Below are 57,001 nucleotides of genomic sequence, written 5' to 3' on the forward strand. Positions count from 1 at the left end.
TCGCCATCTGCGCCGCCGTCGACTGGGGCCTGGGCGCCCTGCGTCTGCCGTTCGCCGAGTCCTGGTTCATCCTGAGCCTGACGATGTTCACCACCGGCATGGTCTTCACCATGTTCAACACCCTGTTCGGCCGCTGGGCGATGATCCCGACCTGGGGCCTGATGGTCATCCTCGGCAACCCGTCCTCCGGCGGCGCCGTCTCCTGGCCCCTCCTCCCGTCCCCCCTCGGCGTCATCGGCCGCTGGCTCCCGCCCGGCGCGTCGGTCAACGCCCAGCACACAGCGGTGTACTTCGGCCGTCACCAGCACATCTTCCCCTTCGCGGTGCTGGCGGCGTGGGCGGCGGTGTCGACCGCGGTCTTCTGGGTGTGGCGCCACCGGCATCCGGGCGGGCGGGAGCTGAGCGACCGGCTCGTGGACGAACCGAGGACCTGACGGGCCCTCAGGGACAGCTGACAACGAACCGCACGGCACTAGCAGTTTCACGCCTCCTAGCATTAACTAGCAGCAACATGCCTTTATCATTTCCCAGTCATTTCCCATCCCCCACCCACCATGAGCAGCCGTGAGGCGTGCTGAGCAGTGTTGGTCGTGGGGTTGTCGGCATGGTGCGGACCCCCAAGGCGTGTAGTGGACTTGGTGTGCCTGGGGAGTTGTCGGAATTGCGTGAGCCAATTCGGCTCACTGGGCTGGCGGTTCGGAGCCGCTGGAGTCATACCCACTGGTAGTTGTCATCGGTAACCGGTGGCAGCGCGGCATTGGTTACCCTGGCGTCAGGGCTGGACAGACTCGCGAGGGCCGAGCCGATGGGCGGGAAGATCGGCAGATCGGCGGTCTTGCGGTAGTCCGCCCACTCAATCACCCCCACCTCGTGGGTGCCGTCCTCCAGCTCGTCGTGCTCTTCGGTGGCCAGAGCCGCCCGGACGTCCTGGCGGATGTGAAGCCGGTAGAGCAGGTGCAGCTTGCGCGGGGGCGGTGTATCACCAGGACGGGGCACCCGCTGGTCGACGACCCACAGCAGCTCCGGCTCGCTCGCCTGCGCGATGTCGAGGGCGAGTTCTTCGAGGAGTTCGCGGCGGAGGGCGGTGTTCAGGTCCTCGCCGGGCTCGACGTTGCCGCCGGGCGGGGTGTAGTGGACGGAGCCGGGGCGGTCGCGGCGGATCAGAGCCACGTCGGTGCCGCAGAACACGAGGGTGCCCGTGCGGATCTTGATGCGGGAGAAAGGTGCGGGGGTCATCATGGCCGCAGTATCGCGGCGGGGCGCCCGGCGCCGGGCGGAATCCGAGCAGGTTCCCGCCCATGAGCGCCGCCCGCCCCGCTCCCCGAGCAACGCCCGTGCGGACTACGCAGCATGCTGCGCCGCCTGCTTGGCGGCCAGTAGGCATGCATGCCCCGCGCGCTAGCACTCCGGACGGGTGATGCGCAGGCTGCTGCAGGGCGAACGCTTGTGGCGCGGCCGTAGGGTGAGCGTTCATGGGGCGGCAGCACATGAATCTTGAGGCTTACGTCGAGCGTTCGCAGACCGGCCCTTGCTTCATTTGCGCCTTTCTCCGCGGGCACCCGGACTACCCTCACGAGACCGTGTTCGAGGATGACGACCACGTCGCGTTCCTGGACCGGTGGCCCACGCTGCCCGGGAAGGTTCTCGTCGCCCCAAGGCGGCACGTTGAGCATGTCGTTCGCGACTTGGACGAGACGGCTTACACCCGGCTCATGCTGTTCGTCCGCGAGGCCGCTCTCGCCGCCGAGGCTGTCCTGGGCCCTGAGCGGACGTACTTGTACTCGCTCGGGAGCCAGCAGGGAAACGCCCATCTGCACTGGCACATCGCCGGGTTGCCTCCCGGTATTCCTTACCAGGAGCAGCAGTTCCACGCCCTGATGAGCGAGAACGGCGTCCTGTCCCCGTCCCCGGAAGAGGCATCCGACACGGCGGAGCGCATTCGCGCCGCGATGGTCGCTCTCCGCCGTAGCGCGTCCCGGGAGTCAGCGCATCAGTCTGTGTATCGCGGCGCGTAGCCGGGCCTCACGGGCGACAGTTCTGCACTTTAGGATATGTCGGCCAAGGGCACGCCGAGGTGGCGCAGGCGGGCGATGAAGTCGTCTACGCCGTTGAACAGGTGCGCTTTCATGCCGACGGACCGCGCGGCCAGGACAAAGGTCGGTTCGTCGTCGAAGTAGGCCAGGGCGGTTGGAGGGATACTCATGAGGTCGGCGGCGGCCCGGTAGGCGAGGGGGGAGGGTTTGTCGACGCCCAGGTCCGCGGAGGGGAAGACGAAGTCGAACTCGATGCCGTGGAGCTTGAGGTCCGTGTGGAGGGCGTCGGTGCAGTTGGACAGGACGCCGACGGGAAGGTGTTCACGGATTGCCTGCAGAAGGGCGGTCATCGTCTGGTCCGGTTCTCCACGGTCGGCTCGCCAAGGTCCGAGGTGGTTACGGATGGTCGGTCCGTAGTCGTTCGCCAGGCGGTCGATGACGTCGGAAGCCCACTGCTGGTCGGTAAGGACGCCGACCCTGGCCAGGCGGTAGGACGGGTGATCGTACGCGTAGCGGGCGATGGTGCTGGTGGGGAGTCCGGCGCGCTGCTCGCTGGTGTGGGCGCCGGTGTTGTGCCAGTGCCGGAAGAGGCCGTTCATGTCGAGGAGCAGGCCGTTGATACTGGGCATGGGTCTCCTTCGGTGTACGGGTATGGGCCGGGTAGGGCTTGGTCTTGGTCAGTGCGCGGCGGCCTGGTGGTAGGCGGCGACGTAGCGGTCTGCGGTGCGGCTCCAGCTGTAGGCGTTCTCGATGCGGGAGCGGCCGTTGGTGCCGCGCCGTTTGCGCTCTGCGGTGTTGGCCAGGGCGGTGATGAGGGTGTCGGCGAGGTCGTCGGGGTCGTCCGGTTTGACGAGCCAGCCGGTGGCACGGGGTCCGCCGGGGACGATGGTGTGGAGCGGGCCGCCGGTGGCGGTGGCGATGGGCGGGGTGCCGCAGGCCATGGCCTCGAGGTAGATCATGCCGAAGGGCTCGCCCACGGCCGGCGCGACCATGAGATCGGCGCAGGCGAGGCCGGTGGGCAGTTCGTCGTGCCCGCGCCAGCCGGCGAAGAAGACGTCGTCCTCGATCCCCAGGTCCTGCGCGAGTTCGTAGGGGTGCTGTCCTTCGTATTCGCCGGGGTAGCCGCCCCACATGAGCAGGACTGGCGCGGGGTCGAGGCGGACGCGAGCGGTGGCGAAGGCGCGCAGGAGGACGGGGACGCGTTTGAAGTCGAGGAACCGGCCCACCCAGAGCAGCAGCGGCCGGAGGTTCCCGGCGGGGTCGCGGAGGCGGCGGAGGTCGGTGTCGGTGTAGCGGAGGGAGCCCGGCGTGCCACCGGGGGCCCAGCCGTGCGGGTTGGTGACGAGCCAGTGCCGCAGGTGCTCCAGGCAGCGCTGCTTGTCGAGCTGTTGCGGGTGGAAGGTGCGGGTGTCGACGCCGTTGGGGATGACGGGAAGTTCGTGGTCGAGGTCAAGTAGGCGCTGGGCCAGGTCCCGGTCGTGCTCGGAGACGGCCAAGAGGTGGCCGGCGTGGGGTACAGCCTGGCGCAGGCGGGTGAGCCAGTACGGGGAGTGGATCCACTTCTGCCATGCGGTGATGGTGAGCAGTTCGGTGTCGGCGGCGTCCAGGGCGGCGGCTTTCGCGATGCGTTGTGCTTCGGCGCGGCGGTGTGGATTGTCCGTATGGAGGAGGCGGGCCAGGTCGTGCAGGGAGATGCCGATGCGTTGGGCCAGGTTGACGCGCCGGGCCATGCCGTCGATGAGTTTGAGTTCGGTGCCGTGGAGGGTGGTGACCACGGGGGTGTTCGGGTAGGTGGCGCGGACGCTGGTCTGGAGGTGGCTGAGGTGGTGCAGGTGCACCAGGCCAGTGCCCGTGCTGCGGTGGGTGGCCAGGTGGTGGGTCCAGGCACGGGTGAGGCGGTCGGCGTCGAGGGGCGGGACGGCGCCGAAGAGCGGGTCGGGGCACTCGCCGCGGTCCTCGTATGAGGGGTGGAACGGCAACGGGGTGCGCTGGGGGTTGCCTCCGCGGTGGAACGCGGCGAAGGAGTCGTTGTAGTCGTACGGGCGGAGGTCCAGCCCCTGGTAGAACGACGGCCCGTGGGAGGGGTCGCCGGGGGCGCCGAGGGAGCCGGCGTGGAGGCGGTTCGTCCAGCCGCGGATGTTGAGTTCGCGCAGGAGGTAGCGGATGACCTGGGCGCTGCCGCCGCGCGGGTAGAACAGCACGACGGTGTCCATGGAGGGCATGGGTGCTCCGTTCGGGCCGCTCGCCAGGCCGGTGAGCGGCCCGAACGGAGCGGCGGGTCAGGTGGTCGTGTTGCTGGCGGGTCGGGTGCTGATGTCGGTGGCGAGCTGGTGCAGGGTCGGCCCGTATTCGGGGTGGGCGAGGGCGTGGGCGAACTGGGCGACGAGGTAGGCGGCGGGGTTTCCGGTGTCGTACCAGCGGCCCTGGATGACCTGTCCGTATACGGCCCGGCGGGCGGCGTAGGCGTTGATGGCGTCGGTCAGGTAGACCTCGCCAGTGCGGTGCTCGTACCAGCGGCGGGTTTGTTCGCGCAGTTCCTCGACGATGGCGGGGGTGATGACGTAGCCGCCGATCGCGGCGAAGGCCGACGGCGCGTCCTCGGGCTTGGGCTTTTCGACCAGGCCGGTGATGCGCAGCAGGCCGTCGTCCAAGTCCTCTTTGACCACGGGCACGCCGTAGCGGGGGGAGTCGGCAGGGTCCATGGGCATCAGGGCGAGCACGGGGCAGTGAGTAGTCTCGTACGCGCGGATCAGCTGTTGTGCCCGGGGGATGTCGGAGACGAAGACGTCGTCGGGCCAGAGCACGAGGCAGGGCTCGTCGCCGAAGTTGCGGGTGGCGTTCAGGACGGGGGTGCCGTTGCCGTAGGGGCCGTGCTGGTCGAGGTAGGTGATGTGACCTTGGCGGGCGAGCTCGGCGACTTCTTCGACGGCGTCGGCGTAGTCGGCTTTGCCGTCGGCGCGCAGTTGCTCGGCGAGGGCGGGGTTGGGACGGAAGTGATCTTGGATGAGGTTCTTGCCGCCGGAGACGACGATGGTGATGTCGGTGATGCCGGAGGCCACCAGCTCGCGCACGGTGTGCTCGATGACGGGTTTGTCGCCGACCGGCAGCATCTCCTTCGGGATCGCTTTGGTCAGCGGCAGCAGGCGGGAGCCCAGTCCAGCGGCGGGAATCACTGCCCTGCGGATCGTCGTGCCCATCGGTTCTCTCCCGGTCTCGTCACCGTGCCGCGCCGTCCGGTGCGGCACGGGCCGACGCTAGCGAAGCGCCGGCGCGTGCCTTGCCGGAACGGCGGGAAGTTCATCGGCACAAGAAGGACCCGGTGTACTTGGTCACCGCGAAGTACCCGTCGGTCTCGATCGCGTGCTGCACCTGAGTGCTGACGCGGTTACGCAGCTCGGTGAAGAAATCGTCGCCCAGGCGTTCGTCGGGCTCGGAGGAGGCGCAGCAGTGGTTGTGGCCGATCCGGTAGAAGCGCATGAACGGTTCGGGGTCGGTGAAGCGCAGCTGGTCCTGCCAGGTGACCGTCTCGACGTGCTTGAAGTGCTTGCGCAGTTGTGGGGCGCCGTTGGCGAGGGAGAGCCGGCCTTTGGGGGTGGCCTTGAACAGGCCCTCGGGTGCGCCCATGGCCTTGAGGGCCGTGAAGTGCATGTCGTACATCTCGAGCATGCTGTCGGTGCGGTCGGTGGTGAGCTGGAAGAGTCCTCCCGGGCGCAGGACCCGGCGGACTTCGGTGAAGCACCGGTCGAGGTCCGGCACGTAGTGGATCATGTAGTTGGCCATGACGCGGTCGAACGCGTCGGTGTCGAGCATGGAGAGGTCGTCGGCGCTGCCTTCGATCCATCGGCACGGCGTGGCGGTGCCCTTGAGGCGTTCCTCGGCGGCGGACAGGACGGCGGGGGCGATGTCGAGGCCGGTGATGCTGCCGTCGGCGAGGTGGGGTCGCAGGTGCTCGAGGATGAAGCCGTTGCCGCAGCCGAGGTCGAGCAGGTGCTCGCTGCCACTGAGGGCGAGGTTATCGAGCATGTGGTCGAGCATCGACTTCGGGTTGGTGCGGAAGGCGTTGTGGACCCACTGTTTGACGTCGAGCATGCGGGTGTCGTTGAAGAACCGGTCCCGGGCGGTGGCGGCCGAGAACTGGAAGTGCTGCTCGGGGATGACCTCGCGGGCCAGGGCGTCCAGGGCAGGGGTGCGGAAGTCCATCGTCTTCTCCGTTGATCGCGGCGTTCAGGGTCGGGATGGGCCAGCGGGCCACTTGGTGCCCACGTACTTGTGCGGCAGCAGGATGGCGAGCGGGGTGAGCCCGGCGTGGGGGCCGTCGGCGATGACGGCACGCAGGTCGGGGGCGTGGTCGAGAAGCAGCTCGCGGCACAGGCCGCACGGCGGGACGATGCGGGCGCCGCAGGTCTCGGTCGGTTTGGGGTAGCGGACGGCCGCCACCGCGATCAGCGGGGCGCTGGTGGCGAGGCGGGCGGCGGACAGGGCGCCGGCCTCGGCGCAGACTGCGGCCCGGCCGACCATGGCGTCGACGTGCAGTCCGAGGTGGATGCCCTGGTCGGCGTCCAGGATCGCGGCGGCGATCTGGTGCCGGGCCTGGATGTAGCGCTCGCGGATCGTGGTGAAGGCCGCTGATACGAGCAGGCGTGCGGCCGGGTCGGTGCACAGAGAGGCGAGGTCGCCACCGGTGTGGCCGCTCATGCCCTCTCCCGCAGGGCGTCGCGGTGGATCCGGGAGGGCTGGGGTCCCTGGGATCCCTGGTATTTGCCGGTGTAGAGCACGACCTTGCCGCGGGTGCGCCAGAACGTGACCTGGGCCAGGCGGTCGCCGGCGTGGACGCGTACGGGCTGGACCGCGTGGAGTTGGAAGGTGGTCTGCCCCTTCGAGCCGATGTCGATGAGGTCGGCGGTGACATGGACGAACATCCCCAGGCGGGCGGCGCCCGAGCGTGAGCGGATGATGGGCACGTAGTGGTCGCTGCCCAGGACCTCGACGCTGGCCCCGAGGTAGATGCGGTCCGGACTCAGCACCAGCCCCTCGTCCGGGATCACCATCGTCTCGAACGCGTTCTCCTGGCGGGTGTCCAGGACGGTGCCGGTGTAGTGGATGAGGGTGGGGCCCAGGGCGAGGTTGTAGGAATTCGGCTGGACCTGCTCCTCGTCGAACGGGTCGAGGACCAGGCGTCCGAGAGCATGCTCATGGGCGATCTGCGGACCGGTCAGGATCACGGCAGCCTCCGTGCCCGGTGAGGCAGGGGGAACGGCGAGCGGGCGGTCGGCGCCGTCAGCAGGCCGGCGGGCGGAACGGCGGCCTCGTCGATGTGCCCGAAGTACCCGGCGTAGGGCCGCCGGGCGCCGGTGACGGTCCAGAAGCTGACCTGGCCGGTGACCATCTCTGCGTAGACGCGCAAGGGCTGAACCACCTTGATCTCCAGCGTCCAGCGGTGGCACGCACCCAGGTTGCCCAGGTCCGCGCTGTACTGGAGGAACATCCCCAGGCGGCCGAGCGAGGAGCGGCCGATCAGCGACGGCACGAACCGTGTGCTGCCGATGGCCTCCACCGTGGTGCCGAGGTAGACCCGGCCGGGCTGCAGCACCACGCCATCGTCCGGGATGGCGAACTCCTCCAGCTCGTGCTCAGCACGCGTATCGATCACAGTGGCCCGGTGAGTGCGCAGGGTGCGGCTGAGCCGGTAGTTGTAGGAGACGGGGTTGAGCTGGCGAGTGTCGAACGGCTCGATGGTCAGGGCCCCCAGGAGACGCTGCCGGAAGATCTCCGGTCCGGTGAGTATCACCGCAGGACCTCCCGGATGATCCGGGCCGCCTGCGCCCGGAGGTCGTCGAGGCTGCCGGAGTTGTCCACGCGCAGCCACGGCACGGCGTCGACGGCGGCCTCGGTGGAGTGCTGGTCGTCTCCCGCGGACAGGTCTCCCCTCCCGCCCTTGCGTTCCAGCCGGACGGGGTCGGGTGCCGTGACCTCGACCAGGCGGAACCCCAGAGCCGTGACCGCGTCGACGTCCGCAGCCCGCATGTCGTCGCACAGCACAACGGCCCGCGGGGTGTCCCGCTCCACCTGCCGCACCCGCAGCCCGAAAGCCTCGGTGAGGGCTCCGGGATTGATCCGCCTGACGTGGAGGCCCAGGGCGTTCAGCAACTGGCCGTCCTGCACGCGCCCGTCCGGTAGCGGGCGGCCGGCCACGGCGTAGATAACGGCCTGCAACTCGTACAGCGGCGCGCCGACCTTGAGTATCCGGGCGTCCGCGCCCGCTTCGGCCAGTTCCACCGTGAGCAAGCCGCTGAGCGTGGTCTTCCCGGCGCCGGGCCGGCCGAAAAGCGCCAGCTTGGGCATCACAGTCCTCCTTCGCACAAGGTTGAGTCCGGGGGCCGAGCGAGCCGTCATCGAAAGGCCACGGGCACCGCGCACGTCTCGTCGGGACAAGCGGGTACCGCCCGGCCCTGTGGGGCAACGCGACATGCACGATGAGCCCGAAACCTGCCAGACGGTCTCCCGCTGCCTCGCCCTGCTGCCACGGTCTCCGCAGGGCCAGTCGGCGGGCTGCGCAGCATCACCATCCCGGCACCATGCGCCTGGAGGAAGGCGTGGGCAGGGTGCGCTCTGATGCGGCCGGGAGCATCACCGAGCATCGTCGGCAGCCATTCCCCCGGACCCAACTGCCCCGCTACCGTCGATATGTTCGGCCCTGGCTCGGCGAGCGGAAGGGGTGCGGGATGCACCTGCTGGCACGAGCACGAATCGCGCGCGGCTGGAAGCCGCCCCACCTTGCGCGACTCATCTGCAACCTCGGCGAGGAACGCCACGTTCACGTCGGCACCGGCCGGGACGGCGTGTACCGATGGGAGCGCGGCCGCGAGCCGGACCTGCCCACCCAGTACCTGATCGCCGAGCTGTTCAACATCCCCGCCACCGCGGTCGATCTGTACCCCTGGCCCCGCTGGCTGGCCCTGGACCCATTGCAGCAACCCACCGTCCACAGCTGGGACGCACCCGGCGCTATCCAGGCACTCGGAGAAGTGTCCGGAAGGGAGAACATCGAAATGCTGCGACGGCACTTCACCCAGCTCACCGGGGTCGCCCTGACGGCCTCCTTGTGGGCGTGGCTGACCGCCGACCCCGCGGCGGCCGGCCAGATCACCCAGGGGCGCCGCCTGGGCGAGGCCGCTGTCGCCCACATCGAACAACGCGTCCGACAACTGCGCCACGCCGACGACCTCGACGGTGGCGGCCAGCTTCTGACGGAAACCGCCTCGAGCCAGCAGATGCTCGTGCGCCTGCTCAAAGACCGCTCGTACAGCGATGCCCACGGCGCCCGCCTTCACGCCGCCGCGGCCGACCTGACCCGCATGCACGCCTGGGCGATCTTCGACCTCCAGGACACCTGCGCCGATGCCCTGTTCAACTCCGCCCTGCACTCAGCCCACGCGAGCGGAGATCCCGCCCTCGGCAGCCACATCCTGGCGTTCTGGTCCATCGCTGCCAACAACTCCGGCCGCGCCGCCGACGCCGAGGCGATGACCGCAGCCGCGCTGTCCGCCTCCCGCGGCCGCAGCACCCGCCGCGTCGAGGCGATGCTCCTCTCCCGCCGGGCCCGCGCCCGCGCCCACCAGCACAACTCCGACGCCCTCACCGACCTCGACCGCGCGGCCGACCTCCTGGCCACCGCCGACCGGCACACCGGCGAGGACCCCGAGTGGGTCGGCTGGTTCGACGAGGCTGAACTGCTGGGCGCCCAGGCGTCCACCCACCTCGACCTCGGCCAACCCACCCATGCGGAAAGACTGTTCAGTCAGACCGCCGCGCTCTTCCCCGCCGACCGCATCCGCACCCAGAGCCTGTTCCTCGCCCGGCAAGCCGACGCCCAATGGCGCCAAGACCATCCCGAACGCGCCTGCGCCACCGCTCACCGCGCCCTCGATCTCACCGAGGAGATCAGCTCCCACCGCGCCGCCGGCCCGCTACGCTGCCTCGCCACCAGCATGCGCAGCCACATCGCCATCCCAGCCGTCCGGGACCTCCGCGAACGCATCCACACCACGCTCGCCGCATAGCGCCGCTGGTACCGAACGCCCGTCTTGGCCGTTGGCGCCGAACAGCAGCAGTACCCGTACCTGCCCCGCTCGTTCTCGCTCATCTCGTACTCCGCGATCTTGTCCGTGGTCGTGCTGAGAGCCGTTATGGCGGTTCTTCCTGGGGGTTGAGGGGGTGGATACGGGCACGCGGCCCCTGCGCCTGCTGACGGGACTCCGGGGCTTGATCAGTTGAGTCTGACTACCAAGGCCGCCGCCAAGGCGGCGAGGACCGCCACAGTGACGACGACCTCGGTGGGACTCGGCCGGTAGCGTCGGGACTCCACGATGCACTCTCCGTCGGGGTGGTCACCTCCGTGTCGGTCCCGGCGGTGAAGCTCGCCGTGAGCGAGGGCTCCGGATCGGGAGCGGTATGGGCGGGAGGTGGTCGCGCAATGAGGGCACCGGTAGCGGTAGGGCACGGACGGTCTCCGGTAGTTCAGGCGGTAGTCGGGGTAGTTAGCCGGGCGGCAGGGTGGTACAAGTCACCACGGTGGCGGAGGTGTTCCCACCGGTCACGGCCTACCGCCCGGTGGAGGGCCGTGGCACCGGGAAGTGGAGAAGCCCGGAGGTCGCCAAGGACAGCCCGGTCAGCACGATGACGCACACCCGAAGACCGTGAACGTATCCCCCGGTCTCCGTCAACGCGCCGAACAGCGCGCCGATCCCCGCCACGCCGAGGGCCTCCGACGCCTGGACCGCGGTGAGGATGCCGCCGGAAGCGGCACCGGCGTCCTCCGGGGCGACACCTGCCAGCGCCCGCCCGATCAGCGACGTGGCGACGATGCCACCGCCGAACCCGTAGACCAACAGGCCCGGCACGAGCGGCAGCGCCTGACCGCCCGGGTCGGCCACCGTCTCCAGAACCGCCCACACCGCCAAGAGCCCGGCGGCCATCAGAATTCCGCCCATGGGCACGACCTGCCTCCCGAAGCGGGCTTCGAGTCTCCCGCACAGCATCGACGCGATCGATGTCAGAACGGCCATGGGGACGAATTCCAGCGAGGCCGCCAACGGGGACAGTCCGGCAGCGCGTTGCAGGTAGAAGGCCAGCAGGAAGACGAACGCGCCGTTGACACCGTAGAAGAACAGCGCAGTGGGCGGCCCCAGGGAAAATCCGCGCTGCCTGAACAGGCGCGGCGGCAGCAGGGGCACTCCTCCGGAGCGCGTCACCCGCAGCTCCCAGACGATGAAGAGAATCAGGAGCAGGACGGCGGCGGACAGTTCGACGGCGAGCGGCGCTGTCCAACCCCGGTCACCCCCGACGACGACGGGGCGCAGCAGGCCGAACAGCCCCGGGGCCAGCAGGAGGACGCCGCCGAGGTCCAGCCGGGTGGGCGTCCGTTTCCCGGGTTCCCTGACGACGGCTCCCGTACCGGCGAGCACGACGCCGCACAGCGGCAGGTTCACCAGGAAGACGGCACGCCAGCCCAGACCCGCCACGTCCCACCTGATGAGCAGGCCGCCGAGGATCTGACCGGCGACCACCCCGGAGCCGATGACCGCGCCGTAGATGCCGATGGCGCGGGCCCGTTCCCCCGGACGCCGGAAGACGACCTGGACCAGGGCCAGAATCTGCGGGAGCATGACCGCCGCCGCCAGCCCCTGGAGCACCCGGGCCCCGACGAGGACGCCCGGGCTCTGCGCGGCCGCGCAGGCCGCGGAGGTCAGTCCGAAGGCGAGGGTGCCGACGGCGAAGACACGTCGTCGCCCGAAGCGATCGCCGAGCCGGCCGCCGGTCACGAGGCCGGCCCCATAGGCAAGGGTATAGCCGGCGGGCACCAGTTGGATGTCCGCGAACGACGCGTTCATCTCGTCCTGGATGGACGGACTGGCGACATTGACGATGAAGATGTCGATGAATCCCATGAAAGCGCCGAGCAACAGGCCCCATAGGGCCGCCCATTCGGACCTGCTCGCGGCAGCCGGTTCGGATTTCTCCTCGGCACGGTCCACTTCTGAACCGGCCGTCTCCTGCTCACTTTTCACCCGCGACAAATTCAACCACCTCACACGAGCGGATCGATGTGCCGTAGTCCCTGCGCACTTTCGTCAGTCTCACCGCTCGGGCCGGACGGGCCAAGTTGCCCCTTATGCTGTTGCTGTGACCACCATGAAAGAAGCACGCCACGAGCAACGCCGGGAAGAACTACGTGATTTCCTCCGCAGCCGCAGGGCACGGCTGCCCCCCGGGGAGGTCGGTCTGCCAACAGGCGAGCGGCGTCGCACCCCGGGGCTACGGCGCGAAGAAGTGGCCGCTCTCGCGGGCATCGGCCTCACCTGGTACACCTGGCTGGAGCAGGGGCGCCGGATCTCGGTGACGACGGCCGTTCTGGACGCCGTCGGCAGGGCGCTGCGGCTCGACGCCGCAGAACGCGCCCACCTCTACCGGCTGGCCGGACACGTCCCCGGCGAGCCGCCCGCGCAGCGGGACGTGACGCCGGAGAGTGTCGTGCGCGTCGTGGACGAATGGTTGCCGAACCCCGCCTACGTCCTGGACCGGCACTGGCGGTTCCTGTACGGCAACCGGGCGGTGCACACGGTCTTCGGAGATGTGCGCGCGACTGAGAGCTGCCTGGACGGATTCCTGCCGGCGGACGGCCCGTTCCACCACATGCGGGACTGGGAGGCGATGGCTCCGTCCCTGGTCGCGGAGTTCCGTGCGGACGCCGCCCGTTATCCCGGGGACATGGAGTTCGCCCGTATCGTTGCCCGCCTCTCGCGACGGAGCGAGGCATTCGCCGGGCTCTGGGCGCGGCAGGAGGTCAAGGACACGGCTCTGGGGACGAAACGCGTCGAGCATCCGTCGGCCGGATACCTGCGGTTCGACCGGACGACGTTCCGCGTCGTCGACCATCCGGACCTGCGGATCACCCTGCTGCTCCCCCGGCCAGGCACGGACACCCGCGACCGGCTCGGCGGAAGCTGAACTGGAGCCGGAACCCGCTGACGCGCGAACCCGGATATGGTCCAGACCTATTGACGCCCTATGCGCCCGCTCCTACCTTCCCTGGCATGACCATCGGCCGAATACCACCCCCACTGAGACATGCCCTGGCCCCCCTCCTCGCCCTGGCGCTGACCCTCGCCCTAGCCGTGACCGCCCGCTCCGCGCCCCGGTACGACGACACGTGTCCCACCAAGCCCAGGCCCGCCGGCAAGGTGCTCCAGGGCTACTGGGAGAACTGGGACGGCGCGGCCAACGGGGTGCATCCGCCGTTCGGTTGGACGCCGATCACGGACGGGCGCATCGCCGCGCACGGGTACAACGTCGTCAACGCGGCCTTCCCGGTGATCCGTTCGGACGGCACTGCGCTGTGGGAGGACGGGATGGACGCGACCGTCAAGGTCGCGACGCCGGCCGAGATGTGCCGGGCGAAGGCGGCGGGGGCGACGATCCTGATGTCGATCGGGGGCGCGGCGGCCGGGATCGATCTCAGTTCCGCAGCCGTCGCGGACCGGTTCGTCGAGACGGTGGTGCCGATCCTGACGAAGTACAACTTCGACGGGATCGACATCGACCTGGAGACCGGGCTGACCGGCAGCGGGAGCATCGGCACGCTGTCCGTCTCGCAGGCCAATCTCGTCCGCATCATCGACGGGGTGCTGGCACGCATGCCCGCCGGATTCGGGCTGACGATGGCGCCCGAGACGGCGTACGTGACCGGGGGCAGCGTGACCTACGGGTCGATCTGGGGCGCGTACCTGCCGATCGTGAAGAGGTACGCGGACAACGGCCGGCTGTGGTGGCTCAATATGCAGTACTACAACGGAAATATGTACGGCTGCTCCGGGGACTCGTACTCCGCGGGCACGGTCGCCGGGTTCGTCGCGCAGACGGACTGCCTGGACAAGGGGCTGGTCGTACAGGGCACGACGATCCGGGTGCCGTACGACAAGCAGGTCCCCGGCCTGCCGGCCCAGCCCGGGGCCGGAGGCGGGTACATGTCCCCTGACCTGGTAAAACAGGCGTGGAACCGCTACGGCGGGGCCCTGAAGGGACTGATGACCTGGTCGGTCAACTGGGACGGTTCGAAGGGCTGGACGTTCGGGGACAACGTCCGGTCCCTCCAGAACCGGGCTGCGGCGTGAGGGCTGCGGCGTGAGGGCTACAGCGTGAGCGGGCTCCGTGCCCGCCACTGATCGACCCACGTCATGAGCGCCGGGCCCAGCTCCGGCACCTGGGGCACGACGGTCAGCGCGGCCAGCGTCTGGAGCATCCGCGCCCCCGTCATGAACTCCAGCAGCTCGTGGTCGATCCGGGTGCCGCTCGCCCGCTCGTACGCCTCCAGGGCGCGCGGGGGCGAGCCCACCAGGTCCCACTCGACGGGGCCGAGGGTGACGTCCTCGAAGTCGGCGAAGCGGTGGCCCTCGGCGGTGCGCAGCAGGTTGTAGGCGGGCGAGTCGCCGTGCACCGCCTGGAGGCGGGCCTCGGGGAAGCGGGCGGAGAAGTCGGCCGTGACGGCTTCGAGGACCGCGTACTCGCGCTCCGCGCGGTCCAGGTCGGCGGGGGTGAGCGAGCGGGGGTCCCGCTTCAGCGCGGTCAGCGCCTCGCCGATCGCGGGGACCAGGGGGGACAGGACGGGCAGGTCACCGGGGTAGCCGGCGAGGGCGGCGTGCAACTCGGCCGTCCAGCCGGTCTGTTCGGTGAAGCGGTCCTCCAGGGCCTGGGCGTCGTCCTGCGGGAGGTCGCGCAGCGGGTCGGTCTCGGTGACGAACTCCCAGAACGTCATGGACGTCCCGCCGGCCTCGACGGGCTCGCGGGGCACCAGCGGGCTGGGGCCGACGACGGGGACGCCGGAGTCGGCGAGCCAGCCCGCGACGGCCAGTTCGCGGCGCTGCCTGGCCACCAGTTCCGCGGGGTCCGCCGGGGCGAGGGAGGGGACGCGGACGACGACGGGCTCGGGCGCGAGGTGCACCAGGACGCTGAAGACGTCGTGGAGGACGCGGGGTTCGTCGGCGCGCAGGCCGAACCGGCGGCCGGCCTCGGCGGCCAGGGCGACGGCGCGTTCGGCGCGGGGGCTCGGTGCAGTCATGGGAATGATCTTGAATGGTGGCCGGTGTCGCTGTCCAGCCGGTTTTCGCCCGCGTCCGGCAGCCGGTGGTCCGCGCAGGACGCCGGGATCCGCACGCCGTGCGCCGTCAGGTGCGCGACGCGCGTGCGGTACGCGGCCCCGCGCAGCAGGTGGTCGGCGACGACGGCCGCGTGCCGGTTCTCCGGTGCGGCGAGGGCGGTTCCGGCGGTCCACCGGTTGAAGGCCCCCATCGCGGGACCGCACCAGACCTGCCAGTCGGCGGCCCGGCCGGTGTCCCCGGCGGTGGCCCACCGGGAGGACATGCCGAGGTACCAGCGGAAGGAGAGAGCCATCCGGTGCCGGGGATCGCGCTCGGCGCGGGCGAGTTGGTCCGGGTCGTGCTCGGCCAGGTACGCGGCGGTGTCCCGCCAGACCTCCGGGAGCGGGCGCCGCAGGACGCGTTCCTCCAGACGCCGCAGCTCGGCGGCGGGCAGGGCCTCCAGGCTCTCGTGGTCGCGGTAGAGCCGGTACAGCCGGGCCGCGTGGACGGGGAACATCGTCCCCCGCCCCAGGACCTGCACCTGGACGCCCTGTTCGAACATGTCGGCCGCCGGGGCCATCACGCAGTCGGCGACGCCCGCCCCGGCGAGCAGCCGCTTGACGCCCGGCGCCGTGTCCGCCTCCACGGTGGCCTGGTTGACGGAGCCGGTGACCACGTAGTCGGCGCCCAGGGCGAAGGCGGCGGCCACGGCGTGCGGACAGCCCAGGCCGCCGGCCGCGCCCAGGTGGACGACGGGCGGCCGGTCGTACGCGCGCAGCAGCCGGTCGCGCAGCCGGGCGAGGGCCGGGAGCAGCACGGTGAGCGGCCGGCGGTCGGTGTGCCCGCCGGAGTCGGCCTCGGCGGTGAGGGCGTCGGCCATGGGTACCGAACGCGCCAGCAGTGCCTGGCGGTCGGAGATCCGCCCGTCGCGGAGGAGCAGGGCGACCAGCGGTTCGGGGGCGGGGCGGAGGAAGAGGGCGGCGGTCTCCTCCCGGGAGACCTTGGCGACGACGCGGTGTCCGGCGTGGACGCCGGTGGCCGGGTCGGGGCGCAGGCCGGTGAGCCGGTAGCGCACCAGGTCGGGGGTGAGCTGGACGAAGGCGGAGGCTTCCACGCAGGTCACGTGGTGCTTCAGGCACAGGTCGACGCAGGTCCGTTCCAGGTGCGGGGCCATGGGGGCGTGGAGGAGGTTGCAGGCGAAGGGGGCGTGGTCGCCGAGTTCGCGGCGCAGGGCGGCGAGGGCGTCGTCGATCCGGTCGCCGGGCAGCCCGGCGGCGCCGAACGCGGCGAGGTATCCGGCGCGGGAGAGGGCGGCGACCAGGCGGGGGCCGGCGATGCCGCCGGCCATCGCCCCGGCCATGTACGGGCGCCGGACGCCGTGGGCGCGCGGGAAGCCGGGGGCGCCGAGCCGTTCGGGGGGCAGCGGGCCGGCGGCGGCGAGGAGGGCGGCGCCGGGCGGCGGGGGGTCGTGGGAGACGCCGGTCCGGGTTCCGGTGCGGATCACGTAGCAGGGGCGGTCCAGGGCGGACAGGGCGGCGTGGAGGTCGTGCCCGGCGGCCGTCATCGGGGCTTCTCCGGGCGGTGGTTGGTGAGCACGATGTTGCGTACGTGGTAGATGCGCAGGCCGTCGCGCCAGACGCTGCCGTCGGCGCGCAGGAGGAGCCGGTCGCCGTCGCGGCGTGCCTCGCGGAGGTGGACGTCGCCCTGGACCAGGCCGTGTCCGCGCAGGATCTGCCCGCGGTAGGACCACTGCGTCTCCTCGCCGACGGCGTGGCGGAGGCCGGCGTACGGGAGTCCGTCGGTCAGGCCGGTGTGCAGCGCGTAGGCGCGGACGGCCTGGACGAGCATCTCCACGCCCGCGGAGCCGGGCATCACGGGGTCCTTGAAGAAGTGCCGGTCGAAGTACCAGTCGTCGGGCCGGACCGGTTTGGCGCACCGGGCGTACCCGGCGCCGTGGTCGCCGCCCCCGGGCACGATCAGCAGCTCCTCCAGGAGGGCGAGCCGCCCGGTGCCCAGGCGGGGGTCCTCGCGGGCGTCGAGGCGGAGGACTGTCTCGGGCGGGGTCTCCCACGGGGGTACGCGACGGCCGCCGTCCAGGCCCTGCTGGAGGTCGAGCACCTCCTGGGTGAAGTAGCCGTGGGTGGCCTCGCCGGCGTAGAAGGGCCCGTCGGCGGTGGCGAGTTCGAAGGCGTAGCGGTGGAGGGAGGCGCCCGGCAGGTCGGTGACGGAGAGGAGGGTGATGTGCTGGGTGACGGTCCGGCCGCGCGGGTCGGCGGCGCGCAGGAGCCGTCCGCGGCCCTCCAGGTTGCGGCAGACGTAGCTCCGGTCGGGGTGGTCGAGGACGACGTCCAGCGCGATGCCGCTGAGCAGTCCGGCCGGTTGCAGGGCGATTTCCATGAGGGCCAGGAGGGGCACCTCGTCGACGCCGTTCTCCCGGGCGTACCAGGGATCGGCCGGCATGTCGTACTCCGTGGTGCCGCGCGTGCCGTTCGCGTCCCGGCCGGCGGGGGCGCGGTCGACGGCCACGCCGCGGTCGATCATGAGGAGGTCCCCGCGCGGGAGGCGCGGCCGCACGTCGCACAGCAAGTCCCGGCCCCGGTTCTCGGGTGCGAGCCGCCACCACTCCCCCTCGGCGGCGTGCGCCATGTGCAGTTCGGTGAGCACGGCCCGTCCGCCGGCCGCGGTGCGGCGGAGGTCCGCCCGGTCGGCGTGGATCCTCTCGTCCAGTTCGGGGCGGCCGTACAGGGCGACGCCGATCCCGTGGAGCCGGGCCACCACGCGGCCCGTGGCGTCGGTGGCCTCGCACTCGGCGGTCGCGTACGGGCGCGGCATCATGCCCAGGGCCGTCACCTCGGCCCGCAGCACGAGCGGCCCGGCGGCGGCCCCGGCCGGAACGATCACGGCGGGGGCGCCGGGCAGGGGCACCGCGTGGGCGCCGGGCAGGCACAGGTGCATGCCCCGGTGGAACGCGTACACCCGCAGGGCCTCGACGGCGGCCGTGACCAGGTGCGGCCACAGGGGTCCGGTGCCTGCGGGGCGGACGGTCGCCGTGAAGGCGCCCTGCCGCCATCGGCCGCCGTGCGGCACGATCTCCTCGACGCCGGTGAGCAGTTGTCCGCCCCAGGGCTCGGGCCGCAGCCCGGGTTCCAGGTGGCCCTGGTCGAAGCCCGGCCCGAGGACGGCGGCGAACTCGCCGCGCGCCAGGGCGTCGAGGCCGGCGGCGGAGAGGCGCTGCACGGTGGTGGCCGCCAGGGGGCGGAACTCGGGCGGGTGGCGGGGCACTTCGGGGGAAGACGCGGGCGGGCCGGCCGTGGTCACGTCGAGGACGAGGCGGTCGCCGTCGTGGATCCGGCAGCCCGCGGGGCCGGTACGGGCCTCGGGCCGCGCGGGGTTCCCGGGTACGGGCCCGTGCCACACCAGCCGGAGCGCCTCGGCCTCGGGTACGGCCCGCGCCGCCGCCCGCAGGACGAGTCCGGCGCCGGAAGCCGTGGGCTCGCGGGGTCCGCCACGGCCGGTCCGCCAGTCGATGAGGGCCTGGTGGGCCGTGACGACTGCGGCGTGCGTCCGCTGGACCTGCTGTGCGAGGGCGAGAGCCAGCGCGTCCGGGTCGCACGTGCCGGCGCCCGGGGCCTGCTCGCTCCCGGGCGCCAACGGGACGCCGTCGAAGCCGAGTTCGTCCATGGGCCCACTGGTGGTCACGGGTCCTCCGTCAGGTCGCCGGGGACGTGTCCGGGAAGAAGTTCTCCAGCGTGCGCCGGAGCCGGCCCTCCCCCACGGCGAGCATCCGCAGGCCGGTCCACCGCTGGAGGACCCGTCCGTCCGGGGCGCAGGCCGTGACGGTGCAGTGCAGGTCCAGCACGCTCGACGTGTTCAGCTCGCCGACGACGAGGAAGGTCTCGCCGTCGGGCAGCGGCGCGTGGAGGTCGATCCGTTCGACGCTCAGGGGGGCGCACAGTATGCCGTGGCTGCGGTAGCCGACCAGGGCGGCCGCCTGCAGCAGGAGGTCGGCGAGGCAGGGGTCGTAACGGCGGCCGGCCCAGGCGCCGGCGGCGAACGCGGGGGCGGGCAGCCGCGCCTGCACGGTCAGGCGCGGGCCGTCCTCCAGCACCTCACCGCGCAGTCCGGCCAGGGACGGGCCGTGGAAGAGCCTGCCCTCGGCGTAGCAGGGGTGGAGCTCCGACGACGGTGAACAGTCGGGCAGTTCCAGGCGGGGTGCTTCCCCGGCGGGCCCGGTCCAGCCGAAGGTTCCCTCGAAGTGCGGGCGGCCGCCCCGGTCGCCGTCGTCCCGGGCGGCCACGTGCGCGGTGCCGGTCCTCTCGCCCGGGGTGATCCGCAGACCGAGGGCGTGCGGCTGGCCGCCGTTGAGGTAGAGGCCGCGGTTGATGCGGAAGCCGGTGGCCCAGGTCACCGGCGCCCCTCCGCCCCGGGCGCGTTCGATGGCGTTGACGGCCGCGCCGACCAGGGCCGTCATGGGCACCAACGGGTGGTCGCCGACGCGGTGGTGGTCCAGGACGGGATCGCGGTCGAGGCCGTCGAGGCGGCGCAGGCAGGTCAGTCCGCTGTCCGGCAGTTCGTCCGCCCGGTCGAACCAGGGTGCCAGGGGCCCGACGACGACGGTCCCCGCCGGCTCCGGCCCGGAGGCCATGAGGTCACGGAAGTGGGCGGTCCCGGTCGCGCGCGACAGGACGGGCACGCCCATCGCGGTGAACAACTGATGGACGCCGGCGGCCATGCCGCCCTCCCACGGCCCCCAGACGACGGGGAGCACCCGGCACGCCGGGTGGAGCGCGCCGACGGCGCGGGCGTAGCGGACCAGCGCCTCGTTGGCCAGCGCGTAGTCGGCCTGGCGGACGTTGCCCCACAGTCCGGCCACCGAGGAGAACACCACCAGGTGCCGGAGCCGCGGGACGTCCAGGGCGGCGAGGACGTGGTGCAGTCCGGAGAGCTTAGTCTCGACGACCGGCCGGGCGGACTCCGCGGTCATCTCCGCGAGCGGGCGGTCCCCGAGGACGCCGGCGGCGTGGATGACGCCGGTGACGCGCGGGGCGTGCGGGGCGAGGGCCCGCTCGACGGCCCGCGGGTCGCGGAGGTCCGCCCTGACGTAGTCGGCCCGTGCGCCGTGGGCGCGCAGCGCGTCCAGCAGGGAGGCGACGCGCGGTTCGTCCGCCGGGGCGCGGCCGGCGAGCAGGTAGCCGCAGCGGTGTTCCCCGGCCAGCGCGGTGAGGCACCACGCGGTGATTCCGCCGGTCGCGCCGGTGACCAGCAGGACGTCGTCCCGGGTGAGCGGTGGCGCGGCGGGCGCGGGTGTCACCGGGGTCTGCCCCGCGTCGCCGTGGGCCTGTGATTCCGGCCGGGGGTCCGAGGGTTGTCCCCCGGGACAGCGCAGGAGGTCCGGGGTGCGGCGCCGCAGGCCGTCCCGGGCGACCTCGGTGACGTCGGTGGCGGCGTCCGCGATCTCCTCGGCGAACGCCTCGCCGAGCGCGGCGGGGTCCGTGCCGGGCGCGAAGTCCAGCGCGCGGAAGAACACCGGGGCGGCCTCCAGGGCCACGGACTTGACCAGTCCCGCCAGGCCGCCGGCGAGTGCCGCGACGGGGTCCCCTCCGGAGCCCTCGTGGCCGAGTGCGCCGTCCAGTTGCGTCACGGTGACGAAGGCGGTGCGGCGGCCGTCCCGGGCGGACCCGCGCAGGACGGGGACGATCTGCTTGGCGGTCAGGAGGGCGTGCCCGAGCCGGGTCACCGTCGCGTCGGCGGTCGTGGCGCGGGAGCGGCTGACCGGCAGGAGGCACAGGTCGAGCTCCGGGTCGCCGGCCAGGGCCTCGGACAGCCCGTCCACGAGGGCGTCCTCGGTCCAGTCCGCCAGGGGCGCGGGGCCGTCGCCGGGCGCGGTGCCAGGCAGGGCCAGGCGGGCGAGGCGCCAGCCCCGCCCGTCCAGGGCCGTGCGGAGGGCGGCGCACAGGTCGCCGCCGTCGTCCACCAGCAGGGCGCGCGGGCGGTCGGGGCAGGCGTCCGTCCGCACGTCCACCGGGGGCAGGTCGCGCAGGGTGATCCGCGCCCGGCCGGACGGGACGGCCCCGCCGCCCCCCGACGAGAGCCGCGGGTCGGCGAACAATTCCCAGATCATGCCGGTAAGTTCGGCGACGGTGCGCGCCTCGCTCAGACGGAAGAGGTCCTCTCGCTTGACGAACGGGTAGCGGCGCCAGACCTCGGCCCCGATCTCCACCTGTTTGAGGGAGTCGATGCCCAGGTCCTCCTGGATGTACATGTCCGGTTCGATCATGTCGAGGTCGTAGCCGGTCTTCTCGGCGACGATGCCCCGCAGGACGCGCTCGACCTCCTCGGGGCCGACCTGCGAGACGTCCGTGACCGCCTGTGGCGCGGGGGGCGGGGGTTCCTCGCCGGACAGCAGGGCGGCCGGCGCGGACCGGCTGTCGTCGGCCGGGCCGGGTTCCACGGCCGGGATGTCGACGACGGGGTCCGGTGTCGCGCGCGGGGGCTCGACGCCCTGTCCGTCGCCGGTGCCGCCGAGCAGTTCGGTGACCACCTCGCCGGCGCGGGCGTGGGCGCGGCCCAGGGCGAGGGCCTGTTCGCCGATGGCCGTGACGGTGGCGGCGAACGCCTCGTCCACCCGTCCGTCCGCCGCGCGCGACCGCAGCAGGCCGGTGAGTTCCCGGGAGGTCTCCATCTGCCCGTCCAGGTAGCGGATATGGGCGGCCAGGTGGTCGGCCACGGCCTGGGCCAGGGGGTCGGCCGCCGCGGCGGCGAGCGGCAGCGGCGGGCGGGTCTCCCCGTCGGCGGCGGCCGCCGCGTCCGCGGCCCGCCGGGCCCGCAGGGCGGCGAAGCCGGGGCCCTCCAGCACCCGGGCGACCCTGGAGGGGGCCGGGGGCTCCGGCGGGGGCGGTACGTCGTAGTGGTTGGCGTCGCCGAGCGGGAGGCCGAGGACGGTCAGCCGCACCACCGCGTCCTTGAGCGCCAGGGCGCTGTCCGTCCCCGGGCCGCGGTCGCAGGCGACCGCCTCGACCGCGCGCGGGCCCAGGGTGCGTTCCACGAGCGAGGACAGCACGCTTCCCGGGCCGAACTCGACGAAGACGCGCACGCCGTCCTCGTACAGCTCCGTCAGCCGCGCCGCGAAGTCCACGGGGCGGCGGAGCTGCTCCACCAGGGTCCGCCGGCCGGCTTCCGGGTCGGGGCCGTAGGCGGCCCCCTCGGCGCCGGGGCGGACGGGGATCCGCGGTGCCGCGAACGGGATCCCGGCGCAGGCGGCCGCGAAGGGTTCCAGGGCGTGGCCGACGAGCGGGGTGTGGAAGGCGGCGGCGACCGGCAGCGGGCGGGCGGTCACGGAGCGCCGGGCGCAGTGGTCGACGAAGCGGTGGACGGACGCGGTGGGTCCGCCGACGACATGCTCGTCCGGGGCGTTGTGGTTGCACACCGCCAACTCGCCGAATCCGGTGAGGAGTTCGGCGACGCGGGCGCGGTCCGCGCGGACGGCGGCCATGGCGCCGGGGTCGTCCCCGCCGCCCGGGGGCCGCCGGTGCAGGGCCCGGCCGCGGGCCCGGGCCAGGGCCGTGAAGGACCGGTCGTCGATGGCGCCCGCCGCCCACACCGCGGTCAGCTCCCCGAAGCTGTGGCCGAGCACGGCGTGCGGGGCGAGGCCGAGGCCGCGCAGGAAGCGGTACTGGCCGGCCGACAGCGCGCCGATCGCGGCCTGGGCATAGTCGGTGCGCTTCAGCAGTTCGCCGTCCTCTCCGCCGGGGCGCGGGAACGCGGCGTCGGCCGGTGTCTCCCCGGGCGGCCACAGGGCGTTCGCCTCGTCGAAGGCGTCCCGCAGCGGCGGTACGGCGAGCAGGGCGCGCAGGCCCATGCCGGTGTACTGGGAGCCCTGTCCCGCGAACAGCGCGGCCGTCCGGGTGCCGGGCGGGAGGGCGGCGCGGCGGTAGTGGAGACCGAGGGGGTGGCGCCAGGCCGGGGCGTCGGGGTGGTCGCGCAGCCGCGCGGCGGCGGTGGCGAGGAGCCGGGCGCGGTGGTCGTCGGCGGCGGCGACGCATCCCAGGCGGGCGTGGCCGGGCGGGACGGGTCCGGGGCAGGGCTCGGCGCCGGTCTCCAGCAGGGCCAGCAGGGCGGCCGGGTCGGGGGCGTGCCACAGCAGGGCGCGGGGGACGCGGTGCCAGGGGCCTTCGGCGGCCGTGTGTTCCTCCAGGACGGCGTGGTAGTTGACGCCGCCGAAGCCGAAGGACGACACTCCGGCGCGGCGGGCGGGGCGGCCGGGGTCGCGGATCCAGGGCCGGGCGGCGGTGTTGACGTAGAGCGTGCGGCCCGCGGCGGCGGTGGGCTCGTCGACGTTGATGGTGGGCGGCAGGAGCCTGTGGTGGAGGGCGAGCGCGGCCTTGATCAGTCCCGCGGCGCCGGCGGCCGCCTTGGTGTGTCCGATCTGGGACTTGATGCTGCCCACGGCGACAGGGCCGGCGCCCTCCAACAGGGTGCCGAGCGCGGTCAGTTCGACCTCGTCCCCGGCGGGCGTGCCGGTGCCGTGCGCCTCGATCAGCCCCACCGAGGAGGGCGGGCAGCCGGCGTCGGCGTAGGCGCGACGGAGGGCGGCCAACTGCCCTTCTCCGCAGGGGGCGTAGATGCTCTTGGCGATGCCGTCGCTGGAGCTGCCGAGGCCGCGCAGGACGGCGTAGACGCGGTCCTCGTCGCGCTCGGCGTCGGCCAGGCGCTTGAGGGCGAGCATGCCGATGCCCTCGCCGATGAGGGTACCGTCGGCCCGTGCGTCGAAGGGGCGCACCCGGCCGGTGAGCGACAGGGCCGGGGTCTTGCTGAAGCACATGAACGACACGATGGAGTTGTCCGCGTCGCAGCCGCCGGTGAGCATCACGTCCGCGCGGCGGCCCAGGAGTTCGTCGACGGCGGCCCGGACGGCCGCGAGGGAGCTGGCGCAGGCGGCGTCCACGGTGTGGTTGGCGGCGCGCAGGTCGAGGCGGTTGGCGATGCGGCCGGAGACGACGTTGCCGAGGATGCCCGGGAAGGAGTCCTCCGTCCACTCCGGGAGGCCCCTGAGGTAGTCGCGGGCGATGCGCCGGGCGCCGTCCTCGGGGAGGCCGCGGGCGAGGAGGGTCTTGAGGAAGAGGGGGGCCAGCAGCCGTGCGGCCAGGGGCATGAGTGTGGAGTTGGTGCCGCAGACGCCGAGCACCACGCCGGTGCGCGACGGTTCGTGCCACCCCTGACGGCCGTGTGCGGCGTCCCGCAGCACGTCGCGGGCGACCATGAGACCGAGCAGCTGGACGAGTCCGGTGGAGTCCACGGTCCGGGGCGGCATCCCGAATTCCCGTGGGTCGAACGTCACGGGGGTGAGGAAGCCGCCCCGCCGCCCGTACGTCCGGTCCGGGGCGAGCGGGTCGGGGTCGTAGTGGTCTTCGAGGTCCCACCAGGCGGCGGGGACTTCTTCGGTGCAGTCGCGGCCGGTCACGATGTTGTCCCAGAAGGCGCGCACGTCGCGGGATTTGGGGAACATCCCGGCGAGCCCGACGATCGCGATCGGGTCGCGGGCGAGAGCGCGGTCGGCGTACCGGTCCGTCTGGTCCACCACGGCCCCCTGGTGGTCGATCCCCCAACAGAGGTGGATTTCCCGGGCCATGGGTGCATCAATCCGTTATCACCCTTACGGGCGAGGTCCGGCGAACACCCGTGCCCCGGGCCGGATTTCGGCCCGGGGCACCTGATGGCCGCAGGATCAGTACTGGATCGTGTGGTCGTAGAGGATCCTCCGGGCCTTCGCCCCGCTGTCCAGGCCGTGGTTGGGCCGGTCGGTGAGGAAGTACTCGCGGAAGGTGGACTGGCGCTCGCGGGACATCATGGTGTTGCTCTTCGTCCAGCCGCCGTCGACCTGGGCCCACAGGTCCACCAGCGCGGTGGCGACGCGGGCCTCGCAGGCGTCGCCCCGGTCGATGCCGCGGGTGTTGCGGTCGTTGGCGAGGTTCATGGAGCTGCCGTTGCCCCACGTCATGATGGTGTCCTTGAAGGCGCGGAACGCCACGGCGTTGGCGAAGCCCTCGGTCCAGCCGCAGGTGGTGGAGGAGACGCGGTTGACGTAGTGGGGCGAGCAGTTGGTGACGTAGGGCCACCAGCCGTTGTAGAGCTTGCCCATGAGGGAGTGACCTGCCTCGTGGACGGTGGTGTGACCGGAGTCCGGGTCGTTGTCCGCGAGGTGGACCTTGTCGTCGCGGTTCGTCCAGTACGTACCGTCACGGGAGCCGGGGTACCACTGGATGGTGATCGGGGTGCAGCGGCCGTTCTTCTGGTTGCCCGTCCAGCAGTTGGTGGTCGAACCACGGTCCCACCAGAGCTTGTTGAGGGTGTCGAAGGCGTGCCAGGCGCGGCTCTGGCCGCTGTTGGCGTAGACGGCGCCCAGGCTCTTGTTGCCCGAGACGTTGCTCAGGGCGTTGGAGGTGGTCGAGTAGCGGCGGTTGTAGCCGTCGACGACGGACCACATGGTGCCGGCCTGGGTCTGGAACTCCGCCCAGACGCGGGAGGTGACGGACGTGGTCGGCGTGTAGCAGAGGTTGAACGTGCCGTCGCCGTTGCCGGTCAGGCCCGTGGCGAGCTTCTGCGTGCCGCCGCCGGCGCTCGCGCGGCCCCAGAGGGTGACGTTGGCGTTGCTGACGGGCAGGTCACGACTGGCCTTGCGGTTCCAGCTGCCGCCCTCGGAGGACTGGAAGCGGTTGCGCAGGGTGCCGCTGACGCAGACCGGGGCGTAGCGCCGGCCGGGGGCGGCGGCCTGCGGGGGCATGGTGGGCGCGGCCGGGGCGGCGGCGCCCGGGCGTGCCGGGCGGTCGTGGGCCGTGGGGCCGTCGATCCGGGTGGCGTCGGCCTTGGTGACGGAGATGCCCTTGGCGGTGGTGCCCTTGGCCTTGCCGATGGTGAGTTCCACGGAGGCGTGGCCGGCGCGGCGCGGGTCGGGGCGGTCGATGTCGCTGATGTCCGCCTGGATCTGGGCGGGTCCGGCGGCGACGGCCTTGACCGCCAGCTTGACGGTGCGGGTGCCGGGGGTGAGGGCGAGCGTCCTGCCGGTGCGCTGGCCGAAGGCGTCCGCGGTGGGCGCGGCGAGGGCGGGGCCCTCGTCGACGATCCGCAGGGCGGGCGGCAGTTGGAGGGACAGTCCGGCGCGCTTGACGTCGGTCTGCGCGGTGACGTCCACGGTGAGGGTGGTCCGCTCGCCGACGGCCGGCAGGCGGTCGAGGGAGGCGGTGACGCCGAGGCAGCTGAGCGGCGCCTCGGAGCTGTCGCCCGCGGGGCGGATGGTGCAGTTGCCGGCCCGGGCGGGGGTGGCCGCGTAGGCGGACGGTACGGCGGTGGTGGCGATGAAGGCGCCTATGCCGCCCGCCGCGAGGAGCGCGGCGGGTCTCGGCAGCCGTATTCGGAACATGGACATGCCTTTCCGCGGCGTGCGCGATCGGGGATCCCGGCGCACGCCGTTGTGGACTGTGGGGGGGGTGGGCCGCCGCAGCCGTACATCACTGGCCACGGCAGCACCCTGAGTAACAACTCGCCGAGACCCTACGACACATGGATTGCACATGTCACATCCGGCGCACCGGAACACGGCACGGAGCGCGGGAAGTTGAAGTGACAAACACTCATGTGCGGTAAACCCGCACGCTCATGTGCGGTGACTCCGCAGAGTGATGCGGTAAATCCACAGGGAAGGCGGGGAACTGAATCCGCGTCAGAACTCGTCCGTGGTGTGCGGGAGGAACTCGGTGCGCAGCGCCGCGTCCAGCCGCGCGACGGCGCCCGGGGTGTGCTCGGTGACCAGGCCGGCCCGGGCCAGGTGCCGCAGCTCGGTGCCGCCGAGGTAGCAGGCCGAGAGTTCGCGTACGTCGAAGGTGAGGTCGGGGGTGTCGTCGGTGCGGGTGACGGTGGCGCCGTCGGGCCCGGCGGCGAGCCGGTGGCGCCCGGTGCCGCCGGGGGCTCGGGGATCCGTGATCTCCAGCACCAGGTCGCAGGGCGCGGCCCAGGCACGGGCCTCCAGGGCCGCGGTCACGTCGAGGACGCGCAGCCACAGGGCGGGGAACTCCCGGCTGACGAGGACCTGGTCGCGGTCGGCGGCGAAGTGGAGCAGCGGGTCGTCCAGGGGGCGGCCCCAGGCCCGTACCCGTGCGGTGAGGTCGATCGAGGCGAGGTAGCGCCACAGCGCGGCGGCGGCCCCGGGGGTGTCGGCCTCCAGTTCGGAGACGGCCACGATGCCGTCGGGGGCGCCGGGGACGTTGCTGCCGTCGCCGGTGCGGTAGACCGCGTAGCCGGCGGGCGGGGTGCCCGGGGCGCCGAGGGTGACGACGCGGGGCGCGCTGAGCTCCGGGGCGTCCTCCTCGGTCGCGGGGAGCGTCCGGGTGCGCCACCAGTCGTCGTCGCGGGCGACCCGGCCCGCGCGGCGGGCGCGGTTGGCGGCGTGGAGGGGGCCGAGGAGGCCGGGGGCATCTGCGGGGTCGACGAGCCGTACGGGCAGGTCGGCGGGCTCGATGCGGAGGTTCAGCGGGCGCAGGGAGTCGATCTCCACGCCGTGGCAGTGGGTGGCGGCGCCGAAGCCGAAGCGGCCGTAGATGACGGCTTCCGCGGCCCAGAGGGCGGCGAGCGGCTGCCCGTTGTCCCGGCAGCGGTTCCCCAGTTCGTCCATCATGCCGCGCAGGACGCCGCGGCGGCGGTGGGTGGGGGCGACGGAGACGAACGTCACGCCGGCGCAGGGCAGTTCGCCGCCGGGGACGGACAGCAGGAGGGGGCGGGCGGCGAGCATGCCGACGAGGTCGTCGCCGTCGTAGGCGCCGATGCGCTCGGCGCCGAGGAGCATGTCGCGGTGGAGCTTGCGCCGCTCCTCGTCCGGGGACAGCAGGAAGACGAGGTAGGTGAGGTCGAGGGCACGGTCGAGGTGCGCCTCGGGGATCGTACGGAACTCCAGCGTGGTCATGATCGGACACTAGGCATCCCAAGTGGCCGCGCGCCAGGGGGTTTTGACGGCGGACCGGAACCGCTCCCCGGCGACTTCCCGTTCCGCCGCGGCCCCACCCGGACATCGATCCAATTTAGGCTAGGCTAACCTAACAAGCGCTCCGGGGTCCTCCCGGACGCGGCGAGGAAAGGTGCCCCCTTGACCACGGCGTCCCGCCCGGAGGTCCGTCTCCGGTCCAGCGAGTCCGGCGGAGTACGGGCGGCGGGTGCCGCCGACGCGCCCGCGCTGTACGCGCTGTCCGAACCGTTCATGCGCTCGGGCGCCCTGCGCCGGAGGACGCCGGGGCTGTACGCGCTCACCGCGGCGCAGTTCTTCGTGGCCGAGGACGCCGACGGGACGCTGGAGGGCTGTGTCGCCCTGCGCCTGTACCCGGGTGACGGTCCGTCACCCGGGTCCCTCCCGGCGGTGCTGCACAACTTCTGCGTGCGGCCGGACCGTCAGCGCCGCGGGGTCGGGTCCGGGCTGCTGACCGCCCTGCTGGCGGAGGCCGCCGCGCGCTCGGTGACGGAGGTGTTCGCCGCGACGACCGGCGGCGGCGAATCGTTCCTCCGCAGCGGTTTCCGGGAGGCGGACGCCGGCCGGGCGCCGCGCGCCTGGGCCGCCGCCCTCGATCCGGAGCGCGGCTCCCGGGTCTTCTCGCGCCCGGTGACCGCGCCGCGCCCCGTCCCGGCTCAGCCCCGGCCGGACCGCCACTGGCGGGCGAGCACCCAGACCAGGTAGCAGCCGCCGACCACGCCGGTGAACACGCCGACCGGCAACTGGGTGGGCGCCAGGGCCCGTTGGGCGGCGATGTCGCTGAGGGCCAGCAGCAGGGCGCCCATGACCGCCGAGGCGGCCAGGTTGGGTCCGGTGGCCCGGGTGAGCCGGCGGACGACCTGCGGGGCGACCAGCGAGACGAACGGCACGGGCCCGGCGACGGCGGTGGACAGCGCCGTGAGCGCCACCCCGACGGCCAGGGCGCCGCCCCTGGTGCGCTCCACCCCCACGCCGAGCGCGGCGGCCGCGTCCTCGCCCATCTCCAGCATGCGCAGCGGCCGTCCGAGGACGAGGGCCGCGGGGGCGAGGACGGCGAGGCAGACCGCCATCGTCGTCACGTGTTCCCAGCCGCGGCCGTTGAGGCTGCCGGTGAGCCAGACCTGGGCGCTCTGCGCGTCGGTGAACGAGGCGCGGGCGATCAGATAGGCGTTGGCGGAGGACAGCAGGGCGCTGATGCCGATGCCCACGAGCACCAGCCGGTAGCCGGCGGCGCCGCCCCGCCAGGCGAGCAGGTAGACGACGACGCTGGTGAGGGCGCAGCCGGCGACCGAGCCGGCGGCGACGGAGGCGGTGCCCGCGCCGATCACCAGGATGGTGACGAGGGCGCCGGTGGCGGATCCGACGGTGAAGCCGATGACGTCGGGGCTGCCGAGCGGGTTGCGGGCGAGGGTCTGGAAGAGCGCTCCGGACATACCCATGGCGGCGCCGACCAGCAGGGCCGTCAGCAGCCGGGGCAGCCGCAGTTCGTTGACGACGTACTCGTCGCCGGGCGCGCCGCCGCCGGTGAGCACCGCGAGCACGTCGGGGACGGGGATGTGGAAGTCGCCGGTGGTCAGCGTCCAGACGCCGACGACGAGGACCGCCGCGGCCAGGACGAGGCCGACGGCGGTGGCGCGCGGGTTCCAGCGCACCGAGAGGCCGGGGCCGGGCAGGCGCAGGGCGGGCAGGCGGGGCCTCGGTGACGGGCCGGGGGGCGGGTCTTCCTCCGGCCCGGTGGTGCGCCCTGCGGGAGGCGCGAGCGGGGTGCGGCTGGTCACAGTTGGGCGATCCTCTTGCGACGGACGAGGGCGATGAACAGGGGCGCTCCCAGGAACGCGGTGACGACGCCGGCCTCCATCTCGCCGTGGGTGAGCACCACCCGGCCGAGGATGTCGGCGGCGAGCAGCAGGGCCGCGGCCAGGACGGCGCTGTAGGGCAGCAGCCAGCGCTGGTCGGGGCCCACCATCAGCCGGGCCACGTGCGGAACGGCCAGGCCCACGAAGGCGATCGGGCCGACGGCCGCGGTGGCGGCGCCGCACAGCAGGGTGACGGCCGCCATGGTGGCGAACTGGGTGCGGCCGGGGTGGGCGCCCAGCGAGCGGGCCGTGTCGTCGCCGAGGGCCAGCGCGTTGAGCGGCCGGGCGAGCAGCAGGGCCAGCACGAGGCCGGCGCCCAGGAAGGGCATGACCTGGCCGAGGAGCGAGGCGTCGACGCCGGCGAGGGTGCCGATCTGCCAGAACCGGAACTTGTTGAGGGTGAGCGGGTCGAGCAGGATCAGCCCGTTGACGACGGCGGTGAGGACGGCCGTGACCGCCGTGCCGGCCAGCGCGAGGCGCACCGGGGTGGCCTTCTGCCGGCCGCGGGTGCCCAGCAGGTAGACGGCGGCCGAGGCGACGGCGGCGCCGAGCAGGGCGGCCCAGACGTAGCCGCCGAAGCTGGAGAGGTCCAGCAGCGAGGTGGCTCCGGCGACGGCGGCGGCCGCGCCGGCGTTGACGCCGAGGAGGCCGGGGTCGGCCAGCGGGTTGCGGGTCAGGGCCTGCATCAGCGCGCCGGCGAGGCCCAGGGCCGCGCCGATGGTGATGCCGAGCAGGCTGCGGGGCAGCCGGGAGGTGCGGACGACGATCCAGTCGTCGTCACCGGGATCCCGGTCGAGGAGGGCGTGGACGACGTCGCCGGGGGCGATGGTCTTGGCGCCGATGCCGATGCCGAGGACGGCGAGCACGACGACGAGGGCGAGGAGGGCCAGCAGCCCGGCGGCCCGCCGGGCGTGCCAGGCGCGCCCGGCCCGGGGCCGCGCGGGGGCGGGGGCCGGGGCGCCGACGGGGGCCTGAAGTGTGGTGCTCACGCGTGCCCGTGCTCGTCGTCCTCGTGGTGGTCGTGGTTCTCCACGCCGCGCTTCCAGTAGCCGTCCACGTCGACCTGCTCCCTGGCGAGGCCGAGCTCGTTGCGCAGGTAGCGGCGTACCGGCTTGAGGCTGGTGGCCTCGCCGGCGACCCAGGCGAACCCGAGTCCGTCGGTGGGCAGTTCGGCGGCGCGGATGGCGCGCTCGATGAGGTCGGTGGTGCCGGCGGGGGCGGAACCGCGGTGCAGCCAGGTCATGGTGAGGTCGGCGGCGGTGCGCAGTTCCTGCTCGTCCTCGGGGCCGGGCACCTCGGCGAAGGCGAGGACGCGCACGCCGGCGGGGAGCATCTCCAGCCAGCGGGCGAGCGCGGGCAGGGCGGTCTCCTCGGCGGCCAGCAGGTACCAGTCGTGGACCATCGGCAGGATCTCGGAGCCGCGGGGGCCCATGACACCGAGCCGCATGCCGGGCTCGACGTTCTCGGCCCAGGTGGAGGCGACGCCCTTGCCGTGCAGGACCATGTCGACGTCCAGCTCGCGGGTGTCGCGGCGGTAGTGACGGACCGTGTAGTCGCGGGTGATGGGCTCCACCGGGGCGTCCATCCACGTGTCGTCGACCACCACCGGCTCGACGGGCAGTTCCGCGCCGCCCTCGGCGAAGCAGAGCTTCACGTGGTCGGTCGGCGCCTGCTCGCAGAACCCCTCCAGCGCCTCCCCGCCGAAGGTCACCCGTACCGTGGAGGGGGTGATCCGGTCGACCTTCCGGACCTCCAGCAAGCGGTACTTGAGGGGGTGGCGGACGATCCGCATGCGGGGGAGCAGCGTGTCGGTGGTCATCGATCATCCCAATCTGGCCGGGCGGACGGCGATGCCGGCGCCGTGCCGCGGCGGCCCCGCGCGGGTACGCGCGAAGCCGCCACGGCTCGTCTGAGCGGTCGGGGGAACCACCCCCCAACCAAGGTTAGGCAACCCTAACCTACATCATCAGGCGTTCGCCATATCCCTGACCACCCGTCCGTTCTCCAGCGCGACCACCCGGGGCAGCCGGGCGATGGTCGCCGGGCGGTGGGCGATGACGATCAGCGTGCGGTCCGCGCTCATGCCGTCCAGGGCGCGCTCCAGCCGCTCCGCCGTCACCGGATCGATGTCCGCGGTGGCCTCGTCGAGGACGAGCACGGCCGGGTCGGCCAGCACCGCGCGCAGCAGCCCGATGATCTGCCGCTCCCCCGCCGACAGCCGCCCGCCGCGCAGGCCCACCTCGGCGTCCAGGCCGCCCAGGTCGCGGATCCAGTCCTGAAGGCCCAGCTCCGCCACGGCCCGTTCCATGTCGGCGCGGGTGGGGGTGGAGCGCACCAGCTCCAGGTTGTCGGCCACGGTGCCGGTCACCATGCGGACCTCCTGCGGCACCAGCACGACGCGGCGCCGCAGTTCGGATTCGGGTATCTCCGTCAGGTCCACCCCGGCGAAGCGCACCGCGCCGCGGTCGGGCCGGTAGAGCCCGCAGAGCACCTTGGACAGCGTCGTCTTGCCGGAGCCGGTCTCGCCGACGACGCCGGTGCGGTCGCCCGGGGAGAAGACCAGCGAGACCCCGCCCAGCACCTCGGTGCCGTCGCGGTAGGCGTATCCCACGGCCTCGCAGCTCAGTTCGCCGCGCCGGGGAAGGCCGTCCCGGCCCTTCGGCTCCGGCTCCCCGTCCTTGGCGCGGTCGGTCGCGGAGAGCAGGTCCAGCAGCCGGGCCAGGCCCGTACGCGCCTTCTGCACGTGGCCGACGAGCTGCGAGATCTCGGAGAAGGAGTCGAAGAGGTTGCGGCTGGCGAGGACGAAGACGACGACGGTGCCGATGCTGATCGCGCCGCGCGCGACGGACCAGCCGCCCACCAGCAGCAGCGCCACCATCGCCATGCCCTCGACGAGGCTGACCAGGTCGATGCGGTTCTCCACCCGGATCGCCCGCCGCGCGGCACGCACCGCCACGGCGTTCTCCCGGCCGAACCGGCGCATCCAGCCCGGCAGTCCGCGGGCGGTCTGCAGCGCCTCCCGGACGGTGAGGGTCTCGGTGAACGTGGCCGCCACCGTCGCCTCGGCCGCCGCCTTCCCGCCGTACGCGCCGGGCGCGGACCGCTGGAACCAGCGCATCACCAGCATCGTGGGCGGCACGAACACCACCAGCTGCACCAACGCCAGCTGCCACGAGTACCCGAACAGCACGACCAGCGTGAACACCAGCGTGGCCGCGGTCGAGATGATGTTACGCAGGTGCATCCGGACGAAGGCGGCCAGCGCGGCCACCTCGCTGGTGGTGCGGCGCAGCAGCTCGCCCGTGTGGTGCGACTCCAGGAAGCGCAGCGGCGCCGAGGCCAGGTTCTCCACGCACCGCTCGCGCAGGCTGCGCACCACGTTCTCGCCGGCCTTGGCGAGCAGCAGCTCACCGGTGCGGGCCAGGCCGAGCTGGACGACGGCCAGTGCCAGCAGGACGCCGACGGCCCACATCAGCCCGGTGCGGTCGCCGCCGTTCAGCGCGTCGGTGGCCCGGCCGACGAGCGGGGCGACGGCCACCAGGGCGGCGGCGTCGGCCAGTCCGACGGTGAGGGCGATGACCAGGGAGCGCCGGTGGGGACGCAGATGGGGGGCGGCCCGGCGCAGCACGCGGCGCTCGTCGGGCTGGTCGTTGAGCAGGACCGGCTCAGCCACGGTCGGCCTCCGGGGTCGTGGCGGACGGGATGGCGACGGCGACCGCCGGTTCCGGTGCGGGGTCGGTGGACGCCCGGTCCGGAAGCGTGACGACGCGGTCGGCGGCCTCCAGGACGGCGGTCCGGTGCGTGGCGAAGATCACTGTGCGGCCCTGGGCCCAGGCGCGCAGCCGCTCCAGCACCAGCTTCTCGGTGGTGGTGTCCAGGGCGGAGGTGGAGTCGTCCAGCACCAGCACCTCGGGGTCGCCGAGCAGGCCGCGGGCGATGGCCAGGCGCTGGACCTGGCCGCCGGACAGGGCCGTTCCGCTCTCGCCGAGCTCGGTGTCGTAGCCGTCGGGCATGGCGGCGATCTGGTCGTGGATGCCGGCCGTCGCGCAGGCGGCGCGCAGTTCCTCGTCGGACAGGTCGCGGCCCAGCCGCAGGTTCTCGGCCACCGTTCCGGACAGCAGCAGCGGCCGCTGGGCCACGTAGCCGATCCGGCGGCGGATGTCGTCCAGGGCGGCGTCGCGCAGGTCGGTGCCGCCGTAGCGGACGGCGCCGGTCGCCGGGTCGTCCAGGCGCATGGGCAGCCGCAGCAGGGTGCTCTTGCCCGAGCCGGTGGCGCCGCGCACGGCCACGAACTCCCCGTGGCGCACGGTCAGATCGATCGGCGCGAGCACGGTGACGCCGTCGCGCACCGCGCTCACCCCGGACAGCTCCAGGTCACCCTCGGCGGCCAGGGCGACCGGCTCGGCCGGGTCGGTGACCGTGGAGGGGATGGTCAGCGCCTCGTCGATCCGGGCGGCGGCCACGTCGGCCTGGCCGCGGGCGAGGAGCCGGTCGACGAGGACCCGGGTGGCGGTGGTGAGGTAGGCCATCCACGCGGTGAAGTTGACGAGCCCGCCGATGGTCAGCTCCCCGTCGAGGACGGCCAGACCGCCGATGCCCACGCCGACCGCGACGGCCAGCCGGGGCACGAAGGGGGCGATGGCCGCCCAGGACGCCTCGATGCGGGCGGCGACGACGGTGCGCGCGGTGACCTCCGCGCTGGCCCGGTCGTGCCGTCCCACCAGCGGGCGGTGACCGCCCGTGCCGCGCAGCCCGGTACCGAGCTGGAGCAGGTCGGCGACGGCCTCGGCGCGCTCGCCGTGGGCCTGGGCCAGCTCGTCGCTGGCCGCGCCGAAGCGGCGCGGGAAGTAGAGGTTGACCCAGACCAGGAAGGGCAGCATGCCCACGGTCACCAGCAGCAGCTTCGGGTCCAGGACGGCGAGCCCCGGCAGGATGACAACGAAGGTGGTGGCCAGCACCACCCACACCGCCAGCCCGTGCACCCACTCGCGGACCAGATCCGTGTCCCGGGTGGCGCGCATGGCCAGGTCGCCGTGGCCGCGCGTGGCGAGCGCGGCCCGGTCCAGGACGGACAGGTGCGCCAGCAGCCGCGAGCGCAGGTCGGCGCCCACCTTGGCGTCGGCCGAGGAGGCCCACCACTGCCAGCCGTAGATCCCGGCGAACTGCAGGCAGGCGGCGAGGGCCGTGGCACCGGCCCAGAACAGCAGCGCCTGGTTGTCCCCAGGCGGCTTGATGCCGTGGTCGAGCGCGTTCTTGACGCACCACGGGACGGCGAGCAGAGCCACCTGACGCAGGCAGGCGGAGGCCATGGCCAGACCGACGGTGCCCCGGTGCGGGCGCAGGGCGCCGCGCAGCAGCCGGCGGGCGCGGGCCCGCCGTTCGGCCGGAAGGTCCTTGGGGCTCAGGTCCTCGTCGGCGAGCACAGCCCCGTCCGCGGCACGGTCGGGGCCCGCGGGCTCCCGCTCCTTCGAGGGTTCGTCGCCCGGTGGCCGGTCGGCGGGGCCGGGGTGGTGCTCCGGCTTGGCGGGTTGGGTGCTCACGACGTCAGGTATCCGCTCTCAGCAGGTTGGTTCGGCCGCGCGGTCCGGACCGGATGTCCCGGTCCGGACGACGTACTCGAAGCCCGCGCCGTCACCGTCACCGGTGAAGTGATTGAACCTCACCAGGCGATCGTCGAAGAGCCAGAAGTCGTTTCCGGGGAGCGCGATATCCGACGTGCGCCGACGCGGCAGCCAGCGGACCTGTTCGCCCACAGTGACGTTGACGGCTGTGGTGGCGTGCTCGTACTTGATGTACTGGCTCACCGGCTCGGAGACGATGCGTGCACGTCGCATGACGACACCCCGGGCAACGGCCTGCCGTACCAAGGCCGTCCAGCGGGACCAGCCTTCGGACTCCGGGTCCAGGTCCACTTCGCCGGTGCGCTTCCACTGCTCGAACTCCTCGGCTTCACCGGCGACACCGTAGATGTCTCGCATCTCCAGGTGTACCGCGGAGTGCGTGGCAGAGTTCAGCAGTTCGTCAAAGCTTGCCCGCTGCTGCTTCTTCTGCGGCATCGCACGCCTTCCTGATGATGTCGATCATCCGGTACGGCATCCGGATGACTGCTTCCGTGTCGGGATGGGGGCTGTTCTTCCGGCACTCGGCCTGAGCCTGCTCGTCGGCCAGCCAGCCCTGGAAGAGGATGTCCGGTTCGGGTTTCATGTCGACGTCCACCCAGGCCGCAGGGCACTGTTCGGTCTTCGTCTCGGGGTCGATACCGACGAACAGTAGCGTCATTGCTGCCTCCTGTGTCGAGCCCGTTTCGATCAGCCGCATGCGACGATCGGCCCTGCGTGCCGTCCGGGTCAAGAGGGCGTGCGGCGGCCTGCGCAGGTTGACGTGGAAGAGGATTCGACGCCGGACTGGACCGTCGTACGCACAGGGGTCCCGGGGTACCGTCCTGGTGTCGAGCGGAACGGAGTTCAGCATGCCAGGTCGCATGGAAGAGCACACCGGAGCGCGGATCGCGAGGGCGCGCAAGCGCCGTAGGCTGACTCAGCGTGAACTGGCCGACCGGAGTCACGTCTCGTACAGCACCCTGACCAAGGTGGAGCAGGGATACCTGCCCGCGAGTCCGGCGGTGATCGGTGCTCTCGCCCGTGCCCTCTCGCTTCCGGTGGCCGAGCTGACCGGGCAGCCGTACCTGGCGGAGTTGCGGCAGGACCGGCTCGACGGTCTGATCCATCCGATCCGTGAGGCGCTCGATCTGTACGACCTGGGTGCCGATCCGGATGTTGTTCCGCGCCGCGTCGGCGAGTTGACGCTGAGGGCCGATGAGTTGTGCAGGCTGGTCCGGGCCGCCGACATCAAACGGGTGGCGGCCGAACTGCCGTCCCTGCTCCGCGAGGCGACGGCCGTCGCGCACGCGGACGGCACGACCGAGGCGTGGCGGATGCTCGCCTCGGGCTATCGGACCGCCTACGACGTGGCCACCAAGCTGGGGTTCATCGATCTGTCGGCGATCGCCCTGGACTGCCTGGAATGGGCCGCGCAGCGGGCGTCCGACCCGGTGCTGGGCGGAATGCGGCAGTACTTGCGCGCGCTCGCCTACCTGCGGGCGAGCGACTACCGGACGGGCAAGCGGCTGATCCGGCTCGGGCTGTCGCGGCTGGAACAGGCGGAGGCCGGGCGGGAGCGGGACGTGGTGACCGGCCAGCTCCAGCTCGGGGCCGCGGTGCTGGCCGGCCGGGACCAGGACGGGGACACCGCCGAAGCACATCTCGCCGAGGCCGGACGGATCGCCGCCCGTACCGGACCGGCCGAGAAGGTGCACTGGCTGTCCTTCGGCCCGGCCAACGTGGCCGTGCACGGGGTGAGTGTCCTGGCCGAGTTGGACCGGTACGGCGAGGCGGTGGAGAAGGCGGAGGGCCTCAAGCTGCCGGGCGACTGGCCGCCGTCCCGGACGGCCCATCATTGCGCCGAGGTGGCCCGCGCGCAGCTGTGGACCGGGCGTACGGACGCCGCCTTCCGGAACCTGCTGGAGGCGCGCAAACTGGCGCCGCAGCAGACCCGTTACCACCCCGTGGTGCGCGAGACGTACGCCGGTCTGGAGTCGGCGAAGCGACGGATGCCGGACGACTTCCTCAACTACGGGGCCTGGCTGGGCTCGTAGCGGAGTGTGATGGTGTGGCCAGGGCTGTCGGTGAGCCTGATAGTTCCGGTCGCGTCCTGCCGACACGATGGGCGACCCGCACACACCGACCGTGCAGGGAGTCGCACAATGCCGCCACGCCGAACACCGCAGGACCGCTGCCGCAGAGCCCGGCTGGCCGAGGTCGCCGCGGGCATCGAACCCGTCCCCGTTCCCGTACACCTCACGGCGCCCGCACCGGCCGACGAACCGGAGCCCGTCCCCGGGTGCGACGTCTGTGTGGCCCTCGTCGTGCAGCGGACGGAGGCGCGCCGGGCCGGGGACCTGTCCCGCGCCGTCGACTGCAACGTCGAACTGCGCCAGCACCCCCACGGGGGCCGGCGATGAGCCGGGAGGCGCGGGCGCTCGGGCACGCCTCCCCGCGTCCGTCCCACCTCTCCTGCGGGCGGTATGCGACGCTCGACCACCCCGGTGCGCGGTGGCTCGTCTCCCGGGCCACTCGGCCTCGCGAGATCCACGAGGCGTGGGCCATGGGGCGGACGCCCGGCGTCGAGGCCGGGCGGCGGTTCGACGTGGTTCACCTGCCGGCCGGGGCGTTGAGGGCGGGATCCCCGGGATCAGGACCGACGACGCTGTCGCGGACGCGTTCCGGGGCGTCGGGATCGGGCACGGCGTGATCGTCTCGCGGCGGCGGGACGTCTACAGCGTCCTTGTGCGGGTCGGCACGGCGTGGGCGTGGGACGGCGTGCGCGGTACGAGCGCTGTGGGGATCGACGATCCCCTGCGGTATCTGCGCGTTCCGCCCCCGGAGCGGCGGGAAGGGCCGGGCGCCTTCTGGCTGCTGCCCGTTCCGGAGCGGGAGGAGGCGCTCGCCGGGGCGGAGGCGGTGCGCGCGCTCGTCGCGCGGCGCGAAAAGCCGCGCATCACTTGGGGGTCCGCAGCGCCAGCGCCGCGCACACCGTCGCCAGCGGCAGTTCCAGCGCCGCCGCCATGACGAGCGCCGACGTGAAGTCCGCGCCCGGTGCGGCGGTCACCGTGTCGAACCACGCGTCGGCGAAGAGCAGCGCCGCCGTCGCGGCGGCCGCGACGCGGCGGCGTTCGTCGTGGCGGGCCGTGAACAGGCCCGTCGTGATCAGGCCCGCGGCCTCCAGGGCGTCCAGGCCGGCCCAGGCCAGGGGCCAGCGGACCGCCGGGTACGTGTCGGGGAGGCCGGTCGCCAGGCAGTACAGCCAGGGGAGCAGGGCCACGCCGCAGGCAGTGAGGCCGAGGCCGAGCGTGCGTCGATGGCGGAGGAGTCGGAGGGACATGCCTTCAAGGCTTCGCCCTCGGCGGCTTCCGGTCAGTAGCGTGGCTGTCCGTTCCGGGGTGGTACCAGCTTCACCACCGGGACGGACAGCAGTGGCATGGCCCCGCCCCGACCTGGCGTTTTACGGTTCTTGGCATGACCGTCCCCAGCATCGTCCGCACCGCCCTGATGCCCCTGGCCAACGCCGGCCGCCCCGCCGCCGGCCTCGTCGCCGGTGCCCTCGCCCAGCTCCCCGCCCTGTTGATCATGGCGCTGCCCTGGGTGTCCTACGACGACATCGTCACGGTGCCGGAGATCCTGCTGTCGGTCTTCGTACCGCTCGGGGGCATCGCGCTCGTGGCACCACTGCTCACGGGGCTGCAACGGCGCCGCTTCCGGGCCGCGGGGGTGGACATACCGCGTCCGCCGCGCCCGGAAAAACCCGGCGGGGGACGGCTGTGGTACGCCCACGCCGAGCGGCAGTTGCGGTACCACCTCCTCGCCGGACCGGCGGTCGCCCTCGGCGGCGTCCTCGTCCTGCTCGGCGCGGCCGTCGGGATCGTGGCAGCCACCGTCTACGTCTGGATCTGGGCACTCCCGTTCAACTGGCGGATCGATCATCCCGGTTACAGCACCCGGGCCGCGTACGTCACCGCCGGCGGGCTCGTGCTGCTCTACGGCGGCGCCTGGGCGGCGGGCGCGCTCGTCCGGCTCGACGCCCGCAACGGGCAGGCGCTGCTCGGCCCCAGCCGGGAGGAACTGCTCGCCCGCCGCGTCGAGGAGGTCACCGAGAGCCGGGCCGGCGTCGTGGACGCGGCGGACGCCGAACGGCGGCGCATCGAGCGGGACCTGCACGACGGCGCGCAGCAGCGGCTGGTGTCGCTGGCGGTCAACCTGGGCCTGGCCAAGGTGACGATGACCGACCTGCCGGAGGACGCGCGGCGCGTCATCGACGAGGCGCACCGCGAGGCGAAGGGGGCGATCCAGGAGCTGAGCGACCTGGTGCGCGGGCTGCACCCGGCCGTCCTGGAGGACCGGGGGCTGGACGCGGCGCTGTCCGGCCTCGCGGAACGCGCCCCGCTGCCCGTGCACGTCCGCGTGGACCTCGCCTCCCGGCCCGCGCCCGCGATCGAGGCCGTCGCCTACTTCGTCGTCTCGGAGGCGCTCGCCAACGTGGTCAAGCACGCGCAGGCGTCGAGGGCGGACGTCACCGTCGAACGCTTCGGGGGGATACTGCTGGTCGTCGTCTCCGACGACGGCGTGGGCGGGGCCGACGCGGCCGACGGTACGGGCCTGGCGGGCCTGGCCAAGCGCGTCGCGTCGGTGGACGGCACGTTCTCGATCAGCAGCCCCGTCGGGGGCCCGACCATTGTGACTGTGGAGCTGCCGTGCGCGCCGTGATCGCCGAGGATTCCGTCCTGCTGAGGGTGGGCCTGGTGAAGGTCCTGGAGATGGCCGGATTCGAGGTGGTCGCGGAGGTGGGCGACGCGGAGGCGCTGCTCGCGGCGGTCGAGACCCACCGCCCCGGCATCGCCGTCTGCGACGTCCGCATGCCGCCCGGCTTCACGGACGAGGGCGTCCGCGCGGCCCTCGTCGTCCGCGAGCGGTGGCCGGACACGGCGGTGCTCCTCCTCTCCCAGTACGTGGAGGAGCGCTACGCGGCGGACCTGCTGACGGGCGACACGCGCGGCGTCGGCTACCTGCTCAAGCAACGGGTCGCGGACGTCGAGGAGTTCGTGGACGTGCTGCGACGGGTGGCGGCGGGCGGTACGGCCCTCGACCCGCAGGTCGTCTCGCAGCTGCTGCTGCGCCGGCACAGCGACCCGCTCGACCGCCTGACGCCGCGCGAGCGGGAGGTCCTGGAGCTGATGGCGGGCGGCCGCTCGAACGCGGGGATCGCGGAGCGGCTGGTGGTGAGCGAGAGCGCGGTGGCGAAGCACATCAACAACATCCTGGCGAAACTGGATCTGCCGAAGGCGGAGGGGGATCATCGGCGGGTTCTGGCGGTGTTGCGGTTTTTGGGGATTTAGCCGACTCAGGGGGTCGGCGGCCGGTCGGGTTCGGGCCGGCGGTGTGCCGCGCGGAGCTCGGAGGCACCGCGTCACCCGGCGGGCCGCCGGGACCCGCCACCATGCTCCAAATGGCCTCGACACGGCCGAAGTCTGCAAGTTAGGGTGGGCTTACTTTGGGGTGATGATATGCCCTTCAGGGAGGGGAAAGCGTGCGGGCGGTACCACGATCAGCGCTGGTCGAAGGCGTCATCGAGCGACTGAAGTCCCAGATCGCCGGCGGGAGATGGCCCATGGGCAGCAAGATCCCCATCGAGGACGAGCTCGTCGGGGAACTCCAGGTCAGCCGCAGCACGCTGCGTCAGGCGGTGCAGGCCCTGGTGTACGTGGGCCTGCTGGAAACGGCGCAGGGCCGGGGCACGTTCGTGCGTGGCACGCATGAGGTCGACGCCGTACTGACCCGCTACCTGGCCGACGCCGAGCTCGTCTCCGTACTGGAGACCCGTCGCGGCCTCGAAGTGGAGGCCGCCGGACTCGCCGCCGAACGCGGCACCGCCGCCGATCTGGAACGCCTCACGGCCCTGCACGACCGGCAGATGGCCGCCCACCGGGACGGCCGGGCGCAGGACTTCAACCGCGCGGCGGTGGAGTTCCACTCGGCCGTCGTCGAGGCGGCGGGCAATCCTGTGCTGGCCCGGCTGTACGGCAGCATGCTGGGCTCCGTCAGCGACTCCGTACGGCTCGGCGGCGTACGCCGGCCCGACGAGCACTACGGCGATCCGGGGCACGCCCGCATCCTGCGGGCCATCGGTGACCGTGACCCGCAGGCCGCGCGGGAGGCGGCGGCCGCGCACCTCACCACCTTCCTGAACGCGCTGGCACCGGCGGACGGAGGCGCGCGATGACGGCCCGGGACACGGGGGCGGAGTCGCTGTTCACCCGCACCGCGGTGGTGGCGTCCTGCCTCGGCATGGTGGTCATCGGCGCACTGCTCGCCCTGTACGGGCCGGTGGTCCCCGCGCTCCGCGACCGCTTCGGATTGTCCGAGTCGACGGCCGGACTGGCCCTCGCCGCCCAGTCGTTCGGCGCGGTGCTCGGCGTCATCGGCTTCCACTCCGTCCACCGCCGGATCGGCAACCGCGCGCTGCTCGCCTCCTCGTACCTGACCATGCTGGCGGGCACCGTCGTCTTCGGCCTGTCGGGGGTGTGGCCGCTGATGCTGGGGGCGGCGTTCGTCACCGGGCTCGGGCTGGGCGGTGTCGACTTCGCCATCAGCCGCCTGTTCCTCATCGGGCTCGGGGCGCGCGGTCCGGCCCTGCTGAACGTGGCCCACGGCTGCTTCGGGCTCGGGACCGTACTGGCCCCCGCCGTGATCGCTGTCGTCGGCCCGGACCGTTACGGCGCGGTGTTCGTCGCCCTCGGCCTGCTGAGCCTCGTCCCGCTGGCGTGCGTCCGCGGGATCCGCGCCCGGCCGACCCCCGCCGACCTGGCCGTTCAGGCTGGTCAGGACGGTCGGGCCGGGACACCGGCCGGTGGTCCGGGCCGCCGCACGCCGGCCATGGTGCTCGCCGGGTTCGTGGCCGTCTACATGCTGCACTTCGCGGTGCAGAGCGGCATCGGCAACTGGGAACCCACGCATCTGCACGACCTCGGCCGCAGCACGACCACCGCGACTGTCGCCACGTCGCTGTACTGGCTGGCGATGACCGCGGGCCGGTTCCTGGTCGCGCCGCTCGCCCGGCGCTGGTCGGCCTCGGTGATCGTCACCGCCTCCTGCGTTCTGATGACCGTGAGCGTCCTGCTGGTGCCGGTGCCCGGTCTCACCCCCTGGGCCTACGCCGCCGCGGGACTGTGCATCGGTCCCATCTTCCCCAACGGCCTGAACTGGCTGAACCGTTCGGCCCCGGCATCGGGCAACGCCATGGCCTACGTCATCGCCGCGGCCATGCTCGGCTCCGTCGCCTTCCCACCGGTGCTGGGTGCGGCCATCGAGGAGTACGGAGTCGGCGCGCTGCCCGTCATGCTGTCCGGTCTCTGCCTGCTCACCGTGGCCGTGAGCGTGGCCCTGGCCGGGCGGCTCCGCGGCTCCCGTCAGGAGACGGTCCCCGCGACACCGGCCGTACGAACCGGGGGAACGGGAACGGACCGAGAAGGCCGTAGGATCCGCGAGACCCAGGAGAAGGGGACGTCATGACATCGCCGTCGATCTTGTAGCAGATGCCGATGAAGTCGCAGGAAGCGGTGACGCGCCGACCCGGCTCGTACTCCCGGTCGATGTCGAGGCCGCTCCTCGCCGCGCCGCCGCCCGAGGGGCGGAAGGTGCCCGAGCAGTGGACGGTGTCCTCGCCGCCGTGATGCGTCGACGGCAGGTGCTCGCACCGCTCGACCGCGAAGGTTCCGCGGGTCCCCAACACCCCCGACGCATGACTGGAGATGCCGGCAGCGAACGTCCCGAACACCAACCCGGCCAGGATGAGCAGGATGCCACCGAACCGTGTCCCCGCACCCGACTTGCCGTGCGGGGTCACTGGGTTCGCACGACGAGGGCGCTTTTTCTTCCTCTTCCTCTTCTTGGCCATGCGTGTCTTTACACGTCCAGCCCGAGTCTCTCGCGTTCGTGGCGTTCGCCGATGGTGTAGCGGCCGAAGCTGCGGATGAGGTGCGTGAACAACGCGGCGCAGGCGACCGGAACGGCGAGGATCAGGAGGACCGAGCCGAGTACGACGGCCGCCGCCGCGACGGCGGTCCGCATGGCACGCAGCCGCTTGCCGAGCGCGGCCGTTCCCAGCCCGCCGCCTAGCACGACGCCACGGCGGTCGAGGGTCCGGATGTCCCGGAGCGTGAAGCAGGCCACGCCGATGCCGAGCAGGGCGTACACCACGAGGACGACGGTCAGGACGGCTGCCCCGTCCGGTACGGCCGCGGTGACGACGGCCGCCCCCATCGCCGCCGTCAGGGCGGTGGTCACGAGCAGGAAGAGCGACAGTGTGAAGCGGTGCCACCAATAGGCAGGGCCCCGGTCCAGCCAGGTGAGGCCGACCCACCGGAGGGGTTCGGGCGGGATGGCTCCCGGGGGGAGCCCGTGGTGCCTCCGCCTAGCCGAAGAGGCCATGCCAAGCCTTCTTCACGCCGCTCGAGCCGGCGTGCCATGCGCCCTTCACCGCGTTCTCACCCTTGTGGTACATGCCTTTCGCGTCGTTCTCCCACCAGTTGTCCGCGGCTTCACCGACGCTGTGGCCGATGCCCTTGACGACACCGTACTTGTGGATGTTGTCGCCCCAGTGGGCATGGGTCAGTTCATATCCGAACGTTCCCACGCCGTAGCCGACGGCGACACCGCCCAGCACACCGGCCGCGACGACCGGGTTCGACGCACTGGCGCCGACGATCAAGCCCTCCGCCGCCCCGCCCGCCCACATGCCCACCGCCGCCGGCGTCGCGTCGCGGGCGAAGGACTCCTGCCACGACCACCCTCGCTGCCGGTGGTCGTCGTACATCTGGAGGCCGACCATGGCTCCGGTCAGACCGGTGCTGACCGCGCCGTACGTGCCGAACTTCCCGAGGTTCCGGACGGAGTGGTCCTTGGCGACGTCGCCGATCGTGAGCCGGGCCGCGCCACTGCCCTTGAACCTGCTCTCCCAGCCCTCGACCGAGGCGGTCCGAAGGCGCTGCTCGCTGAGCTTGGCCCTGACCTCGCGGCGTTCCGCCAGGCGCTTCTGCCAGGCGTCGCTGCCGTGGGGCAGCGCCTTCTGGCCCTTCTTGAGGTCCCGGGCCACCTGCTGGAGCTTCTCCAGCTTCTTCGCGCTCTCCTGCGTGAGCGCCGCGGGCGTGGTGTACAGCCCCCGCAGGACTTCCGCCAGGGTGCAGGTGTCGGCGCCGTTGTACTGGTTCGGGTTGCCCTTGTTGAGGATCTGGTCCAGCACGGCGTTCAGGCTGTGCGTCGCCGACTCCCGCGCGTTCTGCGCCCGCTTCAGCGCCGCGTCCCGGCCGCCCTGCCACGCGTCCAGTGCCGTCTGCTGGTCGGCCTTGCCGGTCGCCCCGCCCTGGCTGTCCAGGGTGAGCCCCGCCGCACGTGCCTTGTCCTGGGCATCGCCCAAGTCGCGCTTGGCGGCCTCCAGTTCCTCCGTGAGGACGCCGATGACGTCCGAGACCTGCGACATGGCCTCCGACATGGCGGCGCCGACTGTGCCGTCGTGCGCCCACACCGTCTGGAACGCCGTGGCGCCCTCGCCGCTCCAACCGGCCTCGTGGACGACGCCGTTGACCTTCTTGTTGAGGACCTTGGACGAGGCGTCGTACTTCTCCGTGGCCGACGTGTAGTCGGTGGCGACCTTCTTCAGGCCGGCGATGTCGTCATCGATCACTTCGACGCCCTGCCCATCAGGTCCTTGAACATCTTGTCGGTGTCGATGTCCTGGTCGTGATAGTCGGACGCCGCGCCACGGAGGTTGCTCCCGTGGGTGTCCACGAGCTTCGTCAGCAACTCGTGCGCGATGCCGAACGCGTCGCTGAGCTGCGACAGCGCCCCGCTCAGGCCGGCATCGCCGACGCCGGGGGTCGGCGGGGCGGCCAGGTGCTTGAACTCGCCGAGGTGCAGCGCCTCGCGGTGGAAGCCCTTCCCCGCGTCGTCGATGTGCTCCACGGTCGCCTTGAGCTTGTCAGCCACGCGCGGCCTCCCCTTCCTCGCGGTGGTCCTCGCGTTCCCCGCGGGACGGCACGGCGGGCGGGTCCACCACGATGTCGGAGACGCCCGCCTCGCCGAGCAGGTGGCGCAGGGCGCCGACGGGCAGTGCCACCCACGGCTGGTCGGGGCCGAGGCAGGCGGTGAGCCGCTCGGACGAGGTGAACGCCAGGCTGCAGACGGTCCCTCGGACCGTGTGCCAGGTTTCGAACTCGACGCCGTCCTCGGTCCTCTGCCAGCCGTCCGCCGGCCGTGGCCGCGCGGGGGCGAGGACGATCAGGTCGTCGTCGAGTGTGGGGGAGGTCAAGGGACAACGCTCCTGCCGAGCCGGTGTTTTCGGACAGAAGATCAGCCTAGGAAGCGCCGTGACGCGGGTCCAGGGATTTGGCCGATGTCACAGTGCGGGAAGCGTCAAGGTCGCGTCAGGCGCGAAGCCCCCGCAGCACCAGCTCGCACACCACCCCGAACGCCGCGTCGATCCCCTCCTGCCCCCACTCCGCCGCGTACGCGGGATCGTGGAAGCGGTTGGTCGCGTCCCAGACCGCCCGGGCCGTCGCGGCCGGGTCGTCGGACGCGAACTCGCCCTGCCGGACGCCGCTTTCGACGATGGCGGCGATCTGGGCGATCATCGTCGCGATGTGCCGCTCGACCGTCGCGCTGTTCTCGCCGACCAGGACCATGTACGTCGCGAACAGCTCCGGGTCGTCGCCCGCCTTGCGGCGCTTCGCGGTGAAGAGGGCGGTGAGCCACTCGCGGAGGCGGGGGGCCGCCGGGCCCTCGGAGACGGCGACGGCGGACAGCAGCGCGTGCGACTGGTCGAGCCAGCGCTCGGTGACCGCCTCCCGCAGGGCGGCCTTGCTGCCGAAGTGGCGGTAGACGCTGCCGTGGCTGACGCCGAGCGCGCGGGCGACGTCGACGACGGTCGCCTTGGCCGGGCCGAAGCGGCGCAGGACGTCCTCGGTGGCTTCGAGGATGCGTTCCGGGGTCAGGGGCTCGGGCGGCATCGGGGTGCGGGTCCTTTCGGTCGGGCCCGTGTCGGGCCTGTTGAACGACCGTACCCGGCCGCGCGGCCCGCCCCGGACGGGGCCGGTGCCGCGCGGCCGTGGGGACGGGTCAGCGCTCGCTGTCCAGGTGCGCCATCTGCTCCGTCGGGTAGCGGTCGCCCGCCGCCGCGTCCGCCGGGACCGCGGCCTCGATGGCGGCCAGGTCGTCGGCGCTCAGCGGCACGTCCAGCGCGCCGAGGGACTCCGCGAGGCGCTCGCGGGTGCGGGCGCCGACCAGCGGGACGATGTCGTCGCCCTGGGCCAGGACCCAGGCGATCGCCGTCTGCGCGACGGTCGCGCCCCGCGCCTCGGCGACCTTGCGCAGCGCGTCGACCAGGTCGAGGTTGCGCTGGAGGTTCTCGCCCTGGAAGCGCGGGCTCATGCCGCGGAAGTCGTTCGCGGCCAGCTGCCGGTCCCGGCCGAAGTGGCCGCTGATCAGGCCGCGGGACAGGACGCCGTAGGCGGTGACGCCGATGCCCAGCTCGCGGGCGGTGGGCAGGATCTCGGCCTCGATGCCGCGCGAGATGAGGGAGTACTCGATCTGGAGGTCGGTGACCGGGGCGACCGCGGCGGCCCGGCGCAGGGTGTCCGCGCCCACCTCGGAGAGGCCGATGTGGCGGACGTGGCCGGCCTCGACGAGCTCGGCGATGGCGCCGACGGTCTCCTCGACGGGGACGCCGGGGTCGATCCGGGCGATCCGGTAGACGTCGATGTGGTCGACGCCGAGGCGCTGGAGCGAGTAGGCGGCGAAGTTCTTCACCGCGGCGGGGCGGCCGTCGTAGCTGGACCAGCCGCCGTCCGGGTCGCGCAGGGCGCCGAACTTGACGCTGGTGAGCGCCTTTTCGCGGTGCGCGGCCGGGGCGGTGCGCAGCGCCTCGCCGATGAGCATCTCGTTGTGGCCCATGGCGTAGAAGTCGCCGGTGTCGAGCAGGGTGACGCCCGCGTCGAGGGCGGCGTGGATGGTCGCGATCGACTCGGCCCGGTCGGCGTCGCCGTAGAGGGCGGACATGCCCATGCAGCCGAGGCCGAGGGCGGAGACCTGGGGGCCGGTGGTGCCGAGGGTGCGGTTCAGCACGGGAACTCCTTGGGGGTGGGTCCGGGGGCCTGCGGGGGCCGGGTCCTACGGGGTACGTCATCGAGAGTGACACATGGAATGACAGATTTCAATAACTGTCATTCCAATCACCGACAGGCTCAGCGGAGCGCCCCCGGCAAGCGCCTGCTCAGCACCACGTTCGCCGCCGCCGTCACCAGGTACACCCCGAACGTCACCGTCAGCGCGTCCCGCATCCCCAGCGACGCCGACAGCGACAGGAACAGCGAGCCCAGCGCCGCCACCCCCAGGGACATGAAGGACTGCTGGGTGGTGACCATCACCCCGCCCCCGACGCCCGCCTGCGCCAACGGCACCTCGCTGAGCACGATCCGCAGGGTCAGCGGCAGCAGCAGCAGCCCCTGGCCCAGGCCCTGGAGCACCAGCACGGGCGCCGCACCCCGGGTGCCCAGCCCGCCCCAGCCCAGTGGAAGAATCAGAGCGGAAGATCAGAGCCGGCCCGACGATCCCGGCCGCCTGAAGTAACGTCCCGGCGGCCACCGCCCGCCGCCCGTACCGCGCGCCCAGCCGCGGCCCGAGCGGCGAGTCGGCAGTGCGGTGCGCGGCGACAGTTCGCTTCTGGCGGAGTCGGACGGTGCCCAGGCCGGTTGGTTCCGCTGTTCGATGTGCTGTGCTCGCCGTTGAACTAGACCAGCTCGCACTCGAAGTCCGCGCACGCAGATCGCATGATCTCCTCCATCCGCGCCAGATGAGCATCACCCGAATGTTTTGCGCCGGAACCTGGTCACGAAGCCCAAGTGAATATGCGATACGAAAGTGCAGTGCCGGTCAGTTCTGATCTCCTGCATCTCGCCCATGACCCACATGCATAACGTGGCCGTCGTGCAGCTTCGGTACAGCTTTCGCCTGTACCCGGACACCGCCCAATGCGCCGCGTTGGCCAAGGCGTTCGGGTGCGCCCGCGTGGTGTTCAACGACGCGGTACGCACGCGTGAGGACGCGCGGAAGGCGGGTGAGGCCTTCCCGGCGGCCGGAGCGCTGTCGAAGAAGTTGATCACCGAGGCGAAGCGGAGCGAGGACCGGGCATGGCTGGGTGAGGTCTCCTCGGTCGTCCTCCAGCAGTCGCTGCGGGATGCCGAGGCCGCGTACAAGAACTTCTTCGCCTCCCTCAAGGGCGACCGCAAGGGTCCCAGGCTCGGCCCGCCCCGCTTCAAGTCCCGCAAGGACAACCGGCAGTCGATCCGGTTCACCGCCAACGCCCGCTGGAAGATCACCCCCAGCGGTCGGCTGAGCCTTCCGAAGATCGGCGAGGTGAAGGTGAAATGGTCCCGCACCCTGCCCGCCGCTCCCTCTTCCGTCACCGTGATCAAGGATGCGGCCGGCCGGTACCACGCCTCCTTCGTCATCGACACCGACCCCACCGCCGACGCGACGCGCATGCCCGACACCGATCAGACGGTCGGCCTCGACCTGGGACTGACCCATTTCGCCGTCCTGTCCACCGGCGAGAAGATCACCTCCCCGCGTTTCCTGCGCCGTGCGGAGAAGAAGCTGAAGAAGGCCCAGCGAGAACTGTCCCGTAAACAGAAGGGATCGAAGAACAAGGAGAAGTCCCGCCTGAAGGTCGCCCGCGCTCATGCGGAGGTGGCCGATGCCCGCCGCGAATTCCACCATCAGCTGTCCACCCGCCTGATCCGCGAGAACCAAGCGATCGGGGTGGAGAGCCTGGCGGTGGGCGGACTCGCCCGCACCCAGCTGGGAAAGAGCGTGCACGACGCGGGCTGGGCGCAGTTCCTGAACATGCTGGAGTACAAGGCGGCCCGATACGGGCGCACCCTGATCAAGATCGGCCGCTTCGAGCCGACCTCCCGGACCTGCTCCGCCTGTGGTGCCAACGACGGCCCCAAACCCCTCCACATCAGGCAGTGGACCTGCACTGCTGCGGCGCGGTCCACGACCGTGACCACAACGCCGCGAAGAACATCAAGACGGCCGCCGGACTGGCGGCAACAGCCTGTCGAGCGCCGATAAGACCAGGACTCGTCCCGGCACAGCGCGACGAAGCAGGAAGCCACGGATCCTCCTCCGAAACCTGCGCCGCGTAGCGGCACAGCAACGGATGAGAAGGCCAGAATCCCCGGGCCTCAGCCCGAGGAGCAAGTCAAGACATCCTTGCCTGGAACGCCGCCTACCAGGAGCTGATCTGCGACCTCGGCGCCCTGCCGCCGGAGGACCGCAACTGCCTGTGGATCCACTTCACCGGCCGGGTCCGCTACGGCGACCCCCGCGACTGGGCGGACGCCAAGCGGTCCATGGCCGCCAAGTTCCGCGCCGCCATGGCCGAGCACCTCGCGGAGCCCGCCTGGAAGTGCCTGCTCAGGCGGCTGCAGGAGGCATCGCCCGAGTTCCGGGAGCAGTGGGCGCGGCACGAGGTCGTCCCGCCCGCCGCCGCCAACCGGCCGCGCACCTTCCACCACCCCCGGCTCGGCGCGCTGCGGCTGACGTTCAACAACCTCTGGACCGGCCCCCACCCCGGCACCCGGCTGCTCACCTTCACCCCGCTCGACGCCGAGACCCACGAGCGGCTCGGACGGCTCGGACGGCTGCGGACCCCGGAGCCCGCTGGGCCGTGACGCCCGCCGGACGGTGACGCGGGTCACCGCCCGCCCCGCCGCGGAGAGACCGCGACGGGACCACGGGCCGTCCCCCGGCGAACGCGGCCGCCGGGAGTGACGCGGGCCGCGGCACCCGTACGGCCGGATGAGGGACAATGGACGGTCGTCCCCGCAAGGAACCCGCAGGCCGCGCGAGAACCCGCGGACCGCTCGAACCGCACGACCGAACCGCACGACCGAGGAAGCCTCTCCATGACGCAGCTCCAGATCGGCCCGCACACGGTGCAGCCGCCGGTGGTCCTGGCCCCGATGGCCGGGATCACGAACGCGCCCTTCCGCACCTTGTGCCGTGAGTTCTCCGGGGGCAAGGGACTGTTCGTCAGCGAGATGATCACCACCCGGGCGCTGGTCGAGCGGGACGCCAAGACCATGCGGCTGATCCACTTCGACGGCACCGAGAAGCCGCGCTCGATCCAGCTCTACGGCGTGGACCCGCACTACGTCGGCCGCGCCGTCCGCATGATCGTGGACGAGGACCTCGCCGACCACATCGACCTCAACTTCGGCTGCCCCGTCCCCAAGGTCACCCGCAAGGGCGGCGGTTCGGCCCTGCCGTACAAGCGCAACCTGCTGCGCTCCATCCTGCGCGAGGCCGTCGGCAACGCCGGTGCGCTGCCCGTGACGATGAAGATGCGCAAGGGCATCGACGACGACCACATCACCTACCTCGACGCCGGCCGGATCGCCGTCGAGGAGGGCGTCACCGCGATCGCCCTGCACGGCCGCACCGCCGCCCAGCACTACGGCGGCACCGCCGACTGGGAGTCCATCGCCCGGCTCAAGGAGACCGTCCCGGAGATCCCGGTGCTCGGGAACGGCGACATCTGGTCGGCCGAGGACGCCGTGCGGATGATGCGCGAGACCGGCTGCGACGGCGTCGTGGTGGGCCGCGGCTGCCTGGGCCGGCCCTGGCTGTTCGGCGACCTGGTCGCCGCCTTCGACGAGGACGGGCCGCGCCCGGCCGCGGCCCCCGCGCTGCGCGAGGTGGCGAAGGTGATGCTGCGCCACGCACAGCTGCTCGGCGAGTGGCTGGAGAGCGAGGAGCGCGGCGTCATCGACTTCCGCAAGCACGTCGCCTGGTACACCAAGGGCTTCTCGATCGGCTCGGAGCTGCGCAAGAAGCTGGCGGTCACCTCGTCGCTGGCCGAGCTGGAGGAACTGCTGAACGGGCTGGACCTGGACCAGCCCTGGCCGCTGGGCGCGGACGGCCCGCGCGGCCGCACCTCGGGCCGCAACCGGGTGGTCCTGCCGGACGGCTGGCTGGACGACCCCTACGACTGCGCGGTCGTCGGCGCCGAGGCGGAGCTCGACACGTCGGGCGGCTGACGGAGGAATTGCGGCTGACGGAGGAATTGAGGAAGGGCCCGCCGGAACCGGCGGGCCCTTCCTCAATCCTCAATTCCCTGTGGATCAGACCTTCTTGACGACGCTCGACTTGAGCTGCATGTTGCCGAAACCCTCGACCTTGCAGTCGATGTCGTGGCCGTCCACGCCGTCCACCAGGCGGATGTTGCGCACCTTGGTGCCGGCCTTGATGCCGGTCGGGCTGCCCTTGACCTTCAGGGACTTGACCACCGTGACGGTGTCGCCGTCGGCGAGGACGTTGCCGACCGAGTCCTTGATCACCTTCGCTTCTTCGGCGGCGCCGTCGGACGCGGGGGACCACTCGTGTCCGCACTCGGGGCAGACCAGCAGGGCGCCCATTTCGTAGGTGTACGCGCCGGAGCAGGCGGGGCAGGGAGGCAGGTTTTCGTTCACCCGAAAAGTGTACTTTGCGTGACCGGCCGTTCGCGTGATTCTCGCCACCTCTGATAGGTGACGCGCTCAGATGAGCGGTTCAAGTGGAGGTGCACCTTCCAAAGGGTGGCACTGGGTGCCACCTCGGGGGCGTTCGAAAGGTGACGTCGGAGGGCTGGATTCCTCGACACCCTGTGATGGGTCGGGTGTTTTGAGTGATATTGCGTTCAAGATGTAAACGGATCTTTCTTAAACCTCGGCGCGGCAGTCAACTTTCGATCTGTTGGCGGACGGGCGGTCGCGGCCCCATGTCGATGGAGCAGACCTCCTCAGAAGCCTTCGATCTGGGTACGCTCCCCGCCGTCAGGGCAGCCCTCCCCACCGTCGTCCGGGAGGCCCAGCGAAGGAGTCGAGTCCCGTGCCGGTATCCGAAGATCGCCAGAAGTTCGTCTACGACTTCACCGAGGGCAACAAGGACCTCAAGGACTTGCTCGGCGGAAAGGGTGCCAACCTCGCCGAGATGACCAACCTGGGTCTCCCCGTCCCTCCCGGCTTCACCATCACCACCGAGGCGTGCAAGGTCTACCTGGCCGGCGGCCAGGAGCCCCCGGCACTGCGTGACGAGGTCACCGCGCACCTCGACGCGCTGGAGGCCGGGATGGGCAAGAAGCTCGGCCAGGCCGACGACCCGCTGCTGGTCTCGGTCCGCTCGGGCGCCAAGTTCTCCATGCCGGGCATGATGGACACCGTCCTCAACATCGGCCTCTCGGACGACTCCGTGACCGGGCTGGCCGAACAGGCCGGCGACGAGCGGTTCGCGTGGGACTCCTACCGCCGCCTCATCCAGATGTTCGGCAAGACCGTGCTCGGCGTCGACGGCGACCTCTTCGAGGAGGCGCTGGAGGAGGCCAAGCGGGCCAAGGGCGTCACCACCGACGTCGAGCTCGACGCCGCCGACCTGCGCACGCTGGTCGGGGAGTTCAAGGACATCGTCGCCAAGGAGACCGGCCGGGACTTCCCGCAGGACCCCCGCGAGCAGATGGACCTGGCCATAAGGGCGGTCTTCGACTCGTGGAACGGCGAGCGCGCCAAGCTCTACCGCCGCCAGGAGCGCATCCCCGGCGACCTCGGCACGGCCGTCAACATCTGCTCCATGGTCTTCGGCAACCTCGGCCCCGACTCGGGCACCGGCGTCGCCTTCACCCGCGACCCCGCCAGCGGCCACCAGGGCGTCTACGGCGACTACCTGCAGAACGCGCAGGGCGAGGACGTCGTCGCGGGCATCCGCAACACCATGCAGCTCGCCGAGCTGGAGCAGCTCGACAAGGCGTCCTACGACCAGCTGATGCAGATCATGGAGACGCTGGAGACGCACTACCGCGACCTGTGCGACATCGAATTCACCATCGAGCGCGGCAAGTTGTGGATGCTCCAGACCCGCGTCGGCAAGCGCACCGCCGGTGCCGCGTTCCGCATCGCCACGCAGCTGGTGGACCAGGGGCTGATCACGGAGGCCGAGGCGCTCGAGCGCGTCACCGGCAATCAGCTGGCGCAGCTGATGTTCCCCAAGTTCGACGAGAAGGCGAAGACGGAGTTCCTGGGCCGGGGCATCGCCGCCTCGCCGGGCGCGGCCGTGGGCAAGGCGGTCTTCGACTCGTACACCGCCGTCAAGTGGTCGCGTTCGGGCGAGAAGGTCATCCTGATCCGCCGCGAGACCAACCCCGACGACCTCAACGGCATGATCGCCGCCGAGGGCATCCTGACCTCGCGCGGCGGCAAGACCTCGCACGCGGCCGTCGTCGCCCGCGGCATGGGCAAGACCTGCGTCTGCGGCGCCGAGGAGCTCGAAGTCGACACCAAGCGGCGGCGGTTGACCGCGCCGGGCGGCGTGGTGATCGAGGAGGGCGACGTCGTCTCCATCGACGGCTCCTCCGGCAAGGTCTACCGCGGCGAGGTCCCCGTCGTGCCGTCCCCGGTCGTCGAGTACTTCGAGGGCCGGATGCACGCGGGCGCCGACGACGCGGACGGGCTCGTCCAGGCCGTGCACCGGATGATGGCCTACGCGGACCGCATGCGCCGGCTGCGGGTGCGGGCCAACGCCGACAACGCCGAGGACGCCTCGCGCGCCCGCCGGTTCGGCGCCCAGGGCATCGGCCTGTGCCGCACCGAGCACATGTTCCTCGGCGAGCGGCGCGAGCTGGTCGAGCGGCTGATCCTGGCGGACACCGAGGAGGAGCGCCAGGCGGCGCTCAGCACCCTCATGCCGCTCCAGAAGGCCGATTTCGTCGAGCTCTTCGAGGCCATGGACGGCCTCCCGGTCACCGTCCGGCTGCTCGACCCGCCGCTGCACGAGTTCCTGCCCGACATCACCGACCTCTCGGTCCGCGTCGCGCTGGCCGAGGCCCGCCATGAGCCGCACGAGAACGACCTGCGCCTGCTCCAGGCCGTGCACAAGCTGCACGAGCAGAACCCGATGCTGGGTCTGCGCGGCGTCCGCCTCGGGCTCGTCATCCCCGGTCTGTTCGCCATGCAGGTCCGGGCGATCGCCGAGGCCGCGGCCGAGCGGCGCAACGCCAAGGGCGACCCGCGCGCGGAGATCATGATCCCGCTGGTCGGCACGGTCCAGGAGCTGGAGATCGTCCGTGAGGAGGCCGAGCGGGTCATCGCCGAGGTCGAGACCGCCACGGGCACGGACCTCAGGCTGACGCTCGGCACGATGATCGAGCTGCCGCGCGCCGCGCTGACCGCCGGTCAGATCGCCGAGGCCGCCGAGTTCTTCTCCTTCGGCACCAACGACCTCACCCAGACCGTGTGGGGCTTCTCCCGGGACGACGTGGAGGCCAGCTTCTTCACCGCGTACCTGGAGAAGGGGATCTTCGGTGTCAGCCCCTTCGAGACGATCGACCGGGACGGCGTCGGCTCGCTGGTGCGCGCGGCCGCCGAGGCCGGCCGGGCCACCCGCCCCGACCTCAAGCTCGGCGTCTGCGGCGAGCACGGCGGCGACCCGGACTCGGTGCACTTCTTCCACGAGGTGGGCCTGGACTACGTCTCCTGCTCCCCGTTCCGCATCCCGGTGGCGCGGCTGGAGGCGGGACGCGCCGCCGCGCTGGGCAAGGGGAGCAGCGACACCCGCTGACCCCGCACCGGCTCCCGGCCGACGGCAGCAGGCACCCCGCCCGGGTTCCCGGCGCGGGGTGCGGCCGTCGGCCGGGCGGGGTGGCCTCCGTGCACAGACCCTCTCCATGACCCCTCGGGGTCATGGGTCACGGGGGCACCCCTCGCCCTGCGGAACGCCCGCCCGCGAAGCGTCGCACGGGAAACCCGCGCGTAATGTTCCGGGCACCCCGGGGACACCCCGGTCCGGCTCGCCGCATGGCGGAGGGGCGGCGCCCGTGCGGGAGCGCCGCCCCTCTTTACTCCCCCACCGGGAGTTGTTGCCGCCCGCATCGGCTCGGGCGGCAACTCGCATACTCAGCGGCCGCTTTTTCGCTCGCCACCCCCCACGGGAACGAGCCGGGGCGGCCCCGAGTGCGTGAATAGGATTTCGCATCGGGGGCGTTGTCCGCGAGCCGTTTCAACTGTGGCCAAAAGGCCGTGGTAACAGCACGTATCGGTGTGCATACTCAGTGGGCGGGGGGTGACGGCGGATGTCTCATGTGGGGGTTTGGTGCTGCGTGTCCATTTCACGGGACTCGATCTGGCCCGGTTGCGCCTGGCCGGAGACCCGGACGTGCTCTGGGAAACCGTATTGAGTCTGCACCGGCTGCGGGACAAACAAGGCGAGTCGATCTACGGCGATTGGCGCACCGAAACCCGCGCTCGGTTGAATAGTGAAACTCGGCTCCTGGCGCCCCTGGTTCCTCCGCGGGGCTATTTCCCCGACTTCCTGACACCTCCTGAAGGCGCCCTCGGACTCGAGTCGGGAGTGCAGGCGCTGCGTGCCACCCCGGCCGAGCGGGTGCACGAGGAGCTCGGCCGGCTGTCCACGGTACGGACGCTGCCCGCTTGGATACGATCGCTGGCCGAGGGGGACGCGCGGGCGTTCGGCAAGCTGATCAGCGCCCTGCACGCGTACCACGAGGCGGCCGTCGCGCCCTACTGGACCCACATCCAGGCGCAGATCGAGGCCGACCGGGCCGTGCGGGGGCGCGCCCTGCTCGACGGCGGCGCGGACGCGCTGCTGTCCTCCCTGCCGCCGACGATGCGGTGGCGGGCGCCGGTCCTGGAGGCGGACTATCCGGTGGACCGGGACCTGTACCTCAACGGCCGCGGCCTGCTCCTGGTCCCGTCCTTCTTCTGCCGGGGCAATCCGGTGGCCCTGCAGAACCCGGACTTGGCCCCGGTCCTGGTCTACCCCGCCCGGCACGCGTCCGAGTCCGCCCCGGCCGTGCAGGCGGCACCGCGTTCCCTGGGCAAGCTCGTCGGCCACACGCGGTCCGCGGTCCTCGGCTCGATAGGCGGCGGCTGCACGACGAGCGAACTCGCGCGGAGGGTGGGGGTGTCGGCGGCGTCGGCGAGCCAGCACGCGGGGGTGCTGCGGGAGGCGGGGCTGGTGCTGACGCTGCGGCACGGGAGTGCGGTGCTGCATACGTTGACGCCGTTGGGGGCGGCGTTGTTGCGGGGTGGGCATGAGGTGCCGGTGCCGCGGCGGAGGTCGACGGCGGCGCCGATGTAGGGGTGGTTCTTGTCGTGGGGGCTGTGCCCTTCCGGGGCTCGCGCCCGGGGTGGCTGGGCCCTGTCGGGCCCGGCTGGGCGCCGTGGTGGGGAGGGTCCGGGGCACACCCGTATAACCTGGGCCCCATGCCTGGCCCGGACGTGACCGCCGCCGACCTCACCGTCCACAACGCCCACTT

Annotated in this window: 50 protein-coding genes and 1 pseudogene (2 of these 51 only partly in view); 19 read left to right on the forward strand and 32 right to left on the reverse strand. The window is 72.3% G+C overall.

Features of this window, described 5'->3' with window-relative positions; genetic code table 11:
- Positions 1-434 carry the 3' end of an ABC transporter permease gene (locus tag I5Q34_RS03050; RefSeq protein ID WP_199890490.1) on the forward strand. 616 nt of this gene lie to the left of the window's left edge, so only the last 434 of its 1,050 coding nucleotides appear in the window; the start codon falls outside the window, past its left edge; the stop codon is at positions 432-434.
- Between the two features lie 277 nt (positions 435-711).
- On the opposite strand, the gene I5Q34_RS03055 is transcribed toward I5Q34_RS03050, so the two are convergent.
- Complete coding sequence (locus tag I5Q34_RS03055; protein ID WP_199890491.1) at positions 712-1,239, reverse strand: NUDIX hydrolase; 528 nt, start codon at positions 1,237-1,239, stop codon at positions 712-714.
- A 341-nt stretch (positions 1,240-1,580) separates the two neighbouring features.
- Here I5Q34_RS03055 and I5Q34_RS03060 point away from each other — a divergent pair, with 341 nt between their 5' ends.
- Complete coding sequence (locus I5Q34_RS03060; RefSeq protein ID WP_277965697.1) at positions 1,581-2,015, forward strand: HIT family protein; 435 nt, start codon at positions 1,581-1,583, stop codon at positions 2,013-2,015.
- A gap of 29 nt (positions 2,016-2,044) precedes the next feature.
- Here the strand turns inward: I5Q34_RS03060 and I5Q34_RS03065 are convergent, their stop codons facing one another.
- From I5Q34_RS03065 to I5Q34_RS03100, 8 genes are all read right to left on the reverse strand, one after another.
- Positions 2,045-2,662 (reverse strand): HAD family hydrolase, encoded by a 618-nt coding sequence (locus tag I5Q34_RS03065; protein WP_199890492.1) that lies wholly within the window; start codon positions 2,660-2,662, stop codon positions 2,045-2,047.
- A gap of 48 nt (positions 2,663-2,710) precedes the next feature.
- Positions 2,711-4,255: a glycosyltransferase family 4 protein gene (locus I5Q34_RS03070; protein ID WP_199890493.1), complete on the reverse strand. Its 1,545-nt coding sequence runs from the start codon at positions 4,253-4,255 to the stop codon at positions 2,711-2,713.
- Between the two features lie 57 nt (positions 4,256-4,312).
- The gene (locus I5Q34_RS03075) at positions 4,313-5,230 is read right to left on the reverse strand and encodes a UTP--glucose-1-phosphate uridylyltransferase (protein ID WP_199890494.1); all 918 of its coding nucleotides are present in this window, start codon (positions 5,228-5,230) and stop codon (positions 4,313-4,315) included.
- A gap of 100 nt (positions 5,231-5,330) precedes the next feature.
- On the reverse strand, positions 5,331-6,233 hold the full coding sequence (locus I5Q34_RS03080) for a class I SAM-dependent methyltransferase (protein ID WP_199890495.1): 903 nt from the start codon (positions 6,231-6,233) through the stop codon (positions 5,331-5,333).
- 24 nt (positions 6,234-6,257) lie between these two features.
- Positions 6,258-6,728 (reverse strand): hypothetical protein, encoded by a 471-nt coding sequence (locus I5Q34_RS03085; protein WP_199890496.1) that lies wholly within the window; start codon positions 6,726-6,728, stop codon positions 6,258-6,260.
- Entirely contained in the window at positions 6,725-7,255 is a 531-nt protein-coding gene (locus I5Q34_RS03090) for a dCTP deaminase (RefSeq protein WP_199890497.1), read from the reverse strand. Before I5Q34_RS03090 ends, I5Q34_RS03085 begins: the two co-directional genes overlap by 4 nt.
- The gene (locus tag I5Q34_RS03095; RefSeq protein ID WP_199890498.1) at positions 7,252-7,821 is read right to left on the reverse strand and encodes a deoxycytidine deaminase; all 570 of its coding nucleotides are present in this window, start codon (positions 7,819-7,821) and stop codon (positions 7,252-7,254) included. Before I5Q34_RS03095 ends, I5Q34_RS03090 begins: the two co-directional genes overlap by 4 nt.
- Positions 7,818-8,375: a hypothetical protein gene (locus tag I5Q34_RS03100; protein ID WP_199890499.1), complete on the reverse strand. Its 558-nt coding sequence runs from the start codon at positions 8,373-8,375 to the stop codon at positions 7,818-7,820. The genes I5Q34_RS03095 and I5Q34_RS03100 overlap by 4 nt, the downstream gene beginning before the upstream one ends.
- 380 nt (positions 8,376-8,755) lie before the next feature.
- On the opposite strand from I5Q34_RS03100, the gene I5Q34_RS03105 reads away from it, so the two are divergent.
- Positions 8,756-10,093 (forward strand): XRE family transcriptional regulator, encoded by a 1,338-nt coding sequence (locus tag I5Q34_RS03105; RefSeq protein WP_234428250.1) that lies wholly within the window; start codon positions 8,756-8,758, stop codon positions 10,091-10,093.
- 540 nt (positions 10,094-10,633) lie between these two features.
- Here I5Q34_RS03105 and I5Q34_RS03110 read toward each other — a convergent pair.
- Entirely contained in the window at positions 10,634-12,100 is a 1,467-nt protein-coding gene (locus I5Q34_RS03110; protein ID WP_374192967.1) for an MFS transporter, read from the reverse strand.
- A 124-nt stretch (positions 12,101-12,224) separates the two neighbouring features.
- Between I5Q34_RS03110 and I5Q34_RS03115 the strand changes: the two genes are divergently transcribed.
- On the forward strand, positions 12,225-13,040 hold the full coding sequence (locus tag I5Q34_RS03115; RefSeq protein ID WP_199890831.1) for a helix-turn-helix transcriptional regulator: 816 nt from the start codon (positions 12,225-12,227) through the stop codon (positions 13,038-13,040).
- A gap of 86 nt (positions 13,041-13,126) precedes the next feature.
- Positions 13,127-14,203 carry a chitinase gene (locus I5Q34_RS03120; protein ID WP_199890501.1) on the forward strand — a complete coding sequence of 359 codons (1,077 nt, stop codon included), beginning with the start codon at positions 13,127-13,129 and terminating at the stop codon, positions 14,201-14,203.
- Positions 14,204-14,220: 17 nt separating this feature from the next.
- Here I5Q34_RS03120 and I5Q34_RS03125 read toward each other — a convergent pair whose 3' ends face one another.
- From I5Q34_RS03125 to I5Q34_RS03150, 6 genes are all read right to left on the reverse strand, one after another.
- Complete coding sequence (locus I5Q34_RS03125; RefSeq protein WP_199890502.1) at positions 14,221-15,147, reverse strand: aminoglycoside phosphotransferase family protein; 927 nt, start codon at positions 15,145-15,147, stop codon at positions 14,221-14,223.
- A complete protein-coding gene (locus I5Q34_RS03130; protein ID WP_199890503.1) occupies positions 15,144-16,730 on the reverse strand; it encodes a PfaD family polyunsaturated fatty acid/polyketide biosynthesis protein in 1,587 nt (528 codons plus the stop codon). The genes I5Q34_RS03125 and I5Q34_RS03130 overlap by 4 nt, the downstream gene beginning before the upstream one ends.
- Complete coding sequence (locus tag I5Q34_RS35710) at positions 16,727-18,865, reverse strand: 3-hydroxyacyl-ACP dehydratase (protein ID WP_199890504.1); 2,139 nt, start codon at positions 18,863-18,865, stop codon at positions 16,727-16,729. Before I5Q34_RS35710 ends, I5Q34_RS03130 begins: the two co-directional genes overlap by 4 nt.
- 10 nt (positions 18,866-18,875) lie before the next feature.
- A complete protein-coding gene (locus tag I5Q34_RS03140; protein ID WP_199890505.1) occupies positions 18,876-24,794 on the reverse strand; it encodes a type I polyketide synthase in 5,919 nt (1,972 codons plus the stop codon).
- 96 nt (positions 24,795-24,890) lie between these two features.
- A complete protein-coding gene (locus tag I5Q34_RS03145; RefSeq protein ID WP_234428251.1) occupies positions 24,891-26,582 on the reverse strand; it encodes a mycolysin in 1,692 nt (563 codons plus the stop codon).
- A 300-nt stretch (positions 26,583-26,882) separates the two neighbouring features.
- Positions 26,883-28,118: a GNAT family N-acetyltransferase gene (locus tag I5Q34_RS03150; RefSeq protein WP_199890507.1), complete on the reverse strand. Its 1,236-nt coding sequence runs from the start codon at positions 28,116-28,118 to the stop codon at positions 26,883-26,885.
- 180 nt (positions 28,119-28,298) lie between these two features.
- Between I5Q34_RS03150 and I5Q34_RS03155 the strand changes: the two genes are divergently transcribed.
- Complete coding sequence (locus I5Q34_RS03155; protein WP_234428252.1) at positions 28,299-28,880, forward strand: GNAT family N-acetyltransferase; 582 nt, start codon at positions 28,299-28,301, stop codon at positions 28,878-28,880.
- On the opposite strand, the gene I5Q34_RS03160 is transcribed toward I5Q34_RS03155, so the two are convergent.
- The 7 genes from I5Q34_RS03160 to I5Q34_RS03190 form a co-directional block, all read right to left on the reverse strand.
- Positions 28,832-29,953, reverse strand: coding sequence for an iron chelate uptake ABC transporter family permease subunit (locus I5Q34_RS03160; protein WP_307811634.1), 1,122 nt, complete (start codon positions 29,951-29,953; stop codon positions 28,832-28,834). The genes I5Q34_RS03155 and I5Q34_RS03160 overlap by 49 nt on opposite strands.
- On the reverse strand, positions 29,950-31,020 hold the full coding sequence (locus tag I5Q34_RS03165; protein ID WP_199890508.1) for an iron ABC transporter permease: 1,071 nt from the start codon (positions 31,018-31,020) through the stop codon (positions 29,950-29,952). Before I5Q34_RS03165 ends, I5Q34_RS03160 begins: the two co-directional genes overlap by 4 nt.
- Positions 31,017-31,850: a siderophore-interacting protein gene (locus tag I5Q34_RS03170; RefSeq protein WP_199890509.1), complete on the reverse strand. Its 834-nt coding sequence runs from the start codon at positions 31,848-31,850 to the stop codon at positions 31,017-31,019. Before I5Q34_RS03170 ends, I5Q34_RS03165 begins: the two co-directional genes overlap by 4 nt.
- A gap of 147 nt (positions 31,851-31,997) precedes the next feature.
- Positions 31,998-33,704: an ABC transporter ATP-binding protein gene (locus I5Q34_RS03175; RefSeq protein ID WP_199890510.1), complete on the reverse strand. Its 1,707-nt coding sequence runs from the start codon at positions 33,702-33,704 to the stop codon at positions 31,998-32,000.
- A complete protein-coding gene (locus I5Q34_RS03180; protein ID WP_199890511.1) occupies positions 33,697-35,571 on the reverse strand; it encodes an ABC transporter ATP-binding protein in 1,875 nt (624 codons plus the stop codon). The genes I5Q34_RS03175 and I5Q34_RS03180 overlap by 8 nt, the downstream gene beginning before the upstream one ends.
- 18 nt (positions 35,572-35,589) lie before the next feature.
- Complete coding sequence (locus I5Q34_RS03185) at positions 35,590-36,087, reverse strand: DUF6879 family protein (RefSeq protein ID WP_234428253.1); 498 nt, start codon at positions 36,085-36,087, stop codon at positions 35,590-35,592.
- Positions 36,053-36,349, reverse strand: coding sequence for a hypothetical protein (locus I5Q34_RS03190; RefSeq protein WP_307811635.1), 297 nt, complete (start codon positions 36,347-36,349; stop codon positions 36,053-36,055). Before I5Q34_RS03190 ends, I5Q34_RS03185 begins: the two co-directional genes overlap by 35 nt.
- 163 nt (positions 36,350-36,512) lie before the next feature.
- Between I5Q34_RS03190 and I5Q34_RS03195 the strand changes: the two genes are divergently transcribed.
- Positions 36,513-37,685, forward strand: coding sequence for a helix-turn-helix domain-containing protein (locus I5Q34_RS03195; protein WP_199890512.1), 1,173 nt, complete (start codon positions 36,513-36,515; stop codon positions 37,683-37,685).
- Positions 37,686-37,793: 108 nt separating this feature from the next.
- Complete coding sequence (locus I5Q34_RS03200) at positions 37,794-38,051, forward strand: hypothetical protein (RefSeq protein ID WP_307811636.1); 258 nt, start codon at positions 37,794-37,796, stop codon at positions 38,049-38,051.
- A 536-nt stretch (positions 38,052-38,587) separates the two neighbouring features.
- Here the strand turns inward: I5Q34_RS03200 and I5Q34_RS03205 are convergent.
- Positions 38,588-38,971: a hypothetical protein gene (locus I5Q34_RS03205; RefSeq protein WP_199890513.1), complete on the reverse strand. Its 384-nt coding sequence runs from the start codon at positions 38,969-38,971 to the stop codon at positions 38,588-38,590.
- 134 nt (positions 38,972-39,105) lie between these two features.
- On the opposite strand from I5Q34_RS03205, the gene I5Q34_RS03210 reads away from it, so the two are divergent.
- The 5 genes from I5Q34_RS03210 (at position 39,106) to I5Q34_RS35445 (ending at position 43,313) form a co-directional block, all read left to right on the forward strand.
- On the forward strand, positions 39,106-40,350 hold the full coding sequence (locus tag I5Q34_RS03210; RefSeq protein WP_199890514.1) for a sensor histidine kinase: 1,245 nt from the start codon (positions 39,106-39,108) through the stop codon (positions 40,348-40,350).
- Positions 40,338-40,979 (forward strand): response regulator transcription factor, encoded by a 642-nt coding sequence (locus I5Q34_RS03215; protein ID WP_199890515.1) that lies wholly within the window; start codon positions 40,338-40,340, stop codon positions 40,977-40,979. Before I5Q34_RS03210 ends, I5Q34_RS03215 begins: the two co-directional genes overlap by 13 nt.
- Positions 40,980-41,170: 191 nt before the next feature.
- Positions 41,171-41,863, forward strand: coding sequence for a FadR/GntR family transcriptional regulator (locus I5Q34_RS03220; RefSeq protein WP_199890516.1), 693 nt, complete (start codon positions 41,171-41,173; stop codon positions 41,861-41,863).
- The gene (locus I5Q34_RS03225) at positions 41,860-43,152 is read left to right on the forward strand and encodes a sugar MFS transporter (RefSeq protein ID WP_234428255.1); all 1,293 of its coding nucleotides are present in this window, start codon (positions 41,860-41,862) and stop codon (positions 43,150-43,152) included. The genes I5Q34_RS03220 and I5Q34_RS03225 overlap by 4 nt, the downstream gene beginning before the upstream one ends.
- Before the next feature lie 29 nt (positions 43,153-43,181).
- Positions 43,182-43,313: a hypothetical protein gene (locus I5Q34_RS35445; RefSeq protein WP_267911895.1), complete on the forward strand. Its 132-nt coding sequence runs from the start codon at positions 43,182-43,184 to the stop codon at positions 43,311-43,313.
- Between the two features lie 232 nt (positions 43,314-43,545).
- On the opposite strand, the gene I5Q34_RS03230 is transcribed toward I5Q34_RS35445, so the two are convergent.
- The 7 genes from I5Q34_RS03230 to I5Q34_RS03260 all read right to left on the reverse strand — a co-directional run bounded on the left by I5Q34_RS03230 (position 43,546) and on the right by I5Q34_RS03260 (position 48,164).
- Complete coding sequence (locus I5Q34_RS03230) at positions 43,546-44,070, reverse strand: hypothetical protein (protein ID WP_199890517.1); 525 nt, start codon at positions 44,068-44,070, stop codon at positions 43,546-43,548.
- A complete protein-coding gene (locus I5Q34_RS03235; RefSeq protein WP_199890518.1) occupies positions 44,054-45,322 on the reverse strand; it encodes a hypothetical protein in 1,269 nt (422 codons plus the stop codon). Before I5Q34_RS03235 ends, I5Q34_RS03230 begins: the two co-directional genes overlap by 17 nt.
- Positions 45,319-45,624 carry a DUF6317 family protein gene (locus I5Q34_RS03240; protein ID WP_199890519.1) on the reverse strand — a complete coding sequence of 102 codons (306 nt, stop codon included), beginning with the start codon at positions 45,622-45,624 and terminating at the stop codon, positions 45,319-45,321. Before I5Q34_RS03240 ends, I5Q34_RS03235 begins: the two co-directional genes overlap by 4 nt.
- Positions 45,617-45,946 carry an SAV_915 family protein gene (locus I5Q34_RS03245; protein WP_199890520.1) on the reverse strand — a complete coding sequence of 110 codons (330 nt, stop codon included), beginning with the start codon at positions 45,944-45,946 and terminating at the stop codon, positions 45,617-45,619. Before I5Q34_RS03245 ends, I5Q34_RS03240 begins: the two co-directional genes overlap by 8 nt.
- Positions 45,947-46,061: 115 nt before the next feature.
- On the reverse strand, positions 46,062-46,643 hold the full coding sequence (locus tag I5Q34_RS03250) for a TetR family transcriptional regulator (protein ID WP_199890521.1): 582 nt from the start codon (positions 46,641-46,643) through the stop codon (positions 46,062-46,064).
- A 109-nt stretch (positions 46,644-46,752) separates the two neighbouring features.
- A complete protein-coding gene (locus tag I5Q34_RS03255) occupies positions 46,753-47,757 on the reverse strand; it encodes an aldo/keto reductase (RefSeq protein ID WP_199890522.1) in 1,005 nt (334 codons plus the stop codon).
- Positions 47,758-47,876: 119 nt separating this feature from the next.
- Complete coding sequence (locus I5Q34_RS03260) at positions 47,877-48,164, reverse strand: hypothetical protein (RefSeq protein ID WP_199890523.1); 288 nt, start codon at positions 48,162-48,164, stop codon at positions 47,877-47,879.
- Positions 48,165-48,618: 454 nt separating this feature from the next.
- Between I5Q34_RS03260 and I5Q34_RS03265 the strand changes: the two are divergent.
- The 3 genes and pseudogenes from I5Q34_RS03265 to dusB all read left to right on the forward strand — a co-directional run bounded on the left by I5Q34_RS03265 (position 48,619) and on the right by dusB (position 51,737).
- A pseudogene (locus I5Q34_RS03265) lies at positions 48,619-49,841 on the forward strand (RNA-guided endonuclease InsQ/TnpB family protein).
- 96 nt (positions 49,842-49,937) lie between these two features.
- Positions 49,938-50,369 carry a hypothetical protein gene (locus I5Q34_RS03270; protein ID WP_277965492.1) on the forward strand — a complete coding sequence of 144 codons (432 nt, stop codon included), beginning with the start codon at positions 49,938-49,940 and terminating at the stop codon, positions 50,367-50,369.
- Positions 50,370-50,603: 234 nt separating this feature from the next.
- Positions 50,604-51,737: a tRNA dihydrouridine synthase DusB gene (gene dusB / locus I5Q34_RS03275; protein WP_199890524.1), complete on the forward strand. Its 1,134-nt coding sequence runs from the start codon at positions 50,604-50,606 to the stop codon at positions 51,735-51,737.
- 84 nt (positions 51,738-51,821) lie between these two features.
- On the opposite strand, the gene I5Q34_RS03280 is transcribed toward dusB, so the two are convergent.
- Entirely contained in the window at positions 51,822-52,169 is a 348-nt protein-coding gene (locus I5Q34_RS03280) for a zinc ribbon domain-containing protein YjdM (RefSeq protein ID WP_199890525.1), read from the reverse strand.
- A gap of 397 nt (positions 52,170-52,566) precedes the next feature.
- Here I5Q34_RS03280 and ppdK point away from each other — a divergent pair, with 397 nt between their 5' ends.
- The 3 genes from ppdK to I5Q34_RS03295 form a co-directional block, all read left to right on the forward strand.
- A complete protein-coding gene (ppdK, locus tag I5Q34_RS03285; protein ID WP_199890526.1) occupies positions 52,567-55,284 on the forward strand; it encodes a pyruvate, phosphate dikinase in 2,718 nt (905 codons plus the stop codon).
- Between the two features lie 531 nt (positions 55,285-55,815).
- Positions 55,816-56,823, forward strand: coding sequence for a helix-turn-helix transcriptional regulator (locus I5Q34_RS03290; RefSeq protein ID WP_199890527.1), 1,008 nt, complete (start codon positions 55,816-55,818; stop codon positions 56,821-56,823).
- A gap of 125 nt (positions 56,824-56,948) precedes the next feature.
- Positions 56,949-57,001, forward strand: partial view of a hypothetical protein gene (locus tag I5Q34_RS03295; protein ID WP_199890528.1) — the start only. The gene runs 1,264 nt beyond the window's last position; the window shows 53 of its 1,317 coding nt (coding positions 1-53); its start codon is at positions 56,949-56,951; its stop codon lies off the right edge, out of view.

The sequence above is a fragment of the Streptomyces sp. AV19 genome (assembly GCF_015999245.1).
GTDB lineage: Bacteria > Actinomycetota > Actinomycetes > Streptomycetales > Streptomycetaceae > Streptomyces.

What these genes read in the sequence shown, in the direction of transcription:
- I5Q34_RS03055 (WP_199890491.1), bottom strand. Translation starts at nt 1,239, where the DNA reads ATGATGACCCCCGCACCTTTCTCCCGCATCAAGATCCGCACGGGCACC.
- I5Q34_RS03075 (WP_199890494.1), bottom strand. Translation starts at nt 5,230, where the DNA reads ATGGGCACGACGATCCGCAGGGCAGTGATTCCCGCCGCTGGACTGGGC.
- I5Q34_RS03100 (WP_199890499.1), bottom strand. Translation starts at nt 8,375, where the DNA reads ATGCCCAAGCTGGCGCTTTTCGGCCGGCCCGGCGCCGGGAAGACCACG.
- dusB (WP_199890524.1), top strand. Translation starts at nt 50,604, where the DNA reads ATGACGCAGCTCCAGATCGGCCCGCACACGGTGCAGCCGCCGGTGGTC.
- I5Q34_RS03070 (WP_199890493.1), bottom strand. Translation starts at nt 4,255, where the DNA reads ATGCCCTCCATGGACACCGTCGTGCTGTTCTACCCGCGCGGCGGCAGC.
- I5Q34_RS03205 (WP_199890513.1), bottom strand. Translation starts at nt 38,971, where the DNA reads ATGTCCCTCCGACTCCTCCGCCATCGACGCACGCTCGGCCTCGGCCTC.
- I5Q34_RS03130 (WP_199890503.1), bottom strand. Translation starts at nt 16,730, where the DNA reads ATGACGGCCGCCGGGCACGACCTCCACGCCGCCCTGTCCGCCCTGGAC.
- I5Q34_RS03115 (WP_199890831.1), top strand. Translation starts at nt 12,225, where the DNA reads ATGAAAGAAGCACGCCACGAGCAACGCCGGGAAGAACTACGTGATTTC.
- I5Q34_RS03065 (WP_199890492.1), bottom strand. Translation starts at nt 2,662, where the DNA reads ATGCCCAGTATCAACGGCCTGCTCCTCGACATGAACGGCCTCTTCCGG.
- I5Q34_RS03105 (WP_234428250.1), top strand. Translation starts at nt 8,756, where the DNA reads ATGCACCTGCTGGCACGAGCACGAATCGCGCGCGGCTGGAAGCCGCCC.
- I5Q34_RS03125 (WP_199890502.1), bottom strand. Translation starts at nt 15,147, where the DNA reads ATGACTGCACCGAGCCCCCGCGCCGAACGCGCCGTCGCCCTGGCCGCC.
- I5Q34_RS03170 (WP_199890509.1), bottom strand. Translation starts at nt 31,850, where the DNA reads ATGACCACCGACACGCTGCTCCCCCGCATGCGGATCGTCCGCCACCCC.
- I5Q34_RS03200 (WP_307811636.1), top strand. Translation starts at nt 37,794, where the DNA reads ATGCCGCCACGCCGAACACCGCAGGACCGCTGCCGCAGAGCCCGGCTG.
- I5Q34_RS03210 (WP_199890514.1), top strand. Translation starts at nt 39,106, where the DNA reads ATGACCGTCCCCAGCATCGTCCGCACCGCCCTGATGCCCCTGGCCAAC.
- I5Q34_RS03150 (WP_199890507.1), bottom strand. Translation starts at nt 28,118, where the DNA reads ATGACCACGCTGGAGTTCCGTACGATCCCCGAGGCGCACCTCGACCGT.
- I5Q34_RS03225 (WP_234428255.1), top strand. Translation starts at nt 41,860, where the DNA reads ATGACGGCCCGGGACACGGGGGCGGAGTCGCTGTTCACCCGCACCGCG.
- I5Q34_RS03195 (WP_199890512.1), top strand. Translation starts at nt 36,513, where the DNA reads ATGGAAGAGCACACCGGAGCGCGGATCGCGAGGGCGCGCAAGCGCCGT.
- I5Q34_RS03120 (WP_199890501.1), top strand. Translation starts at nt 13,127, where the DNA reads ATGACCATCGGCCGAATACCACCCCCACTGAGACATGCCCTGGCCCCC.
- I5Q34_RS03185 (WP_234428253.1), bottom strand. Translation starts at nt 36,087, where the DNA reads ATGCCGCAGAAGAAGCAGCAGCGGGCAAGCTTTGACGAACTGCTGAAC.
- I5Q34_RS03085 (WP_199890496.1), bottom strand. Translation starts at nt 6,728, where the DNA reads ATGAGCGGCCACACCGGTGGCGACCTCGCCTCTCTGTGCACCGACCCG.
- I5Q34_RS03080 (WP_199890495.1), bottom strand. Translation starts at nt 6,233, where the DNA reads ATGGACTTCCGCACCCCTGCCCTGGACGCCCTGGCCCGCGAGGTCATC.
- I5Q34_RS03250 (WP_199890521.1), bottom strand. Translation starts at nt 46,643, where the DNA reads ATGCCGCCCGAGCCCCTGACCCCGGAACGCATCCTCGAAGCCACCGAG.
- I5Q34_RS03145 (WP_234428251.1), bottom strand. Translation starts at nt 26,582, where the DNA reads ATGTTCCGAATACGGCTGCCGAGACCCGCCGCGCTCCTCGCGGCGGGC.
- I5Q34_RS03140 (WP_199890505.1), bottom strand. Translation starts at nt 24,794, where the DNA reads ATGGCCCGGGAAATCCACCTCTGTTGGGGGATCGACCACCAGGGGGCC.
- I5Q34_RS03230 (WP_199890517.1), bottom strand. Translation starts at nt 44,070, where the DNA reads ATGGCCTCTTCGGCTAGGCGGAGGCACCACGGGCTCCCCCCGGGAGCC.
- I5Q34_RS35445 (WP_267911895.1), top strand. Translation starts at nt 43,182, where the DNA reads ATGAAGTCGCAGGAAGCGGTGACGCGCCGACCCGGCTCGTACTCCCGG.
- I5Q34_RS03190 (WP_307811635.1), bottom strand. Translation starts at nt 36,349, where the DNA reads ATGCGGCTGATCGAAACGGGCTCGACACAGGAGGCAGCAATGACGCTA.